The organism is Epilithonimonas bovis DSM 19482, from assembly GCF_900108115.1.
Classification (GTDB): Bacteria; Bacteroidota; Bacteroidia; order Flavobacteriales; family Weeksellaceae; genus Epilithonimonas; species Epilithonimonas bovis.
On sequence record NZ_FTPU01000001.1, the window covers coordinates 115,344 to 173,014 of the forward strand.

Annotated in this window: 56 protein-coding genes (2 of these 56 cut by a window edge); 24 read left to right on the top strand and 32 right to left on the bottom strand. The window is 39.0% G+C overall.

Going from position 1 to position 57,671, the window contains the following annotated elements; genetic code table 11:
* The 13 genes from B0B05_RS00510 to mraZ all read right to left on the bottom strand — a co-directional run.
* Window positions 1-453, bottom strand: the start of a protein-coding gene (locus B0B05_RS00510; RefSeq protein ID WP_076781412.1) for a cell division protein FtsQ/DivIB. 546 nt of this gene lie to the left of the window's left edge; 453 of the gene's 999 nt are visible here — the first part of the coding sequence; its start codon is at window positions 451-453; its stop codon lies off the left edge, out of view.
* A gap of 90 nt (window positions 454-543) precedes the next feature.
* Window positions 544-921 (bottom strand): GxxExxY protein, encoded by a 378-nt coding sequence (locus B0B05_RS00515; RefSeq protein ID WP_076781415.1) that lies wholly within the window; start codon window positions 919-921, stop codon window positions 544-546.
* A gap of 249 nt (window positions 922-1,170) precedes the next feature.
* Window positions 1,171-2,529, bottom strand: coding sequence for a UDP-N-acetylmuramate--L-alanine ligase (gene murC, locus B0B05_RS00520; protein WP_076781417.1), 1,359 nt, complete (start codon window positions 2,527-2,529; stop codon window positions 1,171-1,173).
* A 96-nt stretch (window positions 2,530-2,625) separates the two neighbouring features.
* Window positions 2,626-2,919 (bottom strand): GIY-YIG nuclease family protein, encoded by a 294-nt coding sequence (locus B0B05_RS00525; RefSeq protein WP_076781418.1) that lies wholly within the window; start codon window positions 2,917-2,919, stop codon window positions 2,626-2,628.
* Between the two features lie 55 nt (window positions 2,920-2,974).
* Window positions 2,975-4,114: an undecaprenyldiphospho-muramoylpentapeptide beta-N-acetylglucosaminyltransferase gene (gene murG, locus B0B05_RS00530; RefSeq protein ID WP_076781529.1), complete on the bottom strand. Its 1,140-nt coding sequence runs from the start codon at window positions 4,112-4,114 to the stop codon at window positions 2,975-2,977.
* A gap of 145 nt (window positions 4,115-4,259) precedes the next feature.
* A complete protein-coding gene (locus B0B05_RS00535; protein WP_076781419.1) occupies window positions 4,260-5,495 on the bottom strand; it encodes an FtsW/RodA/SpoVE family cell cycle protein in 1,236 nt (411 codons plus the stop codon).
* 13 nt (window positions 5,496-5,508) lie between these two features.
* Entirely contained in the window at window positions 5,509-6,858 is a 1,350-nt protein-coding gene (gene murD / locus B0B05_RS00540) for a UDP-N-acetylmuramoyl-L-alanine--D-glutamate ligase (protein WP_076781421.1), read from the bottom strand.
* A gap of 128 nt (window positions 6,859-6,986) precedes the next feature.
* The gene (gene mraY / locus B0B05_RS00545) at window positions 6,987-8,228 is read right to left on the bottom strand and encodes a phospho-N-acetylmuramoyl-pentapeptide-transferase (protein ID WP_076781423.1); all 1,242 of its coding nucleotides are present in this window, start codon (window positions 8,226-8,228) and stop codon (window positions 6,987-6,989) included.
* A gap of 6 nt (window positions 8,229-8,234) precedes the next feature.
* Window positions 8,235-9,695 (bottom strand): UDP-N-acetylmuramoyl-L-alanyl-D-glutamate--2,6-diaminopimelate ligase, encoded by a 1,461-nt coding sequence (locus B0B05_RS00550; protein ID WP_076781425.1) that lies wholly within the window; start codon window positions 9,693-9,695, stop codon window positions 8,235-8,237.
* 40 nt (window positions 9,696-9,735) lie between these two features.
* Window positions 9,736-11,733 (bottom strand): penicillin-binding transpeptidase domain-containing protein, encoded by a 1,998-nt coding sequence (locus B0B05_RS00555; protein ID WP_076781426.1) that lies wholly within the window; start codon window positions 11,731-11,733, stop codon window positions 9,736-9,738.
* Complete coding sequence (locus tag B0B05_RS00560) at window positions 11,714-12,085, bottom strand: FtsL-like putative cell division protein (RefSeq protein ID WP_076781428.1); 372 nt, start codon at window positions 12,083-12,085, stop codon at window positions 11,714-11,716. Before B0B05_RS00560 ends, B0B05_RS00555 begins: the two co-directional genes overlap by 20 nt.
* Window positions 12,086-12,138: 53 nt before the next feature.
* Window positions 12,139-13,032, bottom strand: a complete 894-nt coding sequence (gene rsmH, locus B0B05_RS00565) for a 16S rRNA (cytosine(1402)-N(4))-methyltransferase RsmH (RefSeq protein ID WP_076781430.1) — start codon at window positions 13,030-13,032, stop codon at window positions 12,139-12,141.
* A 72-nt stretch (window positions 13,033-13,104) separates the two neighbouring features.
* On the bottom strand, window positions 13,105-13,572 hold the full coding sequence (gene mraZ, locus B0B05_RS00570) for a division/cell wall cluster transcriptional repressor MraZ (protein WP_076781431.1): 468 nt from the start codon (window positions 13,570-13,572) through the stop codon (window positions 13,105-13,107).
* Window positions 13,573-13,902: 330 nt separating this feature from the next.
* Here mraZ and B0B05_RS00575 point away from each other — a divergent pair, with 330 nt between their 5' ends.
* From B0B05_RS00575 to B0B05_RS00605, 7 genes are all read left to right on the top strand, one after another.
* Window positions 13,903-14,529: an NAD(P)H-dependent oxidoreductase gene (locus tag B0B05_RS00575; protein WP_076781433.1), complete on the top strand. Its 627-nt coding sequence runs from the start codon at window positions 13,903-13,905 to the stop codon at window positions 14,527-14,529.
* A gap of 48 nt (window positions 14,530-14,577) precedes the next feature.
* Window positions 14,578-16,173: an L-aspartate oxidase gene (nadB, locus tag B0B05_RS00580; protein ID WP_076781435.1), complete on the top strand. Its 1,596-nt coding sequence runs from the start codon at window positions 14,578-14,580 to the stop codon at window positions 16,171-16,173.
* A gap of 88 nt (window positions 16,174-16,261) precedes the next feature.
* Window positions 16,262-17,125 (top strand): carboxylating nicotinate-nucleotide diphosphorylase, encoded by an 864-nt coding sequence (nadC, locus tag B0B05_RS00585; RefSeq protein ID WP_076781437.1) that lies wholly within the window; start codon window positions 16,262-16,264, stop codon window positions 17,123-17,125.
* Between the two features lie 61 nt (window positions 17,126-17,186).
* Window positions 17,187-20,306, top strand: a complete 3,120-nt coding sequence (locus B0B05_RS00590; RefSeq protein WP_076781439.1) for a TonB-dependent receptor — start codon at window positions 17,187-17,189, stop codon at window positions 20,304-20,306.
* 80 nt (window positions 20,307-20,386) lie between these two features.
* A complete protein-coding gene (locus B0B05_RS00595) occupies window positions 20,387-20,815 on the top strand; it encodes a hypothetical protein (RefSeq protein WP_076781442.1) in 429 nt (142 codons plus the stop codon).
* A 101-nt stretch (window positions 20,816-20,916) separates the two neighbouring features.
* Window positions 20,917-21,906 carry an aspartate-semialdehyde dehydrogenase gene (locus B0B05_RS00600; protein ID WP_076781444.1) on the top strand — a complete coding sequence of 330 codons (990 nt, stop codon included), beginning with the start codon at window positions 20,917-20,919 and terminating at the stop codon, window positions 21,904-21,906.
* 140 nt (window positions 21,907-22,046) lie between these two features.
* Window positions 22,047-23,051: a cation diffusion facilitator family transporter gene (locus B0B05_RS00605; RefSeq protein ID WP_076781446.1), complete on the top strand. Its 1,005-nt coding sequence runs from the start codon at window positions 22,047-22,049 to the stop codon at window positions 23,049-23,051.
* 45 nt (window positions 23,052-23,096) lie between these two features.
* Here the strand turns inward: B0B05_RS00605 and B0B05_RS00610 are convergent, their stop codons facing one another.
* Together B0B05_RS00610 and xrtF are read right to left on the bottom strand one after the other, a co-directional pair.
* Window positions 23,097-23,549, bottom strand: coding sequence for an exosortase F system-associated membrane protein (locus B0B05_RS00610; protein WP_076781448.1), 453 nt, complete (start codon window positions 23,547-23,549; stop codon window positions 23,097-23,099).
* Window positions 23,542-24,072 (bottom strand): exosortase family protein XrtF, encoded by a 531-nt coding sequence (gene xrtF, locus B0B05_RS00615; RefSeq protein WP_076781450.1) that lies wholly within the window; start codon window positions 24,070-24,072, stop codon window positions 23,542-23,544. The genes B0B05_RS00610 and xrtF overlap by 8 nt, the downstream gene beginning before the upstream one ends.
* A gap of 220 nt (window positions 24,073-24,292) precedes the next feature.
* Between xrtF and B0B05_RS00620 the strand changes: the two genes are divergently transcribed.
* Window positions 24,293-25,306 (top strand): aminoglycoside phosphotransferase family protein, encoded by a 1,014-nt coding sequence (locus tag B0B05_RS00620; RefSeq protein ID WP_076781452.1) that lies wholly within the window; start codon window positions 24,293-24,295, stop codon window positions 25,304-25,306.
* 81 nt (window positions 25,307-25,387) lie between these two features.
* Here B0B05_RS00620 and B0B05_RS00625 read toward each other — a convergent pair whose 3' ends face one another.
* Window positions 25,388-26,038 (bottom strand): C40 family peptidase, encoded by a 651-nt coding sequence (locus B0B05_RS00625; protein ID WP_076781454.1) that lies wholly within the window; start codon window positions 26,036-26,038, stop codon window positions 25,388-25,390.
* A 223-nt stretch (window positions 26,039-26,261) separates the two neighbouring features.
* Window positions 26,262-28,463 (bottom strand): glutamine synthetase III family protein, encoded by a 2,202-nt coding sequence (locus B0B05_RS00630; RefSeq protein ID WP_076781455.1) that lies wholly within the window; start codon window positions 28,461-28,463, stop codon window positions 26,262-26,264.
* A gap of 332 nt (window positions 28,464-28,795) precedes the next feature.
* On the opposite strand from B0B05_RS00630, the gene B0B05_RS00635 reads away from it, so the two are divergent.
* Window positions 28,796-30,469 carry a DUF6909 family protein gene (locus B0B05_RS00635; RefSeq protein ID WP_076781457.1) on the top strand — a complete coding sequence of 558 codons (1,674 nt, stop codon included), beginning with the start codon at window positions 28,796-28,798 and terminating at the stop codon, window positions 30,467-30,469.
* A gap of 159 nt (window positions 30,470-30,628) precedes the next feature.
* Here the strand turns inward: B0B05_RS00635 and B0B05_RS00640 are convergent, their stop codons facing one another.
* A complete protein-coding gene (locus tag B0B05_RS00640) occupies window positions 30,629-31,870 on the bottom strand; it encodes a DUF445 domain-containing protein (RefSeq protein WP_076781459.1) in 1,242 nt (413 codons plus the stop codon).
* 82 nt (window positions 31,871-31,952) lie between these two features.
* Here B0B05_RS00640 and B0B05_RS00645 point away from each other — a divergent pair, with 82 nt between their 5' ends.
* Window positions 31,953-33,110 carry a serine hydrolase domain-containing protein gene (locus B0B05_RS00645; RefSeq protein ID WP_076781461.1) on the top strand — a complete coding sequence of 386 codons (1,158 nt, stop codon included), beginning with the start codon at window positions 31,953-31,955 and terminating at the stop codon, window positions 33,108-33,110.
* On the opposite strand, the gene B0B05_RS00650 is transcribed toward B0B05_RS00645, so the two are convergent.
* A complete protein-coding gene (locus B0B05_RS00650; protein WP_076781463.1) occupies window positions 33,095-33,724 on the bottom strand; it encodes a TetR/AcrR family transcriptional regulator in 630 nt (209 codons plus the stop codon). The two genes, B0B05_RS00645 and B0B05_RS00650, sit on opposite strands and share 16 nt — an antisense overlap.
* Before the next feature lie 163 nt (window positions 33,725-33,887).
* On the opposite strand from B0B05_RS00650, the gene B0B05_RS00655 reads away from it, so the two are divergent.
* Genes B0B05_RS00655 through B0B05_RS00670 form a run of 4 tightly spaced genes read left to right on the top strand, consistent with a single transcriptional unit; the run spans window position 33,888 to window position 36,223 of the window.
* Complete coding sequence (locus tag B0B05_RS00655; RefSeq protein WP_076781465.1) at window positions 33,888-34,511, top strand: TatD family hydrolase; 624 nt, start codon at window positions 33,888-33,890, stop codon at window positions 34,509-34,511.
* Window positions 34,504-35,229: a tRNA threonylcarbamoyladenosine dehydratase gene (locus tag B0B05_RS00660; protein ID WP_076781467.1), complete on the top strand. Its 726-nt coding sequence runs from the start codon at window positions 34,504-34,506 to the stop codon at window positions 35,227-35,229. Before B0B05_RS00655 ends, B0B05_RS00660 begins: the two co-directional genes overlap by 8 nt.
* A 5-nt stretch (window positions 35,230-35,234) precedes the next feature.
* Window positions 35,235-35,615: a ribonuclease P protein component gene (rnpA, locus tag B0B05_RS00665; protein WP_076781469.1), complete on the top strand. Its 381-nt coding sequence runs from the start codon at window positions 35,235-35,237 to the stop codon at window positions 35,613-35,615.
* 23 nt (window positions 35,616-35,638) lie between these two features.
* Entirely contained in the window at window positions 35,639-36,223 is a 585-nt protein-coding gene (locus B0B05_RS00670; protein ID WP_076781470.1) for a DUF4126 domain-containing protein, read from the top strand.
* A gap of 51 nt (window positions 36,224-36,274) precedes the next feature.
* Here B0B05_RS00670 and B0B05_RS00675 read toward each other — a convergent pair whose 3' ends face one another.
* The 5 genes from B0B05_RS00675 to rsfS form a co-directional block, all read right to left on the bottom strand.
* Window positions 36,275-36,928, bottom strand: coding sequence for a phosphatidylserine decarboxylase family protein (locus tag B0B05_RS00675; RefSeq protein ID WP_076781471.1), 654 nt, complete (start codon window positions 36,926-36,928; stop codon window positions 36,275-36,277).
* A gap of 10 nt (window positions 36,929-36,938) precedes the next feature.
* Entirely contained in the window at window positions 36,939-37,814 is an 876-nt protein-coding gene (locus B0B05_RS00680) for a phosphatidate cytidylyltransferase (protein ID WP_076781473.1), read from the bottom strand.
* Between the two features lie 9 nt (window positions 37,815-37,823).
* Window positions 37,824-38,402 (bottom strand): LUD domain-containing protein, encoded by a 579-nt coding sequence (locus tag B0B05_RS00685; protein WP_076781475.1) that lies wholly within the window; start codon window positions 38,400-38,402, stop codon window positions 37,824-37,826.
* 133 nt (window positions 38,403-38,535) lie between these two features.
* A complete protein-coding gene (ftsH, locus tag B0B05_RS00690) occupies window positions 38,536-40,497 on the bottom strand; it encodes an ATP-dependent zinc metalloprotease FtsH (protein WP_076781476.1) in 1,962 nt (653 codons plus the stop codon).
* Window positions 40,498-40,538: 41 nt separating this feature from the next.
* Complete coding sequence (gene rsfS / locus B0B05_RS00695; protein WP_076781479.1) at window positions 40,539-40,901, bottom strand: ribosome silencing factor; 363 nt, start codon at window positions 40,899-40,901, stop codon at window positions 40,539-40,541.
* 86 nt (window positions 40,902-40,987) lie between these two features.
* Between rsfS and B0B05_RS00700 the strand changes: the two genes are divergently transcribed.
* Complete coding sequence (locus B0B05_RS00700; RefSeq protein WP_076781481.1) at window positions 40,988-41,698, top strand: biotin--[acetyl-CoA-carboxylase] ligase; 711 nt, start codon at window positions 40,988-40,990, stop codon at window positions 41,696-41,698.
* Between the two features lie 174 nt (window positions 41,699-41,872).
* Here B0B05_RS00700 and B0B05_RS00705 read toward each other — a convergent pair whose 3' ends face one another.
* The 4 genes from B0B05_RS00705 to B0B05_RS00720 are packed head-to-tail and all read right to left on the bottom strand — an operon-like array spanning window position 41,873 to window position 45,291.
* The gene (locus B0B05_RS00705; protein ID WP_076781483.1) at window positions 41,873-42,967 is read right to left on the bottom strand and encodes an LptF/LptG family permease; all 1,095 of its coding nucleotides are present in this window, start codon (window positions 42,965-42,967) and stop codon (window positions 41,873-41,875) included.
* 41 nt (window positions 42,968-43,008) lie between these two features.
* A complete protein-coding gene (tgt, locus tag B0B05_RS00710) occupies window positions 43,009-44,139 on the bottom strand; it encodes a tRNA guanosine(34) transglycosylase Tgt (protein WP_076781484.1) in 1,131 nt (376 codons plus the stop codon).
* A gap of 56 nt (window positions 44,140-44,195) precedes the next feature.
* Entirely contained in the window at window positions 44,196-44,573 is a 378-nt protein-coding gene (locus tag B0B05_RS00715; RefSeq protein ID WP_076781530.1) for a DUF4296 domain-containing protein, read from the bottom strand.
* 1 nt (window position 44,574) lies between these two features.
* Complete coding sequence (locus B0B05_RS00720; protein ID WP_076781487.1) at window positions 44,575-45,291, bottom strand: polyprenol monophosphomannose synthase; 717 nt, start codon at window positions 45,289-45,291, stop codon at window positions 44,575-44,577.
* A 145-nt stretch (window positions 45,292-45,436) separates the two neighbouring features.
* On the opposite strand from B0B05_RS00720, the gene B0B05_RS00725 reads away from it, so the two are divergent.
* The 5 genes from B0B05_RS00725 (at window position 45,437) to B0B05_RS00745 (ending at window position 49,885) form a co-directional block, all read left to right on the top strand.
* Window positions 45,437-46,078 (top strand): DUF4271 domain-containing protein, encoded by a 642-nt coding sequence (locus B0B05_RS00725; protein ID WP_143745917.1) that lies wholly within the window; start codon window positions 45,437-45,439, stop codon window positions 46,076-46,078.
* Between the two features lie 21 nt (window positions 46,079-46,099).
* Window positions 46,100-46,840, top strand: coding sequence for a uroporphyrinogen-III synthase (locus B0B05_RS00730; protein ID WP_076781491.1), 741 nt, complete (start codon window positions 46,100-46,102; stop codon window positions 46,838-46,840).
* 104 nt (window positions 46,841-46,944) lie between these two features.
* A complete protein-coding gene (locus B0B05_RS00735) occupies window positions 46,945-48,981 on the top strand; it encodes a S9 family peptidase (RefSeq protein ID WP_076781492.1) in 2,037 nt (678 codons plus the stop codon).
* 130 nt (window positions 48,982-49,111) lie between these two features.
* Window positions 49,112-49,465 (top strand): DUF2200 domain-containing protein, encoded by a 354-nt coding sequence (locus B0B05_RS00740; RefSeq protein ID WP_076781495.1) that lies wholly within the window; start codon window positions 49,112-49,114, stop codon window positions 49,463-49,465.
* A 75-nt stretch (window positions 49,466-49,540) separates the two neighbouring features.
* Window positions 49,541-49,885, top strand: a complete 345-nt coding sequence (locus B0B05_RS00745) for a hypothetical protein (protein ID WP_076781498.1) — start codon at window positions 49,541-49,543, stop codon at window positions 49,883-49,885.
* 89 nt (window positions 49,886-49,974) lie between these two features.
* Here B0B05_RS00745 and B0B05_RS00750 read toward each other — a convergent pair whose 3' ends face one another.
* The gene (locus tag B0B05_RS00750; protein WP_076781499.1) at window positions 49,975-50,463 is read right to left on the bottom strand and encodes an SRPBCC family protein; all 489 of its coding nucleotides are present in this window, start codon (window positions 50,461-50,463) and stop codon (window positions 49,975-49,977) included.
* A 189-nt stretch (window positions 50,464-50,652) separates the two neighbouring features.
* Here B0B05_RS00750 and B0B05_RS00755 point away from each other — a divergent pair, with 189 nt between their 5' ends.
* Window positions 50,653-52,194 (top strand): sensor histidine kinase, encoded by a 1,542-nt coding sequence (locus tag B0B05_RS00755; RefSeq protein ID WP_076781501.1) that lies wholly within the window; start codon window positions 50,653-50,655, stop codon window positions 52,192-52,194.
* 108 nt (window positions 52,195-52,302) lie between these two features.
* Complete coding sequence (locus tag B0B05_RS00760) at window positions 52,303-52,992, top strand: response regulator transcription factor (RefSeq protein ID WP_076781503.1); 690 nt, start codon at window positions 52,303-52,305, stop codon at window positions 52,990-52,992.
* A gap of 82 nt (window positions 52,993-53,074) precedes the next feature.
* Here B0B05_RS00760 and B0B05_RS00765 read toward each other — a convergent pair whose 3' ends face one another.
* Window positions 53,075-53,872, bottom strand: a complete 798-nt coding sequence (locus tag B0B05_RS00765; RefSeq protein WP_076781504.1) for a murein L,D-transpeptidase catalytic domain family protein — start codon at window positions 53,870-53,872, stop codon at window positions 53,075-53,077.
* 279 nt (window positions 53,873-54,151) lie between these two features.
* Between B0B05_RS00765 and B0B05_RS00770 the strand changes: the two genes are divergently transcribed.
* A complete protein-coding gene (locus B0B05_RS00770; RefSeq protein ID WP_076781506.1) occupies window positions 54,152-54,913 on the top strand; it encodes an amidohydrolase in 762 nt (253 codons plus the stop codon).
* Window position 54,914: 1 nt separating this feature from the next.
* On the opposite strand, the gene B0B05_RS00775 is transcribed toward B0B05_RS00770, so the two are convergent.
* On the bottom strand, window positions 54,915-55,214 hold the full coding sequence (locus tag B0B05_RS00775) for a thioredoxin family protein (protein WP_076781508.1): 300 nt from the start codon (window positions 55,212-55,214) through the stop codon (window positions 54,915-54,917).
* 105 nt (window positions 55,215-55,319) lie between these two features.
* Entirely contained in the window at window positions 55,320-56,729 is a 1,410-nt protein-coding gene (locus B0B05_RS00780; protein ID WP_076781511.1) for an MBL fold metallo-hydrolase, read from the bottom strand.
* Window positions 56,730-57,312: 583 nt separating this feature from the next.
* On the opposite strand from B0B05_RS00780, the gene B0B05_RS00785 reads away from it, so the two are divergent.
* Window positions 57,313-57,671, top strand: partial view of a phage integrase SAM-like domain-containing protein gene (locus B0B05_RS00785; RefSeq protein ID WP_076781513.1) — the 5' portion only. Its footprint extends 238 nt past the window's final position; the window shows 359 of its 597 coding nt (coding positions 1-359); the start codon lies at window positions 57,313-57,315; its stop codon lies beyond the right edge, outside the window.

The following is a 57,671-nucleotide window of genomic DNA, read 5'->3' on the forward strand; positions in this document are numbered from 1 at the left end:
CTGATATTCCGAAGCTTCAACATCACCCATTACCAGCATGCACGGATAAGAGAAATTCTTCGAGATTGGAAATTCTACACCTTTCTCATCCACATAAAAATCTTTCCCTTTTTTGCTCAATCTGAAAACCGGCACACGCTGTTTGATATCAATATTAAGGTTTCCATTGAGGTTCATAAAAACATTAGCACTGTCTACAAATGGATTTTCGTTTATTTTCGTCTCCAGTTCCGGGATTTTCACATCCCCGATTTTCTTGGTTGGGTTGTATTGCTTCACCAGATCCTTGATGTCTTTTTCATCAATGAAGTAAACCGGTGTTTTGCCCTGGTTCATATTGATAGACACGTTCTCCATCCTGGCGTTGTTGAAACGCTTCAACGAGAAACTGAGCAGAAACCCAAAAAGGATGACTGTTACGAGTATCTTCAATATTCTCCACTTGTTTTTCATTACTTTTATTTTTAACGCAACGGACGCTAAGATTTTTTTACATTAATGCTGGTTATTCTCGTTTGCAAAGGCGCTTTGCTCAGCTAATATTTATAACTTATTTACAACTCTCTTTACTCCATTTTTGAATAATGCTGAATGGAAGTTTAAAATCATTCCTAACCTTAATTCTGTTAATCTCAAATAATTTAATATCTGGAAAAAATGATAATCATTAATTTCTGGAACTGCTTTTATTTCTATAATTAATTTGTTTTCAATTAGTAAATCAACTCTAAATGCTTTTTCTATTATCAAATTTTCATACTTAATTTTAATATCTTTTTGTCTTTCGACAATCAATCCTCTTTCTTTTAGTTCGTAAGCCAAACATTCTTCATAAACATTTTCGTAAAGACCAACTCCAAGCTTGCGATGAATTTTCATTCCTACATCAAATACAATACTTGAAATTTCATTTTCTGTCATTATTACTTTTTTTAACGCAACGGACGCTTAGGGTTTTTACATCATTACTGGATATTTTCGTTCGCAAAGGCGCATTGCTCAGCAAATGATTCCCTGTTTTATAATTCGATATGTCTTTTTATTAATTATTAAAAGTTTAAATAATCTAATTTCAATTTTTTTCAATTTTCACTTGCTGAGTGAAACGCCTCTGCGTTCTATAAATATTTTCAATATTTATAAATTTTTCTTGCGAACCTAGCGTTAAAACTAAACACTCGGCAGCCATTCCATAATCGGGTCGTACAATGTATCGATGTTTCCGGCGCCTACCGTTAATACAATGTCAAAATCTTTTTCTTTTATCTTTTCGAAAGCCTGTTGCAATGTGCAGACTTCTTTATTTTCGAGATTAATTTTCTCTGCCAACCAAGCGGATGTAATGCCCGGAAAATTCTCCTGAAGTTCTCTTGCAGGGTAAATATCCAATAACAGCAGTTCATCTGCTTTTTCTAAACTTCTGGCAAAATCCTCAGCAAAATCCCTTGTTCTGCTGAACAAATGCGGCTGGAAAACAACCAACAGCTTCTTGTTCGGGTAAAATGTTTTTACCGATCCGATAACGGCATTCAGTTCCGTAGGATGGTGCGCATAATCATCGATATAGATTTTCCCGTTATCGAAAAAATGCTTTGTATATCTTCTCTTAATGCCCTTGAAACTGGCAATTCCCTTTTTCAGAGTATCGAAATCAACTCCCAGATTGCTTAGGATTGCCAGCGCTACCGTTGCATTCTCCACATTATGGATCCCCGGGATTTCCCAGACAAAATCATCAACTTCCTGTGTGGGCGTATGAAAGTCAAAATAGATTTTATCGTGATCCATCCTAAGATTATCGGAATAATAATTTGCTTCTTCATTCACTGCATAAGTTCTGTGCTCTCTTCCTATCGCAATCCCTTTTCTTACAAATAAGTGGTTATCAACAGGAACCAAAGCCGCAAACTGGCGGAAACCTTCTTCTATATGCAACCTGTCTCCGTAAATATCCAAATGGTCGGCATCAATAGAAGTTACAACTGCCCAATCCGGCGAAAGATTGAGGAAACTTCTGTCATATTCATCCGCTTCTACCACAGAATACTGATTGCCATTGTAATCAAAATTAGATTTGAAATTCTCCGAAATCCCACCTAAAAATGCAGACGAAGGAAGATTAGCTTCTTTGCACAGATGCGCTATCAAAGTTGAAGTTGTGGTTTTCCCGTGCGTTCCTGCAACAGCGATACAATCTGTATGTTCTGTGATGAGGCCAAGGACTTTAGCTCGTTTCAGGATTTCAAAACTTTCGCTGGCGAAGTAATCCAGGATTCCTAATTTTTTGATGGCCGGCGTATAAATCACCAATGTTGACTCTTTGTCCAGTGCCACAATTTTTTCATCAATGACATCTTCAAACGAAATATCAAGACCTTCAAAACCAAGCTGGGCTGTCAGTTTTGTAGGTGTCCTGTCATATCCCAAAACATTTTTGCCATTGGCGTGAAAATATCTCGCCAGCGCACTCATCCCAATCCCGCCGATTCCGACGAAGTAGAAGTTTTGATATTTATTTAAGATGCTCATTTTCTTTATTGTATAAATCCTTTCTCAAGTTCAGGATAACATTTCTAATACTAAATTTTAATCTGGACGTTGTCAGGCTGAGCTTGTCGAAGCCCTTCAATCTTTCATTTCATTTTTTGATAATCCTGGCAACAAATCCCATTTATCATTAATGATTGCTTCTTTCTTTTTTCTACTCCATCCTTTCACTTGTTTTTCAAAATCAATTGCTTGATTAATATCATTAAACTCATAATGAAAAACTAATTCTACTGGTCTTCTCTTATATGTATAACTTTCTGGATTTAATCCGTCATTATGCTCATTAATTCTACTTTCCAAGTCATTAGTAACTCCTGTATAATAGGAATTGTCCGAACATTTTACAATATATACATAGTATAATTTCATTATTACGAAGGCTTCGACAGGCTCAGCCTGACACCGCTCTACTTATTTTTCACTTTTATTTCTTGATCACTTTAAAAATCTCATCCACAATCATTTCCGCCGCTTTTGGTTTTGCAAAAAACTCGATATTGGCGGACATTTCTTTTCTTAATCCTTCGTTCTCGCAGATTTCTGAAAGCGTGTTCCAGAATTTATCCTTCATCTCAGAATCTTTCACCATTCTCGCTGCATTTTTATCAACCAGAGTCAATGCATTTTTGGTCTGATGATCTTCTGCCGCAAAAGGAAACGGAACCAGCAAAACCGGTTTTTTCGCAACCGCCAATTCAGAAATAGCAATCGCACCGGCTCTGGACACAATCACATCCGCCGCCGAATATGCCAATGCCATATCGCTGATAAATTCTCTAATGAGAATTTGGTTGTTAGTTGTTGGTTGTTGGTTGCCGGCATTTCCATCAACTGACAACTGACAACTATCAACTATAGTTTTATAATCTGTTTTCCCAGTCTGCCAGATTAACTGATAACCTTTCTCTATCAGTTTATCAAAATTATCTTTCCAGCCGTTGTTCAGAGTTCTGGAACCGAGTGAACCACCCACGGAAAGAATCGTTAATTTATGTTTATCTAAGCCTAATTTTTCTTTTGCGGAATCTTTATCAATTAAGTCCGTAATGATATTCTGACGAATCGGATTCCCCAGGAAAAAAGTTTTTGTCCCGGCGAAATAATTTTCCATGTCCGGATAAGCCGTGAAAACTGCTTTTGCTTTTTTCGCATTGAAAACATTCGTTTTCCCAGGCAAAGAATTCTGCTCCTGGATAAATGTTGGAATCCCCATTTTCGCTGCAATATATAATGCTGGCCCGCTTGCAAAACCACCAGTTCCTACCGCAAAATCCGGTTTGAAATCTTTGATGATTTTCTTAGCTTTCATCAAACTGGAAATGATTTTGAAAGGTAGCCCGATATTCTTCATAAGATTGCCTCTGTCGAATCCGGCGATATTCAAACCTTCGATTTTGAATCCCGCCTGCGGGACTTTTTCCATTTCCATTTTTCCGTTGGCACCAATGAACAAAAACTCTGCATCAGGATATCTTTTCTGGATCTCCTGCGCAATTGCAACCGCCGGGAAGATGTGCCCTCCTGTTCCGCCGCCGCTCATTAATATTTTTAGTTTATTGCTCATTCTTATATTATATGTTTTAGCTAAAGCCAATTCAATTTTCATTTTTAGAATGGTCTAAAGCCCAATCCTATTGATATTTGTAATTCAAATTTTAAAATATTCTTTATTTCGTAAACTTCCATCTTCGGACTTCCGTCCTACAACTTTATGCTATATCATTGATCTCCTCCAAACTTTGTCTTTTGCCCAAACCTTCTTCATCATAAACCTGAATCCGTGAACTGACATTGAGGATAATCCCCAACTGGATATAAGTTACCAGCATAGATGTTCCCCCATAACTTATCAGTGGCAAAGGCTGCCCAGTGACCGGAATCAGATTCACAGCAACCGCAATATTCACAGATAATTGAATGAATATCATTAATCCGATTGCCAGCACCAGCAGCGACCCAAAAAAAGCGGGCATTTTACTGGCAATGATGACGATCCGGATAATCATTATCATATAAAGGCTTACCAGTACAAAAGCACCAATCCAGCCGTATTCTTCTACTATGATGGCAAAAATAAAATCGGAAACCGACTGCGGCAAAGTTTGTTTCAGTGCACTTTTCCCTGGCCCAATACCATTGAACCCACCGTGAACAATCGCGGCTTTTGCCTGCATGACCTGATAATTTTTGGCCTTGATACTTTCGTCCTCTACATCGGTTGTTTTCTTAGAATTGGTAAAGGTCTCAATACGGCTCATCCAGGTATGGACCCGGTTCCCGCCTAACATATTGGTATTGAGCGCAATGACCAAAAACATAATAACAAACACGACCGATAATGAGATAAATCCGGCAACATATTGCCATGCTAACTGCCCTATAATCAGCACAATAATGGACACCATCAGGATCATCAAGGCCGTAGACCCATTGTCTTTGGCAACCAGCCCGAAAACAACGAGGATTGGCCCGAATATGTAAATGATGTTTTCCAGTGGTAACCTTTCTCTTTTGATTTTTTTTGTCAGATATCTGCACAGATAGATAATCAGCATCAGGTAAGCGAAAGACGACGGCTGAAAAGAGATCGGCGTTCCCGGGATCTTTAGCCACCGTGATGCACTGGCACCTTCTATCTTTTGACCCGTAAAAGTGGTAATCAGTAGCAAACCGATGGTTATCAACAATAAAATTGAACTCAGTTTACCAATATATTCGTACTTAACGGTACCTACAAAACGCATAATGCCCAAACCAATCAGCACAAAAAGGATATGCTTGATAACGTGACCTGTTGTAGTCCCGTTATTCACAATGTACTCCAGATTCGAGCTTGCAGAATATACCGGAAACACGGACAGGAAGGAAATCAAAATGATGACCGACCAAAGGACCTTGTCTCCTTTCAGCAATTCGAATTTGTTTTCTGTAGTTGGGTTTTCCATTTATTTTCTGCTATTAGCTGTTAGCCAATGGCTTTTCGCTCTTTAAAACTTCTTTTTTAAACTGATTGCCGCGATCTTCGTAACCGCTAAACAAATCAAAACTTGCGCAGCAAGGTGACAGCAATACCACATCGCCTTTCTCAGCAACAGATTTACAAACTTCTACAGCCTTTGCCATACTGGATGTGTCATATATCTGTGTTTTCTTGTCTTTGAAAAAGTCTATAATTTTTTGATTATCAATCCCTAAACAGACAATTGCTTTCACTTTTTTCTTCACAAGATCTTCTATCTCTGTATAATCGTTTCCTTTGTCTTTTCCGCCAACAATCCAGACAACCGGCTGCTTCATACTTTCCAGCGCAAAATAGGTGGCATTGACATTGGTAGCCTTGCTATCGTTGATGAATTTTACACCACCGATTTCTGCAACAGTCTCTAACCTGTGCTCCACGGCCTGAAAAGTCATTAATGAATGCCTGATGCTTTCGTTACTGATTTCCAATAATTTACCCGCTATACTTGCTGCTAAGCTATTGGCAACATTATGCTTACCAACCAGTGATAAGTCATTAATATTCATTGTAAAACCATCATTGATATTCACTACGAAATTATCATCGATGGAGTAAGCGCCTTTATCCAACTTTTCGGTTAATGAAAAAGGAACTTTAGTCACTTTCAGATCCAGTTTCCCAAGTATCGATTTGCTCATCTCGTCATCTTTGTTATAAATGAAGAAATTATCAACTTCCTGGTTTTCCGCAATCCTGAATTTTGCCAAAGCATATTCTTCATAATTGTAATTGTACTGATCCAGATGGTCTTTGGACAAATTCAACAATAATGAAATATAGGGTCTGAAATTCTGAATATCATCTAACTGGAAACTGCTTACTTCCAGTACATAATAATCAAAATGTTCTTCGGCGACCTGCTTTGCAAAGCTTTTCCCGATGTTGCCACCCAAGCCGACATTGAAGCCGTCTTCTTTCAGAATATAGTAGATCAAAGACGTGGTGGTTGTTTTCCCGTTACTTCCTGTTATGGCAATAATTTTGGCATTGGTAAACTCAGACGCAAACTCAATCTCAGAAGATAATCTGATTCCTTTTTCCTGAATCTTCAGCACCATTTCTGCCTTTTTCGGGATTCCAGGGCTTTTGATAACCCAATCGGCATTCAGTATCTTTTCCTCAGAATGTTTCCCGTCTTCATAATCTACCCCAAGCTCATCCAGTTCTTTTTTGTAATTCTCACGGATAGTTCCCATATCTGATAGAAAGACATCAAAGCCTTTGGCTTTTGCCAGGTATGCAGCACCTACGCCGCTTTCACCGCCTCCAAGTATGACTACTCTCATATTCTTTTGAAAAATGTATGATGTACAAAGTAAAATGACTTATCTATTGTACATTTTTTTATTATTAATTTTTAATTTATTCTGTAAAAAATACATTGTACATTATACTTTTTACATTTTACAACTCTCTATCTCACCTTCAGTGTGATCAGACAGATAATCGCTAACATCACACCCAGAATGATCATCCGGTTGACGATCTTGCTCTCGTGAAAACCTTCTTTCTGATAATGGTGATGAAGGGGCGACATCTTGAACAGTCTGTGGTTTTGAGCATACTCCAAACCGTATTTCCTTTTTCTATACTTGAACACCCACACCTGTAGGATCACAGACACCAACTCGATCAGGAATACACCACATAATACCGGGATCAATAATTCTTTCCTTAAGATAATGGCCAAAACGGCAATGACGCCACCCAGCATCAGACTTCCCGTATCTCCCATAAAAACCTGCGCCGGATAAGTATTGTACCAGAAAAACCCGATAACGGCGCCTACCAGAGCCAAAGCAAAGATGGTAGTCTCACCCATATGAGGCAGGAACATAATATTGAGGTAATCTGCAAAAATGATGTTCCCGGAAACGTAGGCAAAAAAGGCCAGCGTTAACAAAATCACGACACTTGTACCTGCTGTTAATCCGTCAATCCCGTCTGCAATGTTGGCGCCGTTGGATACGGCTGTTACAATGAAAATCACGATGGGGATAAAAACAACCCAGGCCCATTCGTGCGCTTTCTCGTTGTCCATCCAGAATAATATGCCGCTGTAATCAAATTCGTTATTTTTGGTGAAAGGCACTGTGGATACAGGGATTTTCTCTTCCGGCATAAAGTTTTTTTCCACATTATTCCGGTTGAGAATGGTGGCATCCGCATACTTCCTCTTCACGGTAATGTCCGGATGGAAATACATGGTAATGCCTACAATCAGCCCCAGGCCAACTTGCCCAATGACTTTGAATTTTCCACTCAGCCCGTCTTTATTTTTCTTAACTTTTTTAAGATAATCATCCAAAAAGCCGATTGCGCCCATCCACAATACAGAGATGATCAAAAGAACAATATAAACATTGGTAATCCGCGTAAAGAGTAAAACCGGAATCAACGTGGCCAGAATAATGATCAAGCCACCCATTGTAGGTGTTCCTTCTTTCTGCTTTTGCCCTTCCAGACCAAGATCTCTTACCAGTTCTCCCATCTGTTTTTTTCTGAGATATTTGATAATTTTTTTTCCATAAGCCATCGCAATAATCAGAGACAGCAAAACGGCCATCGCTGCACGGAACGAAATGTATTTGAACAAATTCATTCCAGGAATGTGAATCCCGTGGCTGGAAAGATATTCGTAGAGATAGTAAAGCATAATTTTTTATTTTCCCATTAATTGTAGCAACTGTCTAATCGTCTCTTTGTCATCAAAATGATGCTTCACACCACCAATATCCTGATAGGTCTCGTGGCCTTTACCTGCAACCAAAACAATATCATTTGGTTCTGCAAATTTGATCGCCATTTTTATCGCTTCTTTTCTGTCGGGGATAGAAGTGTATTTGCTGTAATTCTGAGGTTGTACGCCGGCTTCTATTTCTTTGATAATTTCCAGAGGGTCTTCCGTCCTCGGATTGTCAGAAGTGATAATGGCCAAAGTCGATTTTTTTGTCGCAATATCTCCCATCTCCGGGCGTTTGGTTTTATCGCGGTCACCGCCACAACCGAAAACACAAATCAATCTCTCGTTCTTCGTTCTGATCTCGTTGATGCTGTCCAGCACATTTTCCAGGGCATCCGGCGTATGCGAATAGTCCACTACGAAGAAAATGCCGCTGTCGGACTTGATCGTTTCAAAACGCCCGTTAACTCTGTGAAGTTTGGAAATAGCCTGAAGCACCTCTGTTTCATCCATTCCTAATTCCAAAGCAATTCCGTACGCCAGAAGGAGATTGTAAGCATTGAATTTCCCAGTGAGCGTGGTCCAGAATTCTTTGTTATTAAAATTCAGCAACATCCCATTGAAGTCCAGTTCCAAGACTTTCCCATGGAAATCTGCCATGGTTTTCAGCGCAAAAGTTTTCTTTTTGGCTTTGGTATTTTGCAACATCACCAGTCCATTTTTATCATCGGCATTAGTAATGGCAATCGCAGAATCTTCCAGCTCGTCAAAGAATCTTTTTTTGGCATTCAGATAATTCTGGAATGTTTTATGAAAATCAAGATGATCATGTGTAAGATTGGTAAACCCAGCAATTTTGAAATGCAAACCTTCTATCCTGTTTTGCACAATCCCGTGAGAACTCACTTCCATAAAAGCATATTCGCAACCGATTTCTACTGCTTTCGCCAACATTTGATTCAGTCTAATGACATCCGGCGTTGTGTGTGTAGAAGGGATAATCTCGTCACCGATCCTATACTCCACGGTCGAAATTAATGCAGACTGATGCCCCAGATTTCTAAAAATATCATATAAAAGCGTCGTCACCGTGGTTTTCCCATTAGTGCCGGTAACGCCAATCAGTTTGAGTTTCTTTGACGGATTTCCGTAGAAATTAGAAGCCAGATGTCCCAAAGCTTTGGAAGAATCTGCCACTCTCAGATAAGTCACCTCAGCAATAATTTCTGCAGGCAATACTTCGCAAACAATCACTTTGGCCCCTTTTTCTATAGCTGAATTGATGAAAGAATGCCCATCAGCAACCGTTCCTCTCAGTGCAACATACAAAGACCCTTCAACCGCTTTTCTGCTGTCAAAAACAATCTCGGAAACCTTTTTTTCCAGTGTTCCGACGGTTTCTAAAACCGGGATTCTTTGTAATATTATTTCTAAATTCATATTTTGCTTTTAGCTTCTGGCAAATTGCTTTTGTATTATATTAATTCTGCAGGTTCAGGTATATCTTTTGGTTTTTTCCAATGCTGGCTCCTTCCGCAGGAAACTGTCCTGTGATTTTACCCACACCTTTATAATCAACGCGGTAGCCCAAATTTTCGAGCTGCGGAATCACATTTTTGCCAATCAAACCAACAAGATTTGGCATAGAATCTTTTCTAACATTGACTTTGACATTAGGAGGCGTCATTTTGTTAAGATCTACCTTATGTTCCACCAGCAGGTCTTTTTCAACGTTCAAAGGTGTTTTCAAAAATGTTTTGCCGGCAATTTCTTTAAAAACCGGTGCGGAAACCGTTCCGCCATAAAATCCTTTTGAAGTATCGGGCTGATTAACCACCACAATACAGGTGTACTTGGGATTATCTGCCGGGTAAAAACCCGCAAAAGATGCCTGATATTTCATGGGGCCGGCCTTCCAGTACTCGAACCTGGCGGTACCGGTTTTGCCGGCAATCTTAAGGTTCGGAGTGTAGATACTTTTGGCCGTCCCTTTCTCAACCGCTTTGGTTAACGCATCTGTCATCATCTGTATGGCTTTGTCAGAAGCCATTTTATTCACCATTACTTCCGGCTTTGCTTCGTAAAGAAGTTTACCGTCTTTCATAATTTTATCAATAAACAGCGGCTTCACCATTTTACCTTTGTTAGCAATGCCATTATAAAATGTTACCATTTGCAAGAGTGGGAAACTGGATGCGTAACCATAGGCCAGAGATGCTAAAGTTGCTCTGTTCCAGCGTTTGCTCTGAGGTGTTTGGATAGACGGCTTGGCAATCCCCGGCAACTCGATCTTCATCTTATCAAACATCTTCCATTTTTTAAGATGATCAATAAAAACTTCCGGCTTATCTGCATAATGGGAAGTAATGAGTTTTGCTGCCCCCACGTTGCTCGATTTGGCCAGGACATCACTTACATCATACGTTCCGCCGCCGTGCCCGTCTGTAATTCTTTGCCCGGCGTAAGTCCAGATACCATTGCCCACATTCACTTTTGTGTTTTCATCAATAAAACCGTCATCCATAGCTGCCAAAAGCGAAACCGTTTTGAAGGTTGACCCTGGCTCCTGCGCATCTTTTACGGTATAATTGTAAGCGTCAACATAAGTTCCGGGTTCGGTTCTTCTCAGGTTTACCATGGCTCGGATCTTACCTGTTGCCGTCTCCATCACTACCACGCAACCGTGATCTGCATTGAATTTGATTAACTGATTTTCCAGTGCCGAATGCGCAATATCCTGAATCCTGAGATCCAAAGTGGTGTAAACATCCTGCCCATCTACAGGCTCCTGAACTTTCCAGTAATCAATTGGTTTCCATTGGGATGAATTGATTCTCTGCTCCAGGCGTTTACCGTCAATCCCGGTAAGATATTTGCTGAAAGCACCTTCAAGGCCTGATTTTGACTCGCCATTATCAGCACCGATGGTTCCTGCTCCAATTTGGGTTGTTGCCAGTTCTCTGCGGAAATTTCTCTCTACAATAAAACCGCCTTTGTTTTTACCTTTATTAAAAATCGGGAAATTGCGAATCCGGTCATACTCGTCAAAATCGAGTCCTCTCGCTAAAAGATAATATTGGTTATTCTTCTGATTCTGAGCATCTAATTTGGCTCTGAAATAGCTACGCGGCTTATCAAACATTTTGCTGAGGGAATCTGTCAAAGCGCCAATATTATTGGTGTAGATAGTGTCCCTCATGGATTTGAAATCCAGATAGACATCATAACGCATCACAGTTGTCGCCAGGATAGAACCATCGGAAGCAAAAAGATTTCCCCGGGCCGCCTTCAATGTCGCTTCACGGTAATTTTTGCTGATATAATTATTCTCAAACTCCTCCACATTGGTATTCTGAAGAATGAGAATCCTTGCTAAAAAAGTTACAAACAAAACAAGAGCTCCCAACACAAAAAGGTAACCCCACTTGAGTGCATTGGAACGCTTTTTTTCGTAATTGTTATTGGGCTGCTTTATCATCTGTGCTGTCAACTTTTATCAATAATTTCATCGGGTGGCTTTCCAGACTCACCAGGGAATCCTGAACCATCTCTTTACCAAGCTCCGACTCCATTCTAATTTTTATCAGCCGGCTTTGTGCATAGGCATTGCGGGATTTGTATTCCTCTGTTTCTTCCTTCAGTTTATTTACCCGCTCTATCTTTTTACTAACCAAGTGGTTACAATAAATCATCACCAGCAGCAAGCCAAATACAAACAGAAAATATTTGTAATGAGCTTTAACCTCATCGCGGTTAAGGAAATTCCCTTTTATGATATCCATAAAAGTCAATTTTTTCCTCTGCTTGTTATAACTCGTCTGCTTTGCCACGTCTTAATATAATTGATAAGTGATGACTGATTGATCGCTTATCCTTTATCATTTTATAGTTTTGTTCCTATTCTCATCTTTGCACTTCTTGCACGTGAGTTTTCTTCAATCTCGTTGTCATCGGGGATGATCGCTTTGGTCTGCAACAACTCGAATGCTTTTGCATAATTGCCATAAACATCCCTCTGTGGTTCCCCTTCGAACATGCCGTTTTTCAGGAAACGCTTCACAAGCCTGTCTTCGAGAGAATGGTAAGAAATCACCACCAGCCGGCCGCCTGGTTTCAAAATTTTGTAAGACTGAACGAGCATTTCCTTCAGCACTTCCAATTCCTGATTGACCTCTATCCTTATCGCCTGGAAAACCTGAGCGAAGAATTTGTTCTGCTTAAAAGCCGGGATATAACTAAAGAGACTTTTCAAATCCTCGGTGGTCTCAATTTTCTTAGATTTTCTGTGATGAACGATTTCTCTTGCTAATTTTCTTGCTTCCCGCAATTCTCCGTAATGATAAAAGATATCTGCCAGATCTTCCTCTTCGTAATCGTTGATGATTTTTTTAGCATCAAGGCCCTGCATTACATTCATCCTCATATCCAGCGGCGCGTTACTTCTTGTAGAAAAGCCGCGCTCTGCTTCATCAAACTGATGTGAAGAAACACCCAAATCAGCTAAAATCCCATCTACCTGAGAAATGCCGTAAGCCATCATTGAGTTTTCTAAAAACCTGAAATTCTGATTAACCAGCGTAAATCTGGGATCATCAATCGCATTTTTCAATGCGTCCAGATCCTGATCAAAAGAAAATAATTTCCCTTTATCAGAAAGCCTGCTGAGGATCTCTCGTGAGTGGCCACCACCTCCAAAAGTACAATCCACGTAAATACCATCAGGATTGATTACCAGGGCATCTACGCTTTGTTTTAATAAGACTGGATTATGATACATACTTTATATAATTGATAAGTGATGATTGATAAATGATTTAATTAGGGATATTGATTATCCTTGTTTGATGATTTAATTTAATTCCTCTACGTCTATATTTCCCATAACATCCTCGGCCAGACCGGCAAAATCTGTTTCACTCACAGCAATCACCTTCTCGTAAGACACTTTATCCCAAATCTCAAACAATTCTCCGGCACTGGTAATCACAATCTCTTTCTCGAGATTTGCAAATTGCGTCAGATCTTTGCTGATCTGTAAACGCCCGGCATTATCCAGCTCCACAGTTTTTACACCTGCGGTAAACATCCTGATAAAATCAGCGTTCTTTTTCACAAACCGGTTAAGACTGTTTATCTTTGCCATCAGCTTTTCCCACGGCTTCATGGGATATACTTCCAGACACTTCTGAAACACCGACCGCTTGATCACAAATGGCTCATCTGCAAAATGTTCCATCTGCTTCGTTAGCGAAGCAGGCAGTTTGATGCGCCCCTTGTCATCTATTTTGCACTCGTATGTTCCAATGAAATTTTTCATTTGGAGCAAATTTATATAAAATTCTACCACATTTTACCACTTTCTCCCACAATTTTACTTATTGTTTATAACTTTTCCACCCACCAACCCTGTCACTCTAAGGTTTTGATTACAAATTATTTATAAATCGATTAACCCATAAAGCCCGTAGTTAAAGCATTTTATATTAAAGCCTTAAGTTTTAGAATTCTTATTTAAAACGATTCTAAGCCAAAATTCAAAATCCGTATATTTGTTACATAAAATCGCCCCCCCTATAAGACCGATAGCAAAGCAGCAAACAGTGCCGGCGATAATAGAAATATTTTCACAATCAGTAAGTCGTTACTTATGAATTATTTAGAAGCACTCAACTGGCGCTATTCTGTAAAAAAATTTGACGGAAAAAAAATCACTCCCGAAGCGCTGGACAATATCCTGGAAGCGGGACGATTATCAGTAAGTTCGCAGGGGCTTCAGCCTTATCACCTGATCGTCACAGGAGATGATGATACGCTTCGCAAACTTGCACCAGCATTCTATAATCCTTCTCAGATCTCTACCTGCTCCCACCTGATTGTCCTGGTATCTAAGACCAATATCAATAAAGATTATGTGGACAACTATTTTAGTCACATTGTTAATGAGCGGGGCATCACGCTGGAGCAGTTATCATCTTTTAGAAAGAATATTAATCAGTTACTTAACCATTACACACAACAAGAGTTGGAAAACTGGTCCGAGAAACAAAGTTATATTATGCTGGGTTCTATGATTATGGCTGCAGCACAAGAAAGCGTGGACACCTGCCCGATGGAAGGTTTCAGGCAGGATATTATAGAAGATGTCTTACATATCGATAAAAACAATGAAAAAGTGAGTGTTGTATTGGCCTTGGGCTACCGTGCCGAAGACGATATTTTCCAGGATTTCAAAAAAGTGAGAAAACCTGCGGATAAGTTCATCAAATTCTTTTAACTTTAGTCTTTCAAAATTTTCAGTCAATCTGAATTTTAATCTAAATCCATGATAAAAACAGACGTTCTCGTCATCGGTTCCGGAATCTCAGGCTTATCTTATGCCATCAAAATATCCGAACAGTTACCTGACACCAAAATAATTATCGTAACCAAAGCTAACGAAGACGAAAGCAATACCAAGTATGCACAGGGTGGTTTAGCCGTTGTTACAGATTTCTCCAAAGATAATTTCCAGAAACATATTGATGATACGCTGCGGGCAGGCGATTATGTTAACAATCCTGACATCGTAAAAATGGTTGTGGAAGAAGCGCCACATCGTTTCAATGAGATTGTGGAATGGGGCGCCAAATTTGATCAGGAAAAAGGCCGATATGCTCTCGGCAGAGAGGGCGGCCATACCGAAAACAGAATCGTTCACCACAAAGACATCACTGGTTTTGAGATAGAAAGAGCCCTTTTGGAAACCGTCAATAATTCTCCCAATATCGAGATGCTTGCGCACCATTATGTCATAGATCTGATTACTCAACACCATGTTCCGGGAAAAGAACTGGACAAAGGAAACATCAATTGTTACGGCGCTTACATCCTTGATGAAAAACATAAAAAAATCAAGAAAATCACTTCTAAAATTACGCTGGTTGCAACCGGCGGCGCAGGCCACGTTTACAAAAACACAACCAACCCCATTATCGCCACCGGCGACGGAATAGCCTTTGTTCACAGAGCGCAGGGCAAGGTTTCTAATATGCAGTATTATCAGTTCCATCCGACTGCAATGTATTCTAAAAGAGACGGTATGTTGTTCCTCATCTCAGAAGCAGTGCGTGGCGATGGTGCAAAACTTCGTACTAAGAATGGGAAACCGTTTATGTATAAATATGATGCACGCGAAGAGCTCGCTTCCCGTGATATTGTCGCCAGAGCTATTGATAACGAGTTAAAAATAAGCGGTGATGATTATGTTGGTCTGGACTGTAAAGAAATGGACAGGGAAAAATTTATCCACCACTTCCCCAATATCTATCAAAAATGCCTGGATGAAGGCATCGATCCTTTCAAAGAACTGATTCCGGTAGTTCCGGCCTGCCACTATCTGATGGGCGGCATTGACATTGATAAAGACGGGCAATCGTCTATTAAAAATCTTTTTGCAGTTGGCGAATGTACCAATTCCGGGTTACACGGCGCGAATAGGTTAGCATCCAACTCGTTACTAGAAGGTTTGGTGTTTGGCCATAACGCTGCCATCAAAACCGTAGAATTGTTGAAAGAAAATCAGTTTAACTTTGATGACCTGAAAGCCGTCCCGGAATGGAACGAAGAAGGAATGAAAATAATGGATGAGATGGTTCTGGTAACTTATCTCAGAAAACAACTTCAGGAGATGATGAGTGACCTGGTTGGTATTGTGCGAAGCAATGCAAGGTTGGATCTGGCTAAGAAAAAACAACGCGAAATCTATGAAGCGGTGACAGAACTATATAATTATTCCATACTTTCGCCTCAACTTTCCGAATTGAGAAACCTTGTGAATGTATCCTATCTTATTATCAAACATTCTTTGCAAATGAAAGAAAACAAAGGCGCATTTTATAATAAGGACTTAGCAACAAAGCCGCTAGTGATTAATGAATAAATCTACATTAATGTAAATGCCATTAACGATTTAGAAAAACTGAAAAGCAATCCTTAATCCTTTTACATTAGTACAAAAATAAAACTCAATGAAAAGACCATCTTACGCCAGCGATAAAGTTTTGAAAGAGTTCATCACCAGAGCTTTGGAAGAAGATCTCGGGAACGGTGACCACTCTACCCTTTCTACCATCCCAAAAGACCTGGAACAGAAAGCCCAGCTCCTTGTAAAAGAAGACTGCATCTTAGCTGGTGTAGAACTGGCAGAAATCATCTTCAAAACTTTTGACAAGAATTTGAAAACTGAAATTTTTATAAAAGATGGCCAGCCGGCAAAAAAAGGTGATATTGCTTTTGTTGTTACAGGACAAGCAAGATCTATTTTATCAACAGAACGTCTTGTGCTGAACTGTATGCAAAGGATGAGTGGCATTGCTACAATGACGCATGATTGGGACTCGAGATTGGTGGGAACCAAAGCTAAACTTCTGGATACGAGAAAAACCACACCCAACTTCCGGGTTTGTGAAAAATGGGCCGTTGCTATTGGCGGTGGGACCAATCACAGATATGGGCTTTACGATATGATCATGTTAAAAGACAACCACATCGATTATAACGGAAGCATAACCAACGCTGTAAAAGCCGCTAAAGATTACGTAAAAAAGAATAAGCTAAAACTTAAAATTGAGGTAGAAACACGCAATCTGCAGGAGGTAGAAGAAGCAGTAAAATCCGGTGCAGACAGGATTATGTTTGATAATATGAATGTGGAAATGATGGCTGAGGCCGTTAACATAGTCAATGGCAAATGTGAAACTGAAGCATCAGGAGGAATTACACGTGATGTGTTAAATTCGGTGGCCAAAACAGGCGTCAATTTTATCTCAGCGGGTGCTTTAACGCATTCACATAGCAATATCGACCTGAGTCTCAAGGCTTTAAAAAATTAACACTTTCTTAACAGGAGTTATCATTTTTTTTAAGACTTTTGCGACATAAATCTTAAAGAAAATGAAAAAGACTTTAATTGTTGCAATTTTACTTGCCGGTTTTTTCACAGCATCTGCACAGGTAACAACCAGTAGTGTAAACGGAGTTGTTACTCAATCTGCAGGCAAAAAAACTGCTGGGGCAACTATCAAAGCGGTTCACCAACCTTCGGGAACTGTATATTCTGGAGTGTCTAACAGCTCTGGTTATTTCAATTTACCGAATCTTCGTGTTGGAGGTCCTTATACAATTGAAATTACCTATGCTAATTTGAGACCAGTGATATACAATGATGTATATCTACAATTAGGAGAGCCTTTTGCTGCCGACGCAACATTGACTCAAGAAAGCGAAACTTCTATTGAAGCAGTGAAAATTGTAGCTGTAGGAAGAAATTCTAAGAAGAATGGAGCAACAACTGTTGTCGGACGAAAACAACTAGAGAGCATGCCTACTCTAAGTAGATCTCTTCAAGACTTTACTAGACTTACGCCACAAGCTAACGGAAACTCTTTCGGAGGAGCTAATAACAGATACAACAACATTACCATTGATGGCGCTGTAAACAATGATGTTTTTGGACTTTCTGGTTCTGGTACACCTGGGGGACAAGCTGGTACACAGCCAATCTCTTTGGATGCGATTCAAGAAATACAGGTGGCTTTGGCTCCTTTTGATGTTACACAAGGAAACTTTACAGGCGCTGGAGTCAATGCAGTTACAAGATCTGGAACTAATAAATTTGAAGGTTCATTATATTTCTTTGGAAGAAATGAAAAAACAATTGGTAAAAGTGTTATTACTGGCGAAAAATCTTCAAAATTCAGTGATAGCCAATACGGTTTAAGAGTTGGAGGTCCATTGATTAAAGATAAATTATTCTTCTTTTTCAATGCAGAATCTGGAAGAAGAACTTCTCCTTTAGCTTTCAATGCAGGTGAAGCCGGAAGCACTATGACCAATGAAATTGCTCAGCAAATTGCTGATTATACCCTTTCAAAATATGGATATGATGTCGGTAGCTACGGTCCTCAGGATATCCAGACTCAAAACAATAAGTTCCTTGGTAAGATTGACTGGAACATCAACGACAAACACCAATTTACTCTTCGTTATAACTACATTGATGCCTTTGATGATAACTTATCAAGAAGTGCTAACTTTTTCAGATTTGGAAATAATGCCTACAAATTCACGAACAAACAAAGTAGTTTGGTTGCTGAATTAAGAAGTAACTTTAACAGTAGTTTCTCCAATAATTTAATCTTAGGATATTCATCTATCAAGGATAGTCGTGATACAGCAGGAAGTCCTTTCCCACAAATTACTATCTTGAATATTGGAGGAGTTTCTGGAGCATCTGCAGAATTTGGCTCACAAAGAAGTTCATTTGCTAATGAATTAGATCAAACTATTTTCGAAGTTACTGATAACTTCAAATGGAATATTGGAAAAAACACATTTACTTTAGGAACTCATAACGAATTCTTTAGTTTCAGAAACTTATTTATTAACAACCTAAATGGTAGGTGGGATTTCAACAGTGTAGCAGATTATTTGAACAATGTACCTGCGAGAGTTAGAGCCACTTATTCTCTTATTCCTGGCGAATCAAGACCTGCAGCTAAGTTCAGTGCGGCTCAATTAGGTTTCTATGCTCAAGGAGAATCTGAGGTTTTCAAAAATTTTAGATTAACTTATGGTATCAGATTAGATGTTCCAATCATTGGAGATAAGCCTTTGAGAAATCCAAAAATCGAAGCATCTTTCCCTGGATACAGAACTGACAATACACCTAGCGGTCAATTATTGTGGGCACCAAGAGCTGGATTTAATTATAATGTAAACGGCGACAGATCTCTAGTACTACGTGGTGGTGCTGGTGTATTCACCGGAAGAGTACCTTTCGTTTGGTTATCTAACCAGTTTACAAACAGCGGAATGTTATTCGGTACTGTTGATGCAAGAACTACGGGTATCAACGGTGGCAATGGATTCGACCCAAATATCGAAAATCAACAAAACATGGGTTCAGGATCTAAGCGCGCTGAGGTTAACTTAGTAAGTGATGACTTCAAAATCCCTCAAGTATTGAGATTTAATTTAGCAGGAGATTTCAAATTACCTGGAGGAATCAATGCTACTTTGGAAGGTATGGTTTCAAAAACAATGAATAACATCGTATATTCTGATATCAATATCTCTGGAAGTAATGGAAACATCAATCCAGCTTTATCAGGTGGTGCAGATGTAAGACCTAACTATGCGGGACAGAGAGTAAACTCTACCGACTTTACAAATGTTATTCTAATGAGTAACTCAAGTAGAGGTTATACTTATAGTTTAACTACTCAATTACAAAAATCATTCGGTTTTGGATTGGATTTGATGGCTGCTTATACTAATGGACAATCTGCTTCCATTAATGATGGTAACAGTAGTACTGCATTATCTAACTGGGAGTTTACACAAATAGTTACAAGTCCAAATAATCCTCCTCTTGCAAACTCAAACTTTGATATCAGACACAGAACTATTGGAAGTGCTGGTTATAAAATAGAATACGGTAGAAACAAAGCTTTCTCCACTGGATTCAGTTTGTTCTACGCAGGAACATCTGGTTCCCCTTTCACTTACTTATATAATGGTGATGTGAATGGTGACGGAGCTTTCTCTAACGACCTGCTTTATGTACCAAGAAACGCAAGCGAAATTAAATTGGTTGCATTGACAGGATCTAATCCCGCTACAGTTGCACAACAATGGGCTGCATTGGATGCTTTCATCGAGCAAGATCCGTACTTGAGAACTAGAAGAGGACAATATGCTGAGAGAAATGGCGCTAGAACACCTTGGGAACACAAATTCGATATGAGAATTACTCAAGATTTGGGAATTACTATCAAAGACAGAGTTCACAGATTCCAATTGACATTTGATATCTTCAACGTTGGAAATCTTCTTAACAAAGATTGGGGGAAAAGTTACTTCGTATCTAACAATGCTTATCAGTTAATTACTTATACTACTTCTGGTGGTGGTGGTTATACTTTCAGAGCTCCTAAGGATAACCAAGCATTCAATATTTCTGATCTTGCTTCTAGATGGCAAGGACAGTTTGGAGTTAGATATATTTTCTAATTTCAATTAATATTAATTATACTTCAAATCCCGGCAATCTGTCGGGATTTTTTTATCTTTGCTGTTCATAAAATCAGAATATGGAATTTTACAACATTCTTTTACACGCACACAAAGGTTTTGCTTACCTGGAACTTTTGCTGGTTGCGGTATTTTTAATCCTTCTATTGGTCACCATGTTTGGCTATAGCGGGACTATTTCAAAACTATTCAGGAAAGTGACTTTGTTTACGATGATTTTCTTTCATGTACAGTTTCTCATCGGAATTGTAATGCTGATATCCAACATCACCAAAGGTCTGGATATGGGTGCCGTGATGAAAAATGCAGATCTCCGTTTCACTTATGTAGAACACCCGTTCTCTATGCTAATAGCGGCCGTACTGATGACAATCATCAACAAAAAAGTAAAAGCGAATGACAAACTCACCATTCCTCTCGTTTCATTAGGATTAGTCGCGATTGCATTATTTGTATTCGCTTTCCCTTGGACAAGAGTTTTTGGATAATCATTTTATTAAATCAAAGATCTGGAGTAACATTTTTGAAACACAGGAATTTGACAAAGTTTAAAAACAAATCATTTATCAATTATTAATCATCTATTATAATGAAAGTAGCTGTGGTAGGCGCAACCGGAATGGTTGGACAAGTTATGCTAAAAGTTTTGGAAGAACGAGATCTTCCTATAACCGAATTAATTCCTGTAGCCTCAGAGAGATCTGTTGGCAACAAGGTCAAATACAAGGACAAGGAATTCACAATTGTAAGCATGGACGACGCTATTGCAGCCAAACCGGAGATTGCCATTTTTTCTGCAGGCGGCAATACTTCATTAGAATTTGCGCCTAAGTTTGCAGAAGCCGGTACTACAGTTATCGACAATTCTTCAGCCTGGAGGATGGATCCTACTAAGAAACTAGTTGTTCCGGAGATCAATGCCAATGTGTTGACAAAAGAAGACAAGATCATCGCTAATCCTAACTGTTCTACAATCCAGCTGGTGATGGTGCTTCACCCACTGAATCAGAAATACGATATCAAAAGAGTTGTTATATCTACTTATCAGTCTGTAACAGGCACCGGGAAAGCCGCCGTAGATCAATTGAACAGCGAAGTAAAAGGTGAAAACCCAGAGAAGGTTTATCCTTATCAGATCTTCAAAAATGCATTGCCACATTGTGATGTGTTCTCGGATGATGACTATACAAAAGAGGAGATCAAACTGATGAAAGAGCCTAAAAAAATCCTGGGCGACGACACCTTTAATCTGACAGCAACTGCCGTGAGAGTCCCTGTGCAGGGCGGACATTCCGAAAGTGTCAATATAGAGTTTGAAAATGAATTTGATCTGGATGAAGTTAAAAAAATCCTTTCCGAAACACCGGGAGTAGTGCTTCAGGATGATGTGAAGAACAATCAGTATCCCATGCCACTCTATTCCGAAGGCAAGGATGAAGTTTTTGTAGGCAGGATCCGCCGGGATCTATCACAGCCCAAGACGCTCAACTTGTGGATCGTGGCAGACAATCTGCGGAAGGGCGCCGCAACAAACGCCGTTCAGATAGCAGAATATCTTACAGAACACAACTTAGTTTAGACTAACAAAAACCAAAGAATCTTCGAAATTTCGAAGATTCTTTTTTTAGAAAAAGATCAATAAAACGACAATAGTTGTGTAAGGGTCTTCCTGATCCTTGTAACTGCGCCGTTTAACAAAATTTTCGAAAGAAAGTTGTAATGAAAAAAAGTAAAGAACAAAACTCCAACATCGCTTTCCAAAAATGGATTGCAGCCGTAGGAATTATCCTTTTTGTAGGAAAACTGGTCGCCTGGAAACTGACTAATTCCGATGCAGTATTTTCTGATGCAATGGAGAGTATTGTAAATGTTATCAGTGCTTTTTTAGGCTTATATGCCCTTTATCTGGCCGCTAAACCCAGAGATGAAAACCATCCATACGGCCATGGCAAAGTAGAGTTTGTAACCTCAGCAATAGAAGGCTCTCTGATAAGTATTGCCGGCGTAATGATTATCTACGAAGGATGCAACAGCCTGATCCTTGGCAAAACGCTTAATAAACTTGATTGGGGAATATGGATAGTCGCTGCAACGGCTATTATCAATTATGTTTTGGGTTATATCTCTATTCGTATCGGAAAAAAAGAGAACTCAATTGTACTGATTTCCTCAGGGAAACACCTGCAATCGGACACCATTACCACTTTAGGCGTAACAGTCAGTCTAGTTTTGGTATATATTACAAAAATCTACTGGATAGACTCTGTGGTTGCCCTGATTTTTGGCGCATATATTATCGTCGTTGGCTACAAAATCATACGCAGATCTCTCAGTGGAATCATGGATGAGGCTGATCCTGAAATGCTCGGCAGGCTGGCACGATTCCTCAACAAAAACCGGAAAGCACAATGGATAGACATCCACAATATGAAAATACAGCAATTTGGGAGCAAACTCCACATCGATGCACATCTCACGCTGCCGTGGTATTTTGAACTAAGGACAGCTCATAACGAAATGGAAGCACTTATAAAACTAATTGCTAAAAACACAGACCGCCAGGTAGAATTTAATTTCCATATGGATGATTGCAAACCTACTTCCTGTGCTATTTGCCAGATAAAAGACTGTCCTGTACGCCAACAAAATTTCACCAAAAAGGTAGAATGGGACGGCGAGAATATTTCCCAACCAGGTAAGCATACCGTAGAGAATTTGCTTTAAGCAATTTCAGATAGTCGAATATTAACCTTAATTATATTTTGTTGCTTAATTAGACGAAGTATTACGCCTTGTATTACCAGATAAAAGTTTTTTCCTGTAATAGTAGATCGGGATGATCAGGATCACAGTCAATGGCTGGATGACAAACCGCCGAACATAAAAAGAAAACAAATAACCGAAATGGAATTTGTCATTAATACACAATAAATAAATCGGGAAAATAATGGCAAACACAAGCAATATCAGTATAAAAGCCTGCCTCGTCCATTCGCGGTTCCGAAACAGAAAATGGATAATCCATAGCGAGAAGAACGTATTGAGCAAAAACCGAAACACGTAACTCATAATCAGTTTACCCCAGACAAAATCCGGAAACACAGCCGCCTGATCTGCAGATTTGAAATAGCCCAGGAAAGGATCATAAAAAATCCGGTCTTCTAAGCCGCGGACGCCAACCAATCCTAAAAACCCAATTATAACCAACAGCCACCTAAGCATCCTTTTCTCTTTTTAATGCAAAAAACTGAATCCATACCAGCCACAAAATAATTACACCGCCATAGATAATCGCAGGAAAAAGATAATCATGGGCAACTTTTTCGTACTGCGAGTATTTGAGATAAATGATATTAAGGAGCGCTATTCTCAGGACATTGAGGATGTGAAGCAGAATGATTCCGCCTACGGCAAACAGAAAGGTTTTGGCCCCTTTATAAAAAGCAAAAATAAATGCGGTAAACAACACACCAACAGATATCACATTACAGCCTTCCACCATTCGCGTCGTGTACATCTCACCGGTTAAAAAATAGACGCTGTGCTGCTTAAAACTGTCTACCAAAACCGTAGGAAAACCCGCAAAGCCTTGTACCAATGCAACTTGCTCTGCCACCCAGCGCGTAAAAGGATCTACAACCTCATCAGCATAGGCATTCAGGTAGAACTGATAGAGTAAAACCAGAAGGATATATATGATGACAAAACGCAGAAGAATCTTAAGAACCGGCAGAAAATCTTTCATATACGGGTATTTATTTTTTATAAGGCCATTTGGAGTAGCCTAAGCTTTCATTTGTGTTTGAGTTTTCAAATCATGTCGATTTCCCAGAAGTTATTCATTTTTAGACAGTAACAATTACAGATATAATCCTGCTTGTTCATCCAATTTCGAAACCGTAAATTGATGAGGTAAAATTACAATTTTTCGTTGATGAAAATCTATTATTACTAACTTTGTTCCTATGCAGCAACATCAGCAATTTTTTGAGGACTTTCTGGGTAAGAAGGCAGACACTTTTACAGCGCTTCCGCAAAGTGGCTCATCACGGATCAATTATATTGGCAGCTCCGGCGGACAGGATTACATCATTACTTATAATGAGAATAGGCGCGAGAATGAGGCATTTTTTTATTTTTCGGAACTGTTTTCGGGATTAGGACTTAATACGCCTCATATTTTTAAAATCAATACAGAAGAAAATCTTTACATCCAGGAATTTCTAGGCAGAGAGACACTTTCCGAAGTCATTGCAAGTGAAGGCCTGAGTCATCGCGTAAAAATTCTGGTTAAAAAAAGCCTGGAACAACTGTATGTTTTGCAGACAACAACAAGCGGGAAAGTAGATTACAGTAAAAGTTTTGAGTACGAGAGATACGATGATTTGCCTGTAACGCATGACCTTTATTACTTCAAGAATTTTTTGGTTGATATCCTGGAGATAGAATACCACAAATCAACATTACTCAAGGAGTTCAGGAGAATTGCTGCAAAAGTACAGTCTTTGGAACCGAAAACATTAATGATAAGGGACTTCCAGTCCAGAAATATTTTGGTGAATAATAATGAGGTTTATTTTATAGATTATCAGGCTGCGATGTATGGCCCGGCAAGTTACGATGTCATCTCGTTTCTTTATCAGGCCAAGGCCAACTTTCCGGAGGATTTTAGACAGGAAATGCTGCAATATTATGTTTCGTTCTGGAACGACAAAGTTGATAAAGATCATTTATCCGAAGCCTTTAACTGGATTAAGATGATGCGCTTTTTGCAGGTTTTGGGGGCTTACGGATTTCGGGGGCTTATCCAGAGAAAAGCTCATTTTATAACAAGCCTGCATCAGGGCATAGAGAACATTATTGATTTGAGCGGGCATTGGCCTGTTATTCATAATGATTTCCCAGAGCTTTGCAGGATTATCCGCAGGCTAAAGGATAAAGACATCAGCGATCGGATAAAACTGCTGATTAATCAGTAGGAAGTCTTCCTTAAAAACCAACAAAAAACCTCAGAATTGCTTCTGAGGTTTCTTCTGAATATCTTCAGGCTCTCTAATTATTTAATACAAATTCAATCCTTCTTTTACTATTCTTTTTGCAAATTTAAATTTTGGTCCCCAATAGTTATCATCCAGAGAGGAAACCATAACGCCTTTGGACGTGGCCGCATGAATAAACTTGACCTCACCTTCCGGAGTTACATCTTCAACAATCCCCACATGAGAAATTCTTCTCCCACCATGGGAAAAGAAAACCAGGTCACCTTTTTGCAATTGTGTACGCTCTACAGAATCACCTTCCTGAGATTGTTCTGCGGCAACTCTTGGCAAATTCATCCCTGCAGCTGCTCCAAATACAGACAAAACAAACGCAGAGCAGTCTATTCCGCTTCTGGAAGTTCCCCCGAAACGGTAAGGCGTTCCCAGATAACTTTCAGCTTCGGATAGGATGTTGTCTATAGTATTGCTGTGCTTGATAGCATTTTCTATTGCAGATCTTTTGATGACCTCATTGGTATTGGCAATAGACGCCAACACTTTTTGACCTTTGTTATCATCAGAATTATTAGATACTGGTTTAATATCTAGCGATGCAAATTTGGCATCGGTTTTGTATGTTTGATTATTAGAAACCACATAGTTAGAAACGCACGATTGCAGCGAAAAAAATGTGGCTACAAAAAAGGTATAAATAAGAACTCTTTTCTTCATATATATTTAATTACCTGTGTTAAGTTGGATTGGTTTTTTGTGATTGCATAGCAAATTTAGCCAATAGAGTTTAAAGGGTCTTTCAATTCAAATTGACGCCCTTTCAATTTAACACATTTTAACAATCTCTTTGGGAATGTTAAAGAAAAAAGAACCGCAAAGCTTATTTTTAGGCTTTGCGGTTTCAATTTTAGTTAAGATTCTTTAACGTTTTTGTAGATATTTATCTAGTGAACAACATTTCTCTGTATTTGGTTAACGGCCATAGCTCATCATCCACCATCATTTCTAAGGCATCTGCACCGGCTCTAATGTTGTCAAACAATGGTTTTACTTTGTTGCAATATTCTTCTGCCTGTTTTTGGCTGCCAGTTGTATTTTTGGCCTTTTCTTTGGCTGCCAGCAGCTCATCTACACCCAACTTGATTACAGAAACATTTTGGGAAATATCAGCAATCAGGCTTAACTGCTCTTTGGCTAATGCTTTAAACTCCTTATCGCCAAAGATCTCTTTAAGCCCTTTAACGTTCTCAATCAATCGGTTCTGATAATTAAGCGCTGCCGGTATAATATGGTTTCTTGCAATATCAGCCAGGACTCTGGCTTCTATATCAATAACTGTAGAATATTTTTCAAGCTTAATTTCGTTTCTGGCTTCAAACTCGCGGTGAGAGTAGATCCCCAACTCTGCGTACAGGTCAACAAATTTTTTGTCCAGTTCTTTTTTAAGCGCTTCCGGCGTGGTTTTTAAGTTATTAAGGCCTCTTTTTTTAGCCTCTTTTGCCCAATCATCAGAATAACCGTCGCCTTCAAACATTATATTTTTAGACTGCTTGATGTATTCTCTCAAAACATTGAAGATGGCCTCATCTTTCTTAAGACCTTTTGTCTCTATCAGCGCATCCACCTCAGCCTTGAAGACTTTCAACTGTTTGGCCACAATCACGTTCATTACGGTCATCGGCTCTGCACAGTTTGCAGATGAGCCTACCGCTCGGATCTCAAATTTATTGCCCGTAAAAGCAAAAGGGGAAGTCCTGTTTCTGTCGGTATTATCCAAAAGGATTTCCGGGATTTTACCTACAACATTCAGTTTCAGTTCTGTTTTTTCTTCCGGAGACAATTTTCCGTCGGTTACTTTCTCCAATTCTTCCAAAACTCCAAATAACTGGCTTCCGATAAAGGCAGAAATAATTGCAGGCGGCGCTTCATTGGCTCCTAATCTGTGGTCATTACTTGCCGATGCGATAGATGCCCTGAGTAAATCAGCATAGTCATGAACGGCCTTTAAAGTATTAACAAAGAAAGTCAGGAACTGAAGGTTTTTCTTAGGATTTTTGCCAGGGCTCAAAAGATTTTCGCCAGTATCTGTCCCAAGAGACCAGTTGTTATGTTTTCCACTACCGTTAACTCCGGCAAATGGTTTCTCATGAAATAAAATATGAAAATGGTGCTTGTGAGCTACTCTCGCCATGACATCCATTAATAATGAATTATGGTCTACGGCAACGTTGGCTTCTTCAAACATTGGAGCCAATTCAAACTGATTTGGCGCCACCTCGTTGTGACGTGTAGTTACAGGGATCCCGAGCTTCATACATTCGATTTCAAGCTCCTTCATAAAATTCATCACCCTTGTAGGAATCGAACCAAAATAATGATCATCCAGCTGTTGACCTTTTGCAGGAGCATGTCCTAACAATGTTTTTCCCGTAAGCACAAGGTCCGGCCTTGACTGGTACAAAGCGGTATCTACCAAAAAGTATTCTTGTTCCCAACCTAAGGTTGGCGATACTTTGCTGACGTTTTTATCAAAATAAGACTTCATAACATCTGTAGCAGCTTCGTCTACAGCATTAAGTGCTCTCAATAACGGTGTTTTGTAATCTAAAGTCTCACCTGTATAAGAGATAAAGATGGATGGGATACAAAGTGTTGTCCCCATGATAAAAGCAGGAGAAGTTGGATCCCAGGCCGTATACCCTCTTGCCTCAAAAGTATTTCTGATTCCACCATTTGGGAATGAGGAAGCATCCGGCTCCTGCTGAATCAACAGAGCGCCGCTAAATCTCTCTATAGCCCTGCCGCCGCCAATAGGTGTGAAAAAAGAGTCATGCTTCTCCGCAGTTGACCCCGTTAATGGCTGAAACCAGTGCGTGTAGTGTGTTACACCTTTGGACAGTGCCCAATCCTTCATGGCAACTGCCACCTGATCCGCAATATGCCTCTGGATTTTTGTACCTTTTCTTATCGCATCCAGGATGGATGTAAATGCTTCTTTAGTCAGGTATTCTCTCATGGTTTCTTCGGAGAAAACATTCTGACAGTATAATTCTGACAATTTTGCAGGTACATCTACAAAATTGTCTTTTCTGTAGCTCTTAAAAGGTAGCTCGGCCAGAGCTTTGAATCTTAATGTTGACATAGGTGTTCGATATTTAAACAGGTCAAATTTACAAAAAATAGCCATCCAAACAGGTCATGCCCTACAAATTTAATACACTTAATAAAATTTAACACAAAATTCATCGCTGCACCCCAAACAAAACAGGCCACACAATCGTATAATCACTTTAAATTATTGTTACAAAAAATTATTCTTATTTTTTTTATTATTTCTGGCGGAAAGTTTAAATTTATATGCTTGAAAACTCAATTAATACAACGGTAAACAGTTGTTACAAAGCATATTATTAACAGGAAAACTGTTTTAAAATAAAATTTGTAACTTTGCAGACTTTTACAAAAATTTATCATATGGCAAATTCAAGAGCAAGAGAAACCACAGAAGCTATCGAGAGACTTTACGTCTCCATGAGACACTTGTTTTACAGAGGATTTTTCAAACCTTCAGGTGTTTCGGGCGAATCATTAAGAAAACTCTTAATGGTAATCAATCCTGAAATCTACGGCAGCATGAGCATCCCCAATAAGATAGAACTTGATGGTTTGCTTTATGTTCTTGACCGTCTGCCGGAAGGTATAGAAGAATGTTCTTTTATCCACCTGACTTCTGACGAAGGTTTTGACAAAGGTAGTTTTGAGCCAATTGTTCCTAAAAAAAGACGGCGTAACTGCTACCGCATCGATGAACACCAGATGAATATTGAAGTTCTGCTGGGAAGATCCGAGATCTATGACATCCTTACCCACCTCACATTTCTTTATCTGGAAGCTGACAAAATTAAAAATATCGGTTTTGATCTCGAAGCCGAAGGCCGACCAAGAAGAATCTGGAAAATTATAGAAGAAGTAGCAAAAGGTGAGAAAAAATACAGCCGCAAAGAAAAAGAAGTGGCCCTAATCCACCTGTCCTCATTCCTGGGAAGAACATTCGATGAAACATTGAATGCTTATAACAATTTTGGTGATGACAAGAATCCCGACCGCCTGTTTAAAATTATCTACTGGCTGGGACAAAACAGCCTGGATGACTGGCGCGAGACAAGAGAAAGAGAAATCCACTTCTCAGCAATCCTGCAAGAGCGCGTAGGGCACCACCTCTTCGGTGAAAGATGGGCCAACACCATCAAAAAGGTTCTTGTAGAAAACAATCTGCACATGCGTCCTCTGCACATTATCAGCGCCAACATGCATTCGGTAAAAAATATGTTATTTGCCAATGATGCATTAGGTAAGAAAGGGACAAAAGATATAGACTATAAGCTGTTTGCTGATATCAGCAACAAGAAAGAACTTCAAAACAAAATACTGGATCACGCCCTTAGCAAGGGTATGATATACATTGATGACCACAGCGGCAGCAATATCGATGTCCAGATCATTGATGTTTCTAAGACAGATCTCAAAAACACTGTATTTGCCAATCAAAAATTCCAGGGTGATGATGTGATCCTTGTCTTTGATTATGCCTTTGGAGAACAAGCCTTCGAGGTGATGGACGAATTATTGAGGCCTTATGAAGTCAACGGGGAAGTCTACATGATGAAGGTAAAATCCATCTCTATTATGGGGAAAGCAGGTATCCTGACCGGTAAAAAAGGAGATATTATGATCCCGACTGCCCATATTTTTGAAGGAACTGCTGACAATTATACTTTTGAAAACGCACTGAAACTGGAGGATTTTACAGATGATGAGATCAAAGCTTATGAAGGGCCAATGGTTACCGTCCTGGGAACATCGCTACAGAATAAGGACATCCTCTCCTATTTTATGACCACTTCTTGGAAGGCCATTGGACTGGAAATGGAAGGAGCCCATTATCAAAAAGCGATTCAGGTAGCCAGCAAAATACGCCATCATATTTCTCCGGATCTTTTTGTAATGTACGCTTATTATGCGTCTGACAACCCACTGGAAACCGGCAGTACACTCTCATCCGGCGGTTTGGGCCTTACAGGTGTAAAGCCAACGTATATGATCACCAATAAAATTCTGGAAAAGATATTTTCTAATAAAGAACTTTAATAATAATGGCCAGCCAATTAGCCGGCCATTTTTTATATACTTTCAATGTGTTTTTAGTATTTGTTAATGATTCGTATTTATATTCCTATTACAAATACTTCAAGAGTACACATAAAACTTTTCAGGTTTAATTAAACTTAGTACTTTACAAATAATAGGTTATATAAAATTTGCAATGGTATAGATCAGCAGTCCTACCAGGCCACCAACAATAGTCCCGTTGATGCGGATAAACTGAAGATCCTTCCCGACTTCAAGCTCCAGTTTTCTGCTGAGTTCGCGGCCTTCCCAATTGCCTACCGTAGTGCTGATAAGATTGCCAAACGTTTTGGTATTCTTCAAGATATATTTGTAAGCAGTCACGCGCACCCAATGGTCGATACGGTACTGGAAAGCATCATCATTCTGCATATTATGAACAAAGTCCCCAAGGCTTCTTTTGATATAGCCCTTCAGATTTGAGTTGTTGTCCGTAAACTCTTTAATCAGCGAAGCCTTAAGCGTTTGCCATACATCAGCAGCATATTTTTGAAGTTTATCTGTTTTCAGAAACTCAGCTTTAATTTGATCAAACTCGGTTTCCCATTTGCTGTCAGTCTTTAATTCATCAGCGAACGCAAGTATTTTGTTGGTTATCTCAGCTCTCAACGGGTGATTGGGATTTTCTTCCACTTCCAAGAAATACTGGCTGAGGCCTTCAGTAATTTTTTCTGCAATCTTGTGATCAACAGACTTGGGGATAAAGAAGAAACTCTCTTTTTCTACCCTATCAGACACCAGTTTCTCGTTTGCCAGGATATAATTTTTAATTTGGGAACTGAGATTAGTAATAATATCCTGATGGTCATTCCTGTTAAGCAGGTAAGTGATACCATTGGCAATAACCCCATTGATGTTTATTGATCCCGCCATGTCTTTGGCTTTGTCAGCAATAAAAATTTCAACACTTTTGTCATCCAACTTTATTAAAATATCTTTCAGGATTGACGACAGTTCATTAATCAATATCATTTGATTTCTCTCCTTAGACAGCCAATCGCTCAAATAAACCGAAACTTTTAGGTTCTGGATGTAAGGCCTTATATTTTGCGGTGACAGGAAGTTATCTACTACAAAATTACCCAGGTTATCACCTATTTTATCCTTCGAGTTTTGGATAAGATTGGTATGTGGGATTTTGATTCCCAAAGGATAATTAAAAAGCGCCGTTACTGCAAACCAGTCTGCCAGTGCCCCCACCATCGCAGCTTCTGAAAAAGCCCTAATATAGCCTATCCAATGAGATTGATGATCTTTTTGCAAAACCGTCATAGTTATAAAGATAGCCGCCATTAATATAAAAAGACCTGTCGCAAGTGTTTTATAATTATGCAGCTGTTTTTTTTTCAGTTCATCATTCATGATCAAAAAATTAGAAAATCATTACAAACAAATTTATTGATAATTGATTAAATTAGGTTTATTTTTACACAAAGGTTCTGCCATGCTGAAAAAGACATTTAATATCGTTTTATTAATCATCGCTGCAATAATTTTGGTTATCTACATGACCGGCTACAACTATCTTTTCACAGCGTTGCGCCTAACATACCTGCGGGGTAAAAACAGTTCTAGCATAGACGATGGCAAATATTTCCCGGCTAATCTTATCCTGAAAGGCAATCCAAAACCCTGGCCATTAGCCTCTGATTACAATAAGAAATCTTTGCCTGCCAAACTGGAAAAACATCTGCAGGAGACAGAAACTGTTTCTTTTGTAGCCATACAACATGGCCAAATAATTCAGGAACGCTATTGGGATAATTATAGCCGCAATACAGCCAGCAATTCTTTTTCTATGGCTAAGACGATTACCGTGCTGCTTTTGGGAAAAGCAATCGACGATGGGAGAATCTCCAGTGCAGACGCCCATTTCTCTGACTTTTACCCCGAATTTTCCTGTAAAAAACACGCACAAAACCTCACCTTGCGAGATTTAGCTTCTATGCAGGCTGGCCTTGACTGGAAAGAAGATTATAAAAACCCTTTTCTGCCTAATGCCAAAGCTTATTATGGCTCTGCGCTTGCTGATGTGGTTTTTAGCACAAATTTTAAAGAAAATCCAGGGCAACATTTCGAATATCAAAGTGGTGCCACTCAACTGTTGGGTTTTGCCATTGGTAAAAGCCTTGGCGAACCGCTCTCCTCCTATGCTTCTGCAAAACTATGGAAACCATTGGGGATGGAACATAATGCAAAATGGACAACCGATGACCTTTCTGTAGAAAAAAGCTTCTGCTGCATCGAGTCCAATGCCAGAGACTGGGCAAAGATTGGCCTCTTATTAATTAATGATGGAAAATTTGACGGCGTTCCCCTAATCAGTCCGTCTTTTGTGAATCAGATGACTACACCAGCTGAACATTCCGGCGGTGCTTATGGAATGGGCCTGTGGATCAACAATGACACCCGGGTTAAACATTATTACCTAAGAGGACTCTACGGCCAATATGTAATTGTAGTCCCGCAATATGACCTGATTATTGTAAGAATGGGCAACCGGGACAATCCGGCGAAAGATGAAAAAAACCGCCCGCGGGAAGTAGAATTTTATATTAATGAAATATTGAAAATTGCAGACACCAATCAATCTGCGTCATAATCCAATAATGCAAAAACACTTAAAAGTGTGCTATTTTTTAATTTCTGTTCAGACTCCTTGGTGTATTGCGCCTCGTTATTAGCTGGAACATAAATTTCGTAGAAATTTTTATTTCTCAAGACAAACAACGTAGAACCTATGATCAGGGTTAAGATATCTTCTGACTTGGGTGCGTTATGGAAAACTCCGGCAATAATACCTCTTTTAATAATCTCATCCAGCCTGGCAACGCAGGTTTGGTAAAACTCCAGCAGATCGTCCTTTACGTTGTCCAGCGTTCTCATCTCCTGCGTTACAAAACCATGAAAGTAACTGTACTTGAATAAAAGCGAAATGATATAATTGATAATCTCCTTCATCTGCATCTCAGGCTTGCCTTCTTTGATGGTCTGCGCAAATTCAGAAAAACTTTCTTTTGTACGCTGCACACGGTACTTGTAGAGGTAAGACATCATTTTCTCTTTGGAGCCAAAGTAATAAGAAATCATAGCCACGTTGATATTGGCTTTGGTACAGATATCCCTTACAGAAGTCCCGTCATAGCCTTTTTTGGCAATAAGCTCTTCTGCAACATCCAGAATTTTTGTTTGTTTTTCCGTAAATTTTTTCTTCATCTCTGTTCAAAAGATTTCATGTAAAATTAAAACTAATTTTCTACAACTACAACACGTTTCGCTACCTAAAAAGTTGCATTTTTTCTTTCTGTTTATCCTCTTATAATAACTTATCAGCGCTTTTATTATACTTAGATTTACCAAAATTGATTACTTTTATCCTATGGATTTTCTGGATTTTCATCATCATTCAAAATCAAAAATTGGTATCTACAATCTCAATTACAGAGAAAAAGAGCCCGGGATACCATTCTCTGCCGGCCTGCATCCAAAAGATATTTCTGACAACTGGGAATCTGATTTTGCACTGATAAAAGAGCTCTCGCTTTCCCCTAGGTGCATTGCAATAGGCGAATGTGGTCTCGACGGATTAATTGATGTAAAAGAACAACTCCAGCAGAAGATATTACAACAGCACCTCGCCTGGGCAGAAGAGATCAAAAAACCAGTCATCATCCACTGTGTCCGCCGTTATTCCCAGCTTTTACACTACAAACACGCCAAGATCCCCAAGATTTTACACGGCTACAACAAAAAACCTGAAATTGCCAGTACACTTTTGGCAGCAGGCTTTTACCTTAGTTTTGGAAAAGCAGCCTTAGAACATGTATCTTTGCAAAAATTGATAGAAGGATTTCCCATTGATAAAATGTTTCTTGAGACCGATGATGCAGATTTCGAGATTGCTGAACTTTACGAAAAAATAGCGATCATCAAAGAAATCAGCCTGGATGATTTGAAAAATCAGATGTGGGAAAACCTAGAAAGCGTGACAAATTATGGATAAATTTTGGTTAGAGCGTACCGAGCTGCTGATAAAACACGAAGGAATAGAAAAACTCAAAAATGCTAAAGTGCTTGTCATCGGATTAGGAGGCGTAGGATCTTTTGCAGCAGAGTTTTTAGCAAGAGCCGGTATTGGGCACATGATTATTGCAGATGGCGACACGGTTGACATCACCAATATTAACAGGCAATTACCTGCCCTGCACTCTACAATAGGACAGCATAAGGTAGAACTGGTAGGAGACAGGCTAATGGACATCAACCCGGAACTTCAGCTCGTCAAAATCAACGAATTCCTAGAACCGGAACGCATGGAGGAATTGATAAAATCAGAACAATTTGATTATGTTCTGGATTGTATTGATTCTCTTACACCAAAATTAGCATTGATAAAAACCTGCAGAAGGCATAAAATTAAGCTTGTGTCATCTATGGGTGCCGGCGGCAAGACAGACCCAAGCAAAGTAATGGTGCGCGACATCAGCAAAACCAGAGACTGCCTCCTCGCAAGGCAGGTAAGGAAACGCCTTAAGAAAGAAAAAATCAACAAGGGATTCCGTTGTGTTTTCTCTACCGAAGTTCAGGATGAGACCAGCCTCAAAATGACAGACGGCACTAATTTTAAACGCTCCTTCTATGGCACAATCAGTTTTATTCCGGCCATATTTGGGTTGTATGCGGCCGCGGAAGTTATCAATTATCTAACCGGAAGAAAATAATACCTTTGAAATCAAACAGTTATCCATCCATAGAAAAACTGAAAAGAAAATCAGATATTGATCTTTTGTTTAAAAAAGGCAAATGGATTTCTGTAGATCAGATCAGGATTATTTATATCAATTCCACAGAAATCGATTCTCACAAAATCGGTGTATCGGTTTCCAAAAAATATTTTAAAAAAGCGGTTGAAAGAAACCGCATCAAGCGCCTCTTGCGGGAATCTTACAGACTGAATAAATGTCTTTACAAAGAAGCCTTTGGTGATCAGTCTTTGGCTATGCTTTTTTGGGTTTCCAAAGAATTGCCAGAACATCTCTCTACGGTCGAGAGTCAGTTTCTAAAACTTTGTTCAAAAAAAAATCCCTCGTCTTCGGTTAATTTGTAATTTTAGTAATTAAAACATTACAAATGGGCGACATTCTACCTTATATCATCAGTGCATGCATCGGTATTGGATTGGCTGCCGCATCCGGATTCCGTGTATTTTTGCCCTTCTTTTTTGTGAGCCTTGCATCTTATCTGGGTTGGATCCCTGTCTCTGATAATTTTGAATGGTTATCAGGCTTGCCGGCCCTTATTACGACAGGTGTTGCCACCGTAATAGAAATCCTTGCTTATTACATCCCATTTGTGGATAATATTCTGGACACCATAGCGGTACCTTTGGCTACCATTGCCGGATCTGTACTTTTCGCCAGCCAGTTTATAGAGCTAGGGACATTCTCACAATGGTCATTAGCACTCATCGCCGGTGGCGGGACTGCTGCAACTATTGCGTCCGGCTTTGCTGGCACCAGGGCCGCATCATCGGCAACAACAGCAGGCATCGGAAATAACGTTGTAGCCACCACAGAAACCGCCGGGGCTGGGGTTATGTCTGCTCTGTCTCTTTTCTTGCCTGTGATTGCATTTCTATTAGCAATCGTTCTTCTAATTGCTGTTATTATTTTTGGAAGGAAAATCTGGCGAAAAATGACGGCAAAAAGAGTATAAAACTAAAATTTTATAAAAAAAGAGAACCATCGTAGTTCTCTTAATTCATTATTAGTCTTTTAGTCTTGCAATAACATCAAGACCACCTTTGGTCTTATCTCCTATCTTGCAAAGGATCTCTGTATCCAGCGGCAGAAAAACATCCATCCTGGAACCAAACTTAATAAATCCAAACTCATGTCCAGCTTTGGCCTTATCCTCAATATTACAGTAGAAAACAATACGTCTGGCGACATAACCGGCAATCTGGCGAAATACAACCTGATGATTGGTTAAACTCTTTACTGCAACAGTTGTTCTCTCGTTTTCGGTGGAGGATTTCTCGTGCCACGCTACAAGATATTTCCCTGGATGGTATTTTTTATAGATGACATCACCACTTACCGGGTAACGGCAGATATGCACATTGAGCGGTGACATAAAAATGGAAATCTGAATGCATTTTCCCTTAATAAACTCATCTTCCACAACTTCTTTTATCATAACCACTTTCCCGTCTACGGGCGCGATAACATTCTCTGTATGATCCAGAATAGCTCTTTTGGGAACCCTGAAAAACCAGAAGATCAATCCCAGCATTACCAGCAAAGGCAAAAGGATGATGAGTGACCAAATTTTTAAATAATAAATTGAAATCGCAGCTATAAATGCCACAAACAGGATGGCAACCACCAATGTCCCTTTCGATTCTTTATGAAGTTTCATAATATGCTGTCTAAAATAATTTTTCTAAAATAAAATAAAGGTAAATAACTGGCGCACAGATAATAAAACTATCCAGCCTGTCTAATACACCACCATGTCCGGGGATAATATTCCCGCTGTCCTTTACTGCAAAACTACGCTTTAACTGACTTTCCACCAAATCGCCCAAAGGCGCAAATATAGAGATCAGAAGACCTACAATCATCCAGTTGCCGCGGAGTTCAGGGAAATATTTCTCAACAAAAAATCCCAGCAACAATGTTAAAACAACACCGCCAGCAAAACCTTCCCATGTTTTTTTAGGAGAAATCTTGGGAGCCATCTTGTGTTTTCCAAAAAATTTACCGGTAAGATAGGCAAAGGTATCGCTACTCCATATCAAAACAAAAAGCATAAAAACTTCTAAGGTAAAGGGTTTATCCGGATTCAGAGTACTGAATTTTGGCAAGCCCAAAGCAAAACCAAAAGGCAAGGCAAGATAAACTACAGTGAAAATCAGCTTTCCGTTTTCAAAATAGAGTTCCCTAGGATATTTAAAAAGAGTAACGACAGCAATAGGAATAAGGGCTAATGCCATCATTTCGCTAAAATTAATATCTAAAAAAAAGCCATGGTAAAAAAACCGCTTACTGAATCTATAATAAACAATTGCAGCTATGGGAAAAACCAGCCATTTGTAGAAGCTGTTGTCAAACTTCATTACACGGATGCACTCGTAGAGCCCAACGGCAAGCAAAAAAGTTATCAATCCGTAAAACAGGTACTGCTGTTTAACTTCCGGCAGGAAACTGCTGAAGATTTTTTCGCCTAATGGCGTTGTACATAGTGTAATAATCAGGACATAAACGAGTCCCGACAAAGAACGCTGAATGAAATTTTTATCCAAAACCGAATTTTAATCTTCCAGCAAAAGTAAGAAAAGTTTGGTATTATCCTTATTTGGCGTATCCAATTTGGACTGGCTACCACTAATTGATGTCAGATTTTTAAGATTTCCGGCTCGTTTTACCTTCATCATAGCCTCATTAAGGTTGCTGGCAATCTGAGAAACATTGGCCATTATAATAATTTTGGAAGGCAGCCGGGATGAGTGATAGTGCAAAATATTATTGTGAGAAAGCATAATCCTGCCATCAAAAGCGATAAGATACTCACACGTAATAAAAGCAGCATCGTTGTTTTCTGTCAATTGTTCAGAATATGGTGTTTTTATTACATCCAAGAAATTCTTAAGATCCGGATCATAACAAAAGACGTCGCTTATATGTTCTATCTTGATAATCTGGTTAAGGGTCTGCAAAGCCTCAGACTCGTCGGCGCAATAATTAAAAAAACCGCCGGAATGCGTAAAAAGCTGCGCAAATTTATAATCAAGATCAGCATCCCGAAGTTGATCGGCCAGTTTTGTTACATCCGGCTGCTCTTCTTCTGGCTGATTCATTATTTTATTTACGATTCTTTTAAACAGACTCAATTCCTGTGATTTTTAATTAATTATTACAAATGTAAAGAATTATTATAATACTCTAAAAACCAAAACTTTATTTTAATAAAAAAATCCTAAGTTATTTAGGATTTTTTTATTAATTATTTTGGCCTTTTACGGTTTAACTTTCTGGATTTAAGACATTTCCCGCTTCTGCAGGATCATCTACACTGGAGACTGGTTGCTCGGTAAGTTCCGGGTCCCAGGCACGTTTTCCAAAGATTTCTTCCAGATCTTCGCGGAAGATTACTTCTTTCTCCAACAGTTTTTGGGCGAGAGCATCCAATTTATCTCTGTTTTCTGTCAGGATAGTTACTGCTCTGTGGTATTGATTCTCTACCAATTTTGAAATCTCTTCGTCAATCAACTTAGCTGTCTCCTCAGAATAGGGCTTACCAAAACTATATTCTGACTGGCCAGAGCTGTCATAGTAAGAGATATTACCAACCTTATCATTAAGACCATAAATGGTTACCATGGCCTGCGCCTGTTTGGTAACACGCTCCAGATCAGAAAGTGCACCTGTGGAAATATTCCCAAAAGTCACTTGTTCTGCAGCTCGGCCACCTAATGTAGCGCAAATCTCATCCAACATCTGTTCTGTAGTTGTTAACTGTCTCTCCTCCGGGAGATACCATGCAGCACCCAAAGAACGCCCACGAGGGACAATGGTTACCTTAAGAAGTGGCGCAGCATGTTCTACAAGCCAGGAGATCGTAGCATGACCAGCTTCGTGAAAAGCGACACGTCTCTTCTCCGAAGGTTTTATGGCTTTATTTTTTTTCTCAAGACCACCGATGATCCTGTCTACTGCATCCAGAAAATCCTGCTTGTTGACAGCTTCATGGGCATTTCTGGCTGCAATCAGGGCTGCCTCGTTACACACATTGGCAATATCTGCCCCACTGAATCCCGGCGTTTGCTTAGCCAAAAATTCCCGGTCTATAGTATCGTCCAGTTTTATTTTTTTCAAATGGACATCAAAAATCTGTTTTCTCTCATGCAGTTCCGGAAGATCTACATAGATAGATCTGTCAAAACGGCCGGCTCTCATTAATGCTTTATCAAGGATATCAGCACGGTTGGTTGCGGCCATTACGATAACATTAGTATCTGTCCCAAAACCGTCCATCTCTGTCAGCAACTGGTTAAGTGTATTTTCGCGCTCATCATTACCACCTGTGAAGTTTCCTTTTCCTCTGGCTCTACCTATGGCATCAATCTCATCTATAAAAATAATTGCAGGTGATTTTGCCTTTGCCTGAGCAAAAAGATCTCTAACTCTGGATGCTCCAACACCCACAAACATCTCCACAAAATCAGAACCAGACAGTGAGAAGAACGGGACTTTTGCTTCACCTGCCACAGCTTTTGCAAGCAATGTTTTACCTGTTCCCGGAGGACCCACTAGAAGAACACCTTTTGGAATCTTGCCACCTAATTTGGTATATTTTTCAGAGTTCTTAAGGAAATCTACGACTTCCTGAACTTCTTCTTTTGCACCTTCTAATCCGGCAACATCTTTAAAAGTAACCTGGATCTTATCCTTCTCATCAAACAATTTTGCTCTTGATTTTCCTATGCTGAAAATCTGACCGCCAGGACCGCCTGCGCCACCGCCCATTTTTCTGAAAAGGACAAAATAGAATAACGCCATAATCCCAATCCAGAATAATGCTGTAAAAAGAAGATCTGAGAAAAAGCCCTGACTTTTCCCGAATTCCATTCTTGCCTGTTTCGGAAGCTTGGAATTGATCTGATCAAATTTTTCCTGGAAATACCTAAGGTCACCATAAGTCAGCACAAAATCCGGGCTGGGCTTAATGTTAATCATAGATAACGGATCGTTACTTTTTTCTTTACTGCCCAATTGGGCTTTGGCTTCTTTGGTAAGGTAAACATCCGCTTTGAAGTTGTCTCTGTAGACCATTACTTCGCTTACTTTACCTTGCTGTACCAGGCCGTAAAACTCTTTTTCATCTATATTTTTTACCATAGAATCTCCCAGCAGACCCGGAAGAAATATGAGTAAAACAACTCCCAATAAAACAGGGATAAACCAATTGAATCCTTTATTATTCATTCTTACATTTTAAAATAATTATGATGCAGAATACGCATCTTTTAGCTTTCTACTGTTGTGATTTTGGCGTCGCCCCAGAGTTCCTCTATATCATAATAGTCACGGATCTGTTTCTGGAAAACGTGCACAACCACTGAGACATAATCTACCAAAACCCACATGGCGTTTTCGGTACCTTCTACGTGCCAAGGTCTCTCTTTGAGATCATTTCTCACTTTTTTCTCAATATTCCCGGCGATGGCAGAAACCTGCGTATTGGAGTTTCCGCTGCAGATAATAAATGTTTCTGCAACCGAGTTCTCTATGCCTGAAAGATCAAAAATCTGGATGTCTTCTCCTTTTGTATCTTGAATCGATTCTACGATTTTGTCGATTAATAATTGTTTTTCTGTACTTTTACTCATTCAAAAAAATTGTGTAATTGCAAATTTATTGATTTTTATCTATTTATCTTTGTTTAGTGCCTCATAATCTCATAAAGTTTTCATAAATGAACCGTTTACTCTATCTCGAAAATTGTGTTTCCACTCAAGACGAAATCATAAACCTCATTAATGAAGACGAAACAACCGCCGTTTTTACCTTTAATCAAACCAAAGGCCGCGGCCAATATGGAAATGAATGGCGCATGTTGACTCATCAAAACCTAGCCTATTCTGTTGCTGTTAAAACTAGTAATTTCAATATTTCACATACGTCTCTCAATTATTATACCGCGGTAATTATTAGGGATTTTCTTGCCAATATGGCCCATGCAGACGTTAAAATTAAATGGCCTAATGATATTATCATCAATGGGAAAAAGGTCTGTGGTTTTATCATCGAAAAGCAAAAAGTTAAAGATACAGACTATCTCATCATAGGTATTGGGATCAATATTTTGCAGACAGATTTTTCTCAATTACCTAAGGCTGGCTCGGTTTTTTCCACCACGGGTAAAAGTTATGATCTGGTGGAGTTTACAGAAAAATTCCACAATTATCTGAGTACCGAAATTTCTAAAACACCATCAGAAGATATTATCCTGACGCGTTACAACAGTTTACTATTCAGAAAAGACGAGATTGCTGTTTTTTCAAAAGACAATATCAGACAAAATGGCATTATTTTAAATGCAGATGCCGAAGGTTTCTTATGGATTGATCTTGAAAAGGATGGTGTGAAAAAATTCTTCCACAAAGAAATAGAAATGCTGTACTAATCAACAGCGAATTGCATGCAGCCCGGCCTGAGTGGAGCTCTTTTTCTTTTTTAGCAAAAAAAGAAAAAAGCGGGAACGGAGGACGGAATTGCTGCCATAAAAATTGAAAATGATAATTCTATGGATTCAAAATCATCCCAAAGCCATATCAATCTTAGAAAAAAAAGTAATAAATTACTCGTTGGCGCGCTTGATATAGAGGTATGCAGCAACCGGCGCAAAAACGATGTTTGGCAGCCACATAGCCAATAATGGCGGCAATGTTTTGTTCTCGGACACGACATTAAGAACCTGAAAAGAAAAAACAAACAGAAAGGCCAGTGCAATACCCAACGCCAAGTTCAGCCCAAGCCCGCCGCGCTTTTTCTGAGAAGAGAGCGATAAACCCAAAAATGTAAGGATAATGATGGAAACAGGCATAGATGTCCTTTGGTACAGCTCGTTATAAAAAGAAGTAACATTGCTGTTGCCTTTCATTTTTTCCCGTTTTATCATTTCAATCAGTTCCGGAGTTGTTTTGTTCTGCGCAACCAAAACATCCGGAAAGAGCTCCGATGGCGGCATCTTAAAATCCTGTATTTTAGACGCTCCATTTGCCAGCAGCTCAGTATCATCTTTTCTCAGAGTTCTCTCGAAGAAATTATTTACTATAAAGTGCTTTTTCTTCGGCTCCCACTGGATATCCATAGCTGTGATCTGATAGATCAGTTTTTTGTTTTTATCAAACCTCTGATACATATACCCTGAGCCGCGGTTTTCTTTTTTGTTGTAACTGTTAACAAAGATATATTCGCTGGGGTTGAGATTAGAAGCAATCGTCATATTACCGAGCAATTTCTCTTTGTTAATAGAATTGTAGGTGTACGGCTCCAGAATATTCTTTTTTATATTGGACCAAGGCAACAAGAAATGGTTAAGCGCCAATGTACACACCGCAATCAGCAAAGATGTAATAAGATAAGGCCTCGCAAACCGGTGAAAACTGGCACCACTGCTGATAACAGCAACAATCTCGGTATTGTTGGCCATCCTGGACGTGAAGAAAATAACGGTTATAAAAACCAGAATCGACATAAAGGTCAGAATCAAATTCAAAATCCAGAACGGATAAAAATTCAGCAAAAAATAACCTACGGTAAAACCGTTGCTTTCTATCCTGGGTGTTTTGGACTGCACATCCACCACCAGAACAATAATAGACAACAACGCCAACATAAAAATGAGGGTTCCCAAATATTTTTTGATCACGTAGAGGTCTATGATTTTCATCGTTCGCTAATTGCTGATTGAAATTAATTGATAAATTCTGATTACAGTCTTTTCTTTAATTGAGGTACAACCTGATCTTTCCACTGATAAAAATCACCGGCAATAATATGCTCTCTCGCCACTTTTACCAGATCCAGATAAAATGCGAGGTTATGAATAGATGCAATCTGCTTCGCCAGGTATTCTTTAGCTACAAAAAGATGTCTCACATACGCTTTGCTGTATTCCTGATCTACGAAACTGGTCCCAAACTCATCCAACGGCGAAAAATCGGATTTCCATTTTTCGTTTTTCATATTCATGATGCCCTGCCATGTGAACAGCATCGCGTTTCTTGCGTTTCTGGTCGGCATTACGCAATCCATCATATCAACCCCAAGACCGATACTTTCCAGGATATTCCACGGTGTGCCAACGCCCATCAGGTATCTGGGTTTCTCTTTTGGGAGAATATCGGTTACTTCATTGGTAATCCTGTACATTTCCTCTTCCGGTTCTCCTACGGAAAGGCCGCCAATAGCATTGCCCTCTGCGCCGGCTTCGGAAATTACCTCAGCGGAAATTTTTCTCAGATCAGAAAAACAAGAACCTTGTACAATTGGGAACAACCTCTGTTTGTGTCCGTATAATTCTTTGTTTTCCTCTGTCCAACTGATACATCTTTTCAGCCAGCGGTGCGTAAGTTCCATGGACGTTTTTACAGCATTGTAATCGCTGGGATAAGCAATACATTCATCAAAAGCCATAAAAATATCGGCACCAATCTGTCTTTGGATCTGCATAGAAACTTCTGGTGACATAAAACGAAGGCTGCCATCAATGTGTGATTTGAATTTCACACCCTCTTCGGTTATTTTTCTGCTTTTTGCCAAAGAAAAAACCTGATAACCACCGGAATCGGTAAGGATTGGTCTGTCCCAGTTCATAAACTGGTGAAGGCCGCCTGCCTGCTGCATAATATCCATGGTTGGGCGCAACATAAGATGGTATGTATTCCCCAAGATAATCTGGGCCTTGATATCATCTCTCAGCTCGCGCTGATGCACGGTTTTTACGGACGCCACCGTACCAACCGGCATAAAGATTGGGGTTTGTATCTGTCCGTGGTCTGTCGTTATAACGCCGGCTCTTGCTTTAGACTCCGTCGTTTTTTCGATTTGAAAAAAATTCATGTTCTCTTTTAATTTGTGTCCAGGCTATTTAACCCTGGATGCTCTAACTATTATATCTACTGCCGAACCTGTGACGGAAGATTGCCGGATTCCTTCAGTTTTTTATTAATATAAGCTTCTGCGCCTGGATCTTTGGCCTTGATAATATCCTCTGCCTGATCAAAAATATCCTGCATGGTATCAGGCTTGGTCATATAGTATTGATAACTTTCTGTAAATAGCTCCGCTTTGATATTATACTTCTTGAGGATATAACGTGTGGCATTTTCTGAATTGATATTCCCACCAATAGCAAAAGTCTGCTCGTTGATCGCAAAATCAGCAATAAGCTCGGCCATCTTATCTTCGTCCAGGATATGGGCAGGCTTCTGCAATGCTTCTCCGCAGGAAAAAACACTTAATAAAACCATTACTGTCCATATCAAATTCTTCATCTTATAATTTACCAATCAGGCTTTTCCATTTTAGATTTAATACGCCAAAAACGGCTTCTTTTATAATCCCGCCATTCATTTTGCTTACTCCTTCTGTTCTGTCGGTAAAAATGATGGGAACCTCAACAATCTTAAGATTTTTCTTAAAAACGCGAAACTTCATCTCAACCTGAAAACCATAACCTTTCAGTTTTATCTTATCCAGCCCAATGGCGATTAATGTTTCTTTTTTGAAACAGACAAACCCCGCAGTCGTGTCGTGGATAGGCAAACCAAGTACAAAACGCACATATTTGGACGCAAAATAGGAAAGCAAAACCCTACCCATTGGCCAATTCACCACGTTCACACCTTTAGAATACCTGGACCCGACAGACATATCAGCATTTTTACAGGCCTCATAAAGCTTGATCAGATCTTTGGGATTGTGCGAAAAATCGGCATCCATCTCAAAAATATAATCATAATTGTTTGCAATAGCCCACTGGAAACCGTGGATATAAGCTTTCCCCAATCCGTCTTTAATTTTCCTTACGGTGAGATGCAACTGTACGGGATAGGTTTCCCGAAGTCTTTTTACAATCTCAGCTGTGCCGTCTGGCGAAGAATCGTCCACAACCAATACATGGAAATCCTGCTGCAAAGCAAAAACCTCCGAAATAATCTTTTCGATGTTTTCCTTTTCGTTGTAAGTTGGGATAATGACAAGCTTCTTCATTCGGCAAATAATTCGCAAAGATAATCTTTTAACTGCTAATCTTTTTTGGACCGATGGAAATTAACTTTTTTTAACCAGAATATTTTAACGAATTAAATATCAAAAGAGACCTGACTAATTCTTATTTTTGCAAAAAATAGGAAAATTGATTCGGATAACGGAAAATAATGATTGGGTGGTGTACTGTATTCTTGGGAGTATATTTGCATACATTTTTATGCTGTCTGTTTTCCAGCGCGATGCCAATATCAAGGATTTTCTGACGCAAAAAGTGGATGACTCCAGCAATCTGCTTCCTTCGTGGCTGATGATCTCAATCGTTAGAAACGTACTGATTGCTACACTCCTGTCCCAATTTGTCCCTATTGTCCCAAAGGTTTTTACTGACATTCAGGTGGGTGGTTTTCAGATCAATAAATTTGGTTTTACCTTTTTAGCATTATTGGTTTTTGACATCCTTCACAATATTTTGACATTCCTTTTCTATGCCAGTGTTGGCAGCAGTAAAAACCTGAAGGGCCTTACGCTAGCCTCCAGCAAATACTATTTTGTAGAGTCTATCGGCCTCATCATTGCGGGGTTTGCTCTTTATTTTTACCCTGTGGACCTGGTTCGGTTTTTTTACATCATTATTTTGATCATCTCATGCTCATTTTTGCTTAAGAATCTTATATATCTGTTTCACAACCAGCCCGTACTGCCAGGAAAATGGTATTATAAATTTTTGTATATTTGCACGCTTCAAATAGTACCCGTTTTGGTACTATGGAAGTTCTTGTTTTATTAGATGTAACATACACATTTTAAGATGAAAATCAAATCTATTTTAGTTTCGCAGCCCGCTCCCAATGAGTCTTCACCATATTTGGAAATAGCAAAGAAAGAGAAAATCAAGATCGATTTTCGCCCTTTTATACATGTTGAAGGTGTTGATGCAAAAGATCTCAGGACTCAGAAAATAGACTTATCACAATTTACAGGGATTATTTTCACCAGTAAAAATGCCATAGACCATTATTTTCGTCTGGCTGAGGAAATGAGGTTTACCGTGCCGGACTCTATGCGATACATTTGCCAGTCCGAAGCGATTGCCAACTATCTGCAGAAACATATTGTTTACAGAAAAAGAAAAATCAGTTTTGGAGAAAAACATTTTTCTGATCTGACACCTTTGTTTAAAAAATACCCTTCTGAAAAATACCTTTTGCCATCATCTGATATCCTAAGTCCCGAGATTCCAAAAGTATTGGACGCTGCCAACGTAGACTGGACAAGGGCTGTAATGTACAAGACCGTACCAAGTGATCTTACCGATATCAATATCAAGGATTACGACATGCTGGTATTCTTTAGCCATCCGGGGATTAAGTCACTGGGAATCAACTTCCCTGATTTTAAGCAGGAAGATACAAAAATTGCGGTTTTTGGCTCCACCACACAGGCTGCCGCAGAGGAAGCCGGTTTGACCGTCAATGTAATGGCACCAACCAAAGAGACCCCATCTATGACAATGGCCATAGAAAAATATATCAAAACTGTTAATAAGTAATTAACTGTCACCATACACAGAAACCGTCTTCTCCCGCAGAAGATGGTTTTTTGTTTAAATTTGTTTAATCTGAAACGACTTCAGAATAATATTTTGATTTAGAAATGAATGCTCCAAAAGCAAAAAAAATAGAAAAACTTCTCGAAATTCATAACGACAAAAGGATTGACCCTTATTTCTGGATGAACGAGCGGGAAAACCCTGAGGTTTTACAATATCTGGAAGATGAAAATGCTTATTCGGATTTTGTAATGAAGGAGACAGAGGATCTGCAAAACGAGCTGTATGAAGAAATGAAGTCGCGCTATAAAAAAGATGACGAGTCTCTGCCCTACTTCTTCAATGGTTATTGGTACATCGTAAGGTATGAAGACGGCAAAGAATATCCGATTTTTTCCAGAAAGTTCAAGACTTTAGAAAATGACGAAGAAATCCTTCTGGATGTTAATCAGTTGGCAGAGGGCGAATCTTTTTTTGAGACCGGCAGCATCTCTGTCAGCGTCAACAATGATATCCTCTCTTACTCTACCGATAATGTGGGGAGAAGAATTTATAAAATATCCTTCAAAAACCTGAAAACGGGAGAAGTTTATCCTGATGTTATCGAGAACACAACCGGGAAAGCGGTTTGGGCCGCTGATAATCAGCACGTTTTCTACATCAGGAAGGATGAAAGCCTGCGAGCTTTCCAAATCTACCGCCACAAGCTGGGCACGGATGCGGAGAATGATGTCCTGATTTTCCACGAAGAAGATGAGACCTTTGATGTCAGCCTCTTCAAAACCAAATCGATGGAATATATTTTCATCGCTTCATCCAGCACCAATGAAGATGAGATGAGATTCATCCCGGCAAATGATGCTTTCGCCGATTGGACGCTTATACAGCCAAGAACCGAAGATCTGGAATATTCGGTTGAGCATTACCAGGATGATTTTTATATCATCACCAATGCAGATGATTCTACCAACTTCAAGATCGTCAAAACAAAAGTGGCCACACCATCCATCGAAAACTGGGTAGATTTTATCCCACACCGTGAAAACGTTTTGCTGGAAGGTTTTGAGATTTTCAAAAATTATTTTGTGACCGAGGAACGAGAAAAAGGCCTTCTACAAATCAACATTATTGATAATCAATCTAATAGCTCTTACTACCTGCCATTCTCCGATCCTACTTATACTGCTTATATTGGCATCAATATGGAGTTTGACACCGATGTTTTGCGCTTTGGTTATACTTCGCTTACAAAACCATCTTCCACTTACGAGTATAATATGAAAGAGAAAACCACCACTCTACTGAAGCAGCAGGAAGTTTTGGGTGGCAAATTCTTCCCGGAAAATTATATTTCTGAAAGAATTTGGGCTCCTGCAAGAGACGGAAAACAGATTGCCATCTCTTTGGTTTATCACAAAGACACTCAAAAATCGGCCAATACGCCACTTTTACTTTATGGTTATGGCAGCTACGGCCATACCGTGGATGCAACATTCTCTAGCGTAAGGCTGTCAATCCTGGACAGAGGTTTTATATACGCCATTGCCCACATCCGTGGAGGCGAATATCTTGGCCGCGAGTGGTACGAAGAAGGGAAAATGCTGCAAAAGAAAAATACATTTTTTGATTTTATCGATGCAGCAAAACATTTGATTTCAAACCATTATACTTCACCAAGACATCTTTATGCCATGGGAGGAAGTGCTGGCGGACTCCTGATGGGTGCGGTCATGAATTATAACCCAGAACTTTTCAACGGGATTGTAGCGCAGGTTCCTTTTGTGGATGTTGTGACCACAATGCTGGATGACACCATTCCGCTTACGACAGGAGAATACGACGAGTGGGGAAATCCTAATGACAAGGACTATTATGATTATATGAAATCCTACTCGCCGTACGATAATATTGAAGCCAAAAATTATCCTAACATATTAATTACCACAGGATTCCATGATTCTCAGGTGCAATATTGGGAACCGGCAAAATGGACTGCAAAATTAAGAGATCTCAAAACGGATGACAATATCCTGATCTTCAAAACCGATATGAGCAGCGGACACGGTGGCGCCAGCGGCCGATTTGAAAGCTTGAAGGAAATTGCCTTGGAGTATGCGTTTTTGCTAAAAATTGATAAATAGGTTAGCCACTGCAGATAAAATTAGTTTCATTATTATATTCTGCAAAGTCAAATCATTGGGAGTTAAAAAGCATTGGGATACCAAAAAACTTCATGATCTTTGTGTTTAAATCTCTAAGATAAATTCATTAATGAAAACCGATAACACCCGAGTTTACAAAATGGCTTTTTCAGGAGTCTATCCGCATTACATCGCTAAAGCTGAGAAAAAAGGCAGGACAAAAGCCGAAGTTGACGCCATTATTTTTTGGCTGACCGGTTATGATTCTAACAAGCTTCGGGAGATCATCAATAATAAAATTGATTTCGAAACATTTTTTGCTGAAGCAGAACTTAATCCAAATGTTTCAAAAATAACGGGTACCATCTGTGGGTACCGTGTTGAGGACATAGAAGATCCGCTCATGCAGAAAATCCGGTATCTGGATAAACTGATTGACGAACTGGCGAAGGGAAAAACATTGGAAAAAATTTTAAGACAATAAAAGTAGTTAGAAGATGAATGACAGAAGTTATTAATTCTCCGGATCATTCATCAACTATCAATTATCATTTATAATATGACAGAAGCAGAAATCTGGAAAAAAATAGAACAGTTTTTTGAAGAAAACTTTCAAACCGAAAAAAATCCGCCTATCGAAACCATATTGTTCCTCATTGGGATACAGGAGTTAGGCAGCGGTCAACAAAAATTCACCAAAGATGATAAGGTCAACCTCATCCATATTGCGGTTTGCAGGTTACTGGAACCTTTTGGATATTACAAATTCAGTCATTATAATGAAGGCTGGCCCGAGTTTGAAAAGCTGGAAGATTTGCCGGAACTCAAGCCCAACGAGCAGTCGCTTCTTATGAAAAAAGCAATCATCCAGTATTTTGAAGACGAAGAAATTGATTTGGATTAAGGCTCTTTTCTTGTAGATTCGGCAAATTTAGAGGATGATAGTGTAAAAATCTTTTTGATTTTTTTATCTGCGAGAAAAAATTAATTCAATTATTCTTCAGATAACAAATCCTCCAGCTGATTCAGTCCCATTTTAAAACCTTCTTCAAAACCCATCTCGAGGATCTGATTCATTTCTTCTGCAGAATTAAAATTGAGATTAAAAGTCATTCTCGTGCCTTCTTCTATCCCTGTAAAACCAATCAGCCATGATGTCTGAGGTAAATCTGTACGCACCATCCCTTTGTCATCAGCAAATGCATCGGTGCTGGCAATGCTCCTGTGCGGCATTATCTCACCAAATCCCACAATGGCAAAATGCTTCTCGCCGGCTGGCCCTTTCATAGCGTAGAGCCAAGTACCGTTTTGACGGAAGTCCATTTTTTCGGTTTCGCATTTCCAGGGTTTTGGTGCCCACCATTGGTCCAGCAATTCCGGCTTTGTAAAATGATCCCACAACGTCGCGACATCAGCATTATAAACTTTCATCACATAAATCCCGGCTTCGGAATCTTTGCTAAATATAATCTCGGAGTTCATATCGTTTAATTTTTAATAAAGTTAATATTAAAAAATCACACCAAATATTTCTGTGGCAACATATTTGATATTCACAATAAAATGTTAAAAAACTTCATTTTAAGAAATATTTAATAATTACTGAGTGTTATTTTTATTGTGATAATCTTAAAAAGAGTAATTTTAACTTTTCAAAACCAAAAAATTATAATGAATAATAAGTTCATTCCTATTATCTCTGTTTTTATGACAATTTCGCTGGTCGTTTTTGTATCCTTGCAGCTATATTGGATAAGAGAATTATATACGTCGCTGGAGCAGGATTTTTCGAACAAAGTTTATTCTGCTTTAGAAACATCAACTCAAAAAGTTAATCAGATTGAGGTTAATAAATATTGGAATGAGACCTACAACAATGTTGGGAAAGAAGTTTTAGCATCTAAAAATCAACCTGTTAAAACGTACATCCAACAAAGTTCTGACTCTGCCAACCGTTCTAATATCCTTTTCCAGACCAGTATTGTAGAGAAACAGAACATCCCTGTTTCCGCAAAAGGCGATACGCTGTACACCACCAAGCTTTACAAGGATGAAGGACAGCTAAAAGTTAAAAGGAGTTCTCCGGAGCCCTTAACAACCAACATCAGCAGAGATATTGATAATAATTCTTATCAGATGAAGGAGTTTGCAAGGCTTAGCGCCTCTAGTCTGCCTATCGAAAAACGGGTTTCCAACAAAACCATAGATTCGGTGTTGTCCAAAGAGCTTCGGTTAAAAGGCATTGATACCAAATTTGGCTTCGGGATTATTAATAAAAACAACCAACTGACAACAGTTGCCAATAACATTTATCTGGATCAAAAGGATAAAACCAACTATACATATCCGATTTTTACGGACAGCAAAGACCGCACATTATATACGTTGGCTCTGGTATTCCCTAGGAAAGATTATTCTCTGGTAAAACATAACCTGCCGATGCTGTTGGGGACTTTTATCTCATTACTGACGATTTTGGGGATATACATCATATCCATTAATTATATGATGCGGCAGAAAAAAATTGCAGAGATCAAGACTGATTTTATTAACAATATGTCGCATGAATTCAAAACACCACTGGCGACCATCTCTGTAGCAACAGACTCGCTGGCCAATGATAAGATTGCGACAGACCCGGATAAAGTGAAGTACTATTCCGGACTTATAAAACAGGAAAACCTGAGGATGAAAAAGCAGGTAGAAACCGTTCTCAACATGTCTAAACTAGAGCGTAATGAGATGCCTCTTCACCTGAAAGAAACCAACGTACGCGAACTTATTAAAAAGATTGCAGAATCTTTTCGCCTGATTGTTAATGAAAGAAACGGAAGCCTTACCACAGAATTCAATGCTACAAAATATAATTTTAAAGTAGATGAGTTTCATATTTCCAATGCATTGATCAATCTGCTGGATAACGCCAACAAGTATTCTCCAGAAACGCCCGAGATTAAGCTGACAACCCGCAACGAGGGAAACTGGTATGTGATAGAAATCTCTGACAAAGGCATGGGAATGGATGCTGTTAACAGGAACAAGATTTTTGAAAAATTCTTCCGCGAGGAGACAGGAAACATCCATAATGTGAAGGGCCAGGGCCTTGGATTATCTTATGTGAAAAAGATTGTTGACATCCACAAAGGACAAATCCACGTGGATTCTCACAAGGGAAAAGGAAGCACATTCACCATAAAACTGCCAATGGTTTAGTATTGAGTTAGCCAAAAGGAAATAAAGGACAAACATCAAAAAGAGAAATAAGAATTAACAAAATAAAGAAGTATTAAATCTTCAGTTTTAATTATAAAATCAAACGCTATGAGCAACAGAATATTATTAGTAGAAGACGACCAAAGCTTTGGTGCAGTTCTAAAGGATTATCTTACCATCAACAACTTTGAGGTGACTTTGGCCACCGATGGAGAAATGGGACTGAAAGAGTTTACAGAAAAAGAATTTGACATCTGCATCTTCGATGTAATGATGCCAAAAAAAGACGGTTTTTCTCTGGCAGAAGACGTAAAAAAGATTGACAAAAACACACCAATCATTTTCCTTACTGCGAGGAATATGCGTGAAGACATCCTGAAAGGCTACCAGATTGGCGCCGATGATTATATCACAAAACCATTTGATACAGAATTGCTCTTATATAAAATCAAAGCAATTCTCCAGAGAAGCGCCGTGCTGGAAAATGAAGACCAGGAACAGTTCAAGATCAGCAATATCTTCTTCGATTCTATGTTGAGACAACTGAGAGTTGGCGAAAACGAATATAAGCTTTCCCCAAAAGAAAACGAATTGCTTAAACTTCTTTGTATCCACAGAAACGACTTTATGCCAAGAGACCTGGCACTTAGAAAAATCTGGAAAAAAGAGAATTACTTTACCGCAAGAAGTATGGATGTTTACATCGCAAAACTTAGAAAACTTCTGAAAGACGATGATGGCCTGGAGATCATCAATGTACACGGAGAAGGTTTTAGACTATTGGTAAAAAATCCATAATTCACATTTCAATTATAAAAAAAGCCTTTCTGAGTTTCATATTCAGAAAGGCTTTTTTATACTTTGTACAAAATACAATGGATTAATTTGTAGCCATCTTAGCTGCAGAATCTCCAAGAATCTGATCCTTAATCTCTGCATTTTTCAGCCATTGTGAGCTTGCCATATAATTTTGATCAGGATAGTAGACAAACAGGCAGGTGCCATTCTTGATTGTATTGATTATAGGCTGCGCCAATTCTCTGGGAATTGCCGGGCAACCCCAGCTCCTGCCAATTCTTTTTTGCGATTTGATAAAATCTTCGCTTACATAATTGGCCCCATGCATCACAATACAACGTGCCAGAGCGGCATCATTGTAACCTCTGTCCATCCCGAATAAACGCAGAGAATAGCCATTGTCACCAATGTAAGTCTGCTCTGTAATGTAAAATCCCAAACTGGACTGGTGCGAATCCTCTGTATTGGAAAAGCTGGTTGCAAACTCTTCTCCGGTACCTTTGCCATGCGCTACCAGAGAATTAAAAAGTACTTTTTTCTTATCAAGATCCAAGACCCAAAGCCTTTTTTTGCAGGAAGATAAACTGAAATCACAGACCGACAACAAATGTGAGGATGCATCCAGTTTTCCGGATTTTTTCAAATTTTGAAATCCTAAAAATGCTTTTTCAAAGACTTCAAAACTCAATGTTTCATCCTCAAAGCGGAGATTTTTGTAAACTTCTTCTGCCTGACTTTCTGATGAGAAATTCTTTTTGGGGCTTAGCTTTACTTCTTTAGTAACCGTCTTTTTCTCTGCATTTTTCATCTCAATTTTTGCAAGATAAAAGGATGTTGTCACCAGATAAACCAAGCCTAACAATAATGGGAATTTCTTCATTAACTATAATATTAAGTTTTATTTAGCGATGCAAAATTATATATAAATCATTATCAGAAAGTTATCTCCGCCTTTTTTAACTCTTTTTAGTAAACTTTAACTTTAAAACCTGCTAATGCATAATTTTTTATTAAGAGTTTATTATGATTTTGATTTATTAATTTTTCTCTGTGAACTCTACATAAGACTGAACAATCGTTGTAGTTTCTTTGCAAAAAAATAAATATCTACATTTGAAAACGGATTATAAAGTTATAAATTGCATTAAACTTTTTGAGTATGCCAACATTGAAAATCGCAGGTCTGAATCTGGACATTGTATGGAAAAATAAATCCGCAAATTTCGAACAAATCGAAACTCAATGTGATGCTGTACAGGCTGATCTGTTTCTTTTACCGGAGATGTTTTCTACAGGATTTTGCATGGAAGCCGAAAAAGTTGCAGACAGAAATCTAGAAACTTTGACATGGATGAAATCCTTTGCCAAAAGCAAAGAGGCTGCAGTTGCGGGCAGTGTTTCGGTAGAAGAAAATGGGAGTTTTTATAATCGATTTTATTTTGTTTTTCCCGATGGAAGTTTTGAATACTATGACAAGAGGCATTTGTTTTCCTATTCAGGGGAAGACAAAATTTATACTGCGGGAACAGAACGAAAAATTATTGATTATAAAGGATTTAGGATTCTTTTGCAGGTTTGTTTTGATTTGCGTTTTCCTGTATTTGCGAGAAACCAAGACGATTATGATGCGATGTTATATGTCGCAAACTGGCCAAAATCAAGAGTTGACGCCTGGAAGTCTTTGTTAAAAGCCCGTTCAATCGAAAATCAGGCTTTTCTTTTCGGGTTGAACAGAATCGGAACTGATGGTTATAATCTTGAGTATGAAGAAAGCTCACAGGTTTATTTCCCGGACGGAAGAGAAATCTCAATAAGGGAAAGCAACCTCATCAGAACGGAATGGCATCTTGAAGAATTACAGGAATTCAGAAATAAATTTCCTTTTTTGAAGGACAGGGATGGGTTTGAAATCCAGTACTAAATCAAGCATATTGGTTTAGCAAACCAACCAGAGAATTAACATCATGCACACCGCTCTCTTTCCACAGCATTTGTCCTTTTTTGAAAATGGCTAAAGTTGGAACGCCTCTTACGCTGTATTCATTAGCAATAGAAGGAAATTGGTCGATATCTATTTTTACGATTCTTGCTTTCTCTCCAACCTGTTCCTTAACTGATGTAAGAACTGAAGACTGGACTTTGCATGGCTGGCACCAAGTAGCAAAAAAGTCAATAAGAACAGGGCGTTCGGATTGTATGAGTTCCTGAAATTTTTGTGACATAACAGATAGATTTTAGTTATTAAAAACTCTTCGCCAAACTCCCAGTAACACATCTGCTTAATTCCGCGTTGTCACGATGAAGTTTTCGAAGGCTTTTGGTTCTATTTACAAAGTTTTACTCTGGCAAACAAAATTGCTTAAAGGGATTTTATCCGTTTTTTTAATAGCGTTGAAACCACCATCAATCTCAGTAAAATTCCTGTATCCTCTCGACTGCAAAATGCTTGCCGCAATCATGCTTCTGTAGCCGCCAGCGCAATGGATATAAAAATGCTCAGAATGATCCAGATTATTTACCCAATCATTGATGTAAGCTAAAGGTTTGCTGTATGCATCATTGATATGCTCTGCCTCATATTCTGCCTCCTTTCTGACGTCGACCACTTTGGCATTATCAGAAAACTCTAAATTAAATTCTTCGGCAGTAATTCTTCTGATTTCGTCGGTTTCTTTCCCTGAATTTTTCCAGGCTTCAAAACCACCGTCTAAAAATCCCAGTACATTATCAAATCCTACACGGCTTAGCCTTGTAATGACTTCTTCTTCCGTTCCCCAATCAGAAACCAAAAGGATAGGCTGCTGCACATCAACAATCATCGCTCCTACCCAAGGTGCAAAATCACCTTTGATCCCAATATTAATAGAATTCGGGACAAAACCTTTGTGAAAAATGGCTGCGTTCCTGGTATCCAGGATCAGCGCTCCGGTCTCTTCTGCAGCGGTTTCAAACTCCTCTACAGAAAGCGGATGTTTTCCCTTTTTGAGGACCTGATCAAAACTTTCGTAGCCACCTTTGTTCATGGCAACATTCATCCCAAAATATTTTGGAGGTGCCGTTAATCCGTCCAGTACTTCATTAATAAACGATTCTCTATTAGGCTGATTCAGAGCATAATTCGTCCTTTTCTGATTGCCCAACGTATCCACTGTCTCTTTCTGCATATTTTTGCCACAGGCAGATCCTGCACCATGAGCGGGATAGACTGTCACAGAATCGTCCAGTGGCATGATCTTATTCATAAGGCTGTCATATAACATCCCGGCAAGATCTTTCTCATCAATTTCGCCTGCTTTCTGGGCAAGATCTGGCCGGCCAACATCGCCCAGAAAAAGTGTATCACCAGAAAAAATGGCAGTTTCGTTACCGTTCTCGTCAATCAGGAGGTAAGTAGAACTTTCCAAAGTGTGTCCCGGTGTATGAAGGACTTTTATTTTGATTTTACCAATCTCGAAAATCTGATGGTCTTCTGCTATAATGGCATCAAACTCGGGTTTTGCGGTTGGCCCGTAAACAATGGGAGCCCCGGTTTTTTTGGATAGATCCAAATGTCCGGATACAAAATCGGCATGAAAATGCGTTTCAAAAATATATTTGAGCTTAACCTTGTCTTTTTCCAAACGGTCCAGATAGGGCTTCACCTCTCTCAGCGGATCGATAATTGCCGCTTCGTTTTCGGAAACGATGTAATAAGCGCCCTGCGCAAGACAACCTGTATAGATTTGCTCAACCTTCATCTTAATATAATTTTCTAGCTTATAAAATAATCGACTAGTAGTTTATTAATTACAAATATGGGATTATTTGGAATAACTATAAATAAATTTTAAGAGATATTATGTATTATCCCAATCGAATTTCAAACATTTGTTCGATTCTGCGAATATACGCCAACTCTAATTAATATAGAAGTGAGCCTTTTCAGCATGTGTGCCTTTTTATGTGCCTAATTTTCTTGAGGCCATATAGAAAAAAAATATCTAAACGCAAAATAACCCCTAAATCATTAGTAAGGATATAAAAAGAAAAAACCACTAGACTAATCTAGTGGTTTTGCTCCTCCTGCTGGGCTCGAACCAGCGACCCTCTGATTAACAGTCGGTTTTATTGTGTTTTATTATAATTTGCTTAATCTTTATTATGCTTTATTTTCTTTGATTATCAATTGTTTACAAATATTTTTCTTGTACAGTATTTTATAATATTTTACTTTTGGAGCGCAAATGTTCATGAAATGTTCGTGAAAAAATTTTTGTAAAACACGATAAACAGGAACATCTGAAAAAAATGTTCGTGAAAAACGATAAAAATTGACACAAAATGGTAAGTTACACCTTTACACTTGCTCCAAAAGCGAATAAAACAGGGGAGAGAAGTATCATAATTTCATTTATAAAAGACCGCAAAAACACAAGTCTTTCAATCGGGAAAACTTGCAAGGAGAAGGACTGGAGTTTTGACGCTTGTCGTCTGAAAACTTCGCATCCCAATCACGCTAACCTCAACAAATTTATTGAGCGCAGAATTAAGATCATTGACGAGATTATCGACGATTTCGATAAAAATGGAATCTACTTCACGCTTCCTGATCTTATCAATAAACTAAAGACGAGCAGCGGACAAAGCATTTCCTTAACCTATACGAGTTTCCACGAAGATTTGATTAGAAATCTTTTGGC

Coding starts and splice junctions, on each gene's coding strand:
- B0B05_RS00610 (WP_076781448.1), bottom strand. CDS start 23,549: ATGCTTAGGTGGCTGTTGGTTATAATTGGGTTTTTAGGATTGGTTGGC.
- B0B05_RS00600 (WP_076781444.1), top strand. CDS start 20,917: ATGAAAGTAGCTGTGGTAGGCGCAACCGGAATGGTTGGACAAGTTATG.
- nadB (WP_076781435.1), top strand. CDS start 14,578: ATGATAAAAACAGACGTTCTCGTCATCGGTTCCGGAATCTCAGGCTTA.
- ftsH (WP_076781476.1), bottom strand. CDS start 40,497: ATGAATAATAAAGGATTCAATTGGTTTATCCCTGTTTTATTGGGAGTT.
- rsmH (WP_076781430.1), bottom strand. CDS start 13,032: ATGTATCATAATCCAGTCTTATTAAAACAAAGCGTAGATGCCCTGGTA.
- B0B05_RS00675 (WP_076781471.1), bottom strand. CDS start 36,928: ATGAAACTTCATAAAGAATCGAAAGGGACATTGGTGGTTGCCATCCTG.
- B0B05_RS00780 (WP_076781511.1), bottom strand. CDS start 56,729: ATGAAGGTTGAGCAAATCTATACAGGTTGTCTTGCGCAGGGCGCTTAT.
- B0B05_RS00705 (WP_076781483.1), bottom strand. CDS start 42,967: ATGAAAATCATAGACCTCTACGTGATCAAAAAATATTTGGGAACCCTC.
- B0B05_RS00595 (WP_076781442.1), top strand. CDS start 20,387: ATGGAATTTTACAACATTCTTTTACACGCACACAAAGGTTTTGCTTAC.
- B0B05_RS00755 (WP_076781501.1), top strand. CDS start 50,653: ATGAATAATAAGTTCATTCCTATTATCTCTGTTTTTATGACAATTTCG.
- murC (WP_076781417.1), bottom strand. CDS start 2,529: ATGAGCATCTTAAATAAATATCAAAACTTCTACTTCGTCGGAATCGGC.
- B0B05_RS00760 (WP_076781503.1), top strand. CDS start 52,303: ATGAGCAACAGAATATTATTAGTAGAAGACGACCAAAGCTTTGGTGCA.
- B0B05_RS00660 (WP_076781467.1), top strand. CDS start 34,504: ATGGATAAATTTTGGTTAGAGCGTACCGAGCTGCTGATAAAACACGAA.
- B0B05_RS00525 (WP_076781418.1), bottom strand. CDS start 2,919: ATGAAATTATACTATGTATATATTGTAAAATGTTCGGACAATTCCTAT.
- B0B05_RS00775 (WP_076781508.1), bottom strand. CDS start 55,214: ATGTCACAAAAATTTCAGGAACTCATACAATCCGAACGCCCTGTTCTT.
- B0B05_RS00650 (WP_076781463.1), bottom strand. CDS start 33,724: ATGAAGAAAAAATTTACGGAAAAACAAACAAAAATTCTGGATGTTGCA.
- B0B05_RS00575 (WP_076781433.1), top strand. CDS start 13,903: ATGAATTATTTAGAAGCACTCAACTGGCGCTATTCTGTAAAAAAATTT.
- B0B05_RS00635 (WP_076781457.1), top strand. CDS start 28,796: ATGGCAAATTCAAGAGCAAGAGAAACCACAGAAGCTATCGAGAGACTT.
- B0B05_RS00730 (WP_076781491.1), top strand. CDS start 46,100: ATGAAAATCAAATCTATTTTAGTTTCGCAGCCCGCTCCCAATGAGTCT.
- nadC (WP_076781437.1), top strand. CDS start 16,262: ATGAAAAGACCATCTTACGCCAGCGATAAAGTTTTGAAAGAGTTCATC.
- murD (WP_076781421.1), bottom strand. CDS start 6,858: ATGAGAGTAGTCATACTTGGAGGCGGTGAAAGCGGCGTAGGTGCTGCA.
- B0B05_RS00625 (WP_076781454.1), bottom strand. CDS start 26,038: ATGAAGAAAAGAGTTCTTATTTATACCTTTTTTGTAGCCACATTTTTT.
- B0B05_RS00620 (WP_076781452.1), top strand. CDS start 24,293: ATGCAGCAACATCAGCAATTTTTTGAGGACTTTCTGGGTAAGAAGGCA.
- B0B05_RS00655 (WP_076781465.1), top strand. CDS start 33,888: ATGGATTTTCTGGATTTTCATCATCATTCAAAATCAAAAATTGGTATC.
- xrtF (WP_076781450.1), bottom strand. CDS start 24,072: ATGAAAGATTTTCTGCCGGTTCTTAAGATTCTTCTGCGTTTTGTCATC.
- B0B05_RS00735 (WP_076781492.1), top strand. CDS start 46,945: ATGAATGCTCCAAAAGCAAAAAAAATAGAAAAACTTCTCGAAATTCAT.
- B0B05_RS00515 (WP_076781415.1), bottom strand. CDS start 921: ATGACAGAAAATGAAATTTCAAGTATTGTATTTGATGTAGGAATGAAA.
- B0B05_RS00645 (WP_076781461.1), top strand. CDS start 31,953: ATGCTGAAAAAGACATTTAATATCGTTTTATTAATCATCGCTGCAATA.
- B0B05_RS00720 (WP_076781487.1), bottom strand. CDS start 45,291: ATGAAGAAGCTTGTCATTATCCCAACTTACAACGAAAAGGAAAACATC.
- B0B05_RS00700 (WP_076781481.1), top strand. CDS start 40,988: ATGAACCGTTTACTCTATCTCGAAAATTGTGTTTCCACTCAAGACGAA.
- B0B05_RS00770 (WP_076781506.1), top strand. CDS start 54,152: ATGCCAACATTGAAAATCGCAGGTCTGAATCTGGACATTGTATGGAAA.
- B0B05_RS00550 (WP_076781425.1), bottom strand. CDS start 9,695: ATGAATTTAGAAATAATATTACAAAGAATCCCGGTTTTAGAAACCGTC.
- B0B05_RS00535 (WP_076781419.1), bottom strand. CDS start 5,495: ATGGAAAACCCAACTACAGAAAACAAATTCGAATTGCTGAAAGGAGAC.
- rsfS (WP_076781479.1), bottom strand. CDS start 40,901: ATGAGTAAAAGTACAGAAAAACAATTATTAATCGACAAAATCGTAGAA.
- murG (WP_076781529.1), bottom strand. CDS start 4,114: ATGAGCAATAAACTAAAAATATTAATGAGCGGCGGCGGAACAGGAGGG.
- mraZ (WP_076781431.1), bottom strand. CDS start 13,572: ATGAAAAATTTCATTGGAACATACGAGTGCAAAATAGATGACAAGGGG.
- B0B05_RS00640 (WP_076781459.1), bottom strand. CDS start 31,870: ATGAATGATGAACTGAAAAAAAAACAGCTGCATAATTATAAAACACTT.
- B0B05_RS00630 (WP_076781455.1), bottom strand. CDS start 28,463: ATGTCAACATTAAGATTCAAAGCTCTGGCCGAGCTACCTTTTAAGAGC.
- B0B05_RS00750 (WP_076781499.1), bottom strand. CDS start 50,463: ATGAACTCCGAGATTATATTTAGCAAAGATTCCGAAGCCGGGATTTAT.
- B0B05_RS00765 (WP_076781504.1), bottom strand. CDS start 53,872: ATGAAGAAATTCCCATTATTGTTAGGCTTGGTTTATCTGGTGACAACA.
- B0B05_RS00555 (WP_076781426.1), bottom strand. CDS start 11,733: ATGATAAAGCAGCCCAATAACAATTACGAAAAAAAGCGTTCCAATGCA.
- B0B05_RS00605 (WP_076781446.1), top strand. CDS start 22,047: ATGAAAAAAAGTAAAGAACAAAACTCCAACATCGCTTTCCAAAAATGG.
- B0B05_RS00745 (WP_076781498.1), top strand. CDS start 49,541: ATGACAGAAGCAGAAATCTGGAAAAAAATAGAACAGTTTTTTGAAGAA.
- mraY (WP_076781423.1), bottom strand. CDS start 8,228: ATGCTTTACTATCTCTACGAATATCTTTCCAGCCACGGGATTCACATT.
- B0B05_RS00670 (WP_076781470.1), top strand. CDS start 35,639: ATGGGCGACATTCTACCTTATATCATCAGTGCATGCATCGGTATTGGA.
- B0B05_RS00590 (WP_076781439.1), top strand. CDS start 17,187: ATGAAAAAGACTTTAATTGTTGCAATTTTACTTGCCGGTTTTTTCACA.
- B0B05_RS00715 (WP_076781530.1), bottom strand. CDS start 44,573: ATGAAGAATTTGATATGGACAGTAATGGTTTTATTAAGTGTTTTTTCC.
- tgt (WP_076781484.1), bottom strand. CDS start 44,139: ATGAATTTTTTTCAAATCGAAAAAACGACGGAGTCTAAAGCAAGAGCC.
- B0B05_RS00740 (WP_076781495.1), top strand. CDS start 49,112: ATGAAAACCGATAACACCCGAGTTTACAAAATGGCTTTTTCAGGAGTC.